General features: G+C 39.8%; 43 protein-coding genes, 13 tRNA genes and 1 rRNA gene (1 of these 57 running past the window's edge). 12 read left to right on the top strand and 45 right to left on the bottom strand.

The window, feature by feature from the left end:
• Window positions 1-1524 carry the 3' portion of a ClC family H(+)/Cl(-) exchange transporter gene (locus tag I585_RS00280; protein WP_010739021.1) on the top strand. 51 nt of this gene lie to the left of the window's left edge, so 1524 of the gene's 1575 nt are visible here — the last part of the coding sequence; the start codon falls outside the window, past its left edge; it ends in the stop codon at window positions 1522-1524.
• A 7-nt stretch (window positions 1525-1531) separates the two neighbouring features.
• On the opposite strand, the gene I585_RS00275 is transcribed toward I585_RS00280, so the two are convergent.
• A complete protein-coding gene (locus I585_RS00275; protein ID WP_010739020.1) occupies window positions 1532-2992 on the bottom strand; it encodes an alpha-amylase in 1461 nt (486 codons plus the stop codon).
• 157 nt (window positions 2993-3149) lie between these two features.
• Here I585_RS00275 and I585_RS00270 point away from each other — a divergent pair, with 157 nt between their 5' ends.
• Genes I585_RS00270 through I585_RS00260 form a run of 3 tightly spaced genes read left to right on the top strand, consistent with a single transcriptional unit; the run spans window position 3150 to window position 6785 of the window.
• Window positions 3150-3902, top strand: a complete 753-nt coding sequence (locus I585_RS00270) for a DeoR/GlpR family DNA-binding transcription regulator (protein WP_010739019.1) — start codon at window positions 3150-3152, stop codon at window positions 3900-3902.
• Window positions 3899-4813, top strand: a complete 915-nt coding sequence (gene pfkB, locus I585_RS00265; RefSeq protein WP_010739018.1) for a 1-phosphofructokinase — start codon at window positions 3899-3901, stop codon at window positions 4811-4813. The genes I585_RS00270 and pfkB overlap by 4 nt, the downstream gene beginning before the upstream one ends.
• Before the next feature lie 58 nt (window positions 4814-4871).
• Window positions 4872-6785, top strand: a complete 1914-nt coding sequence (locus I585_RS00260) for a PTS fructose transporter subunit IIABC (RefSeq protein WP_010739017.1) — start codon at window positions 4872-4874, stop codon at window positions 6783-6785.
• Between the two features lie 41 nt (window positions 6786-6826).
• Here the strand turns inward: I585_RS00260 and I585_RS00255 are convergent, their stop codons facing one another.
• Together I585_RS00255 and I585_RS00250 are read right to left on the bottom strand one after the other, a co-directional pair.
• Complete coding sequence (locus tag I585_RS00255; RefSeq protein ID WP_010739016.1) at window positions 6827-7012, bottom strand: hypothetical protein; 186 nt, start codon at window positions 7010-7012, stop codon at window positions 6827-6829.
• Between the two features lie 81 nt (window positions 7013-7093).
• Complete coding sequence (locus I585_RS00250) at window positions 7094-8422, bottom strand: hypothetical protein (RefSeq protein ID WP_010739015.1); 1329 nt, start codon at window positions 8420-8422, stop codon at window positions 7094-7096.
• Between the two features lie 135 nt (window positions 8423-8557).
• Between I585_RS00250 and I585_RS23310 the strand changes: the two genes are divergently transcribed.
• The gene (locus I585_RS23310) at window positions 8558-8710 is read left to right on the top strand and encodes an SPJ_0845 family protein (RefSeq protein WP_010739014.1); all 153 of its coding nucleotides are present in this window, start codon (window positions 8558-8560) and stop codon (window positions 8708-8710) included.
• Here the strand turns inward: I585_RS23310 and yihA are convergent.
• From yihA to I585_RS00210, 8 genes are all read right to left on the bottom strand, one after another.
• Window positions 8707-9303, bottom strand: coding sequence for a ribosome biogenesis GTP-binding protein YihA/YsxC (gene yihA / locus I585_RS00245; RefSeq protein WP_010739013.1), 597 nt, complete (start codon window positions 9301-9303; stop codon window positions 8707-8709). The two genes, I585_RS23310 and yihA, sit on opposite strands and share 4 nt — an antisense overlap.
• A gap of 53 nt (window positions 9304-9356) precedes the next feature.
• Window positions 9357-10604, bottom strand: coding sequence for an ATP-dependent Clp protease ATP-binding subunit ClpX (clpX, locus tag I585_RS00240; protein WP_010739012.1), 1248 nt, complete (start codon window positions 10602-10604; stop codon window positions 9357-9359).
• Window positions 10605-10758: 154 nt separating this feature from the next.
• A complete protein-coding gene (locus I585_RS00235; RefSeq protein WP_010739011.1) occupies window positions 10759-12111 on the bottom strand; it encodes a GH25 family lysozyme in 1353 nt (450 codons plus the stop codon).
• A gap of 279 nt (window positions 12112-12390) precedes the next feature.
• The gene (gene tig / locus I585_RS00230; RefSeq protein ID WP_010739010.1) at window positions 12391-13674 is read right to left on the bottom strand and encodes a trigger factor; all 1284 of its coding nucleotides are present in this window, start codon (window positions 13672-13674) and stop codon (window positions 12391-12393) included.
• Between the two features lie 103 nt (window positions 13675-13777).
• Window positions 13778-14701, bottom strand: a complete 924-nt coding sequence (locus tag I585_RS00225) for a tetratricopeptide repeat protein (protein WP_010739009.1) — start codon at window positions 14699-14701, stop codon at window positions 13778-13780.
• Entirely contained in the window at window positions 14676-15245 is a 570-nt protein-coding gene (locus I585_RS00220; RefSeq protein ID WP_010739008.1) for an RDD family protein, read from the bottom strand. Before I585_RS00220 ends, I585_RS00225 begins: the two co-directional genes overlap by 26 nt.
• A 2-nt stretch (window positions 15246-15247) precedes the next feature.
• A complete protein-coding gene (gene sppA / locus I585_RS00215; protein ID WP_010739007.1) occupies window positions 15248-16276 on the bottom strand; it encodes a signal peptide peptidase SppA in 1029 nt (342 codons plus the stop codon).
• Window positions 16277-16293: 17 nt separating this feature from the next.
• Window positions 16294-16581 (bottom strand): hypothetical protein, encoded by a 288-nt coding sequence (locus I585_RS00210; RefSeq protein WP_010739006.1) that lies wholly within the window; start codon window positions 16579-16581, stop codon window positions 16294-16296.
• Window positions 16582-17056: 475 nt separating this feature from the next.
• Between I585_RS00210 and glmS the strand changes: the two genes are divergently transcribed.
• A complete protein-coding gene (glmS, locus tag I585_RS00205) occupies window positions 17057-18865 on the top strand; it encodes a glutamine--fructose-6-phosphate transaminase (isomerizing) (protein ID WP_010739005.1) in 1809 nt (602 codons plus the stop codon).
• Between the two features lie 81 nt (window positions 18866-18946).
• On the opposite strand, the gene glmM is transcribed toward glmS, so the two are convergent.
• The 4 genes from glmM to nifJ all read right to left on the bottom strand — a co-directional run bounded on the left by glmM (window position 18947) and on the right by nifJ (window position 26093).
• Window positions 18947-20302: a phosphoglucosamine mutase gene (glmM, locus tag I585_RS00200; RefSeq protein ID WP_010739004.1), complete on the bottom strand. Its 1356-nt coding sequence runs from the start codon at window positions 20300-20302 to the stop codon at window positions 18947-18949.
• A 23-nt stretch (window positions 20303-20325) separates the two neighbouring features.
• Window positions 20326-21429 carry a CdaR family protein gene (locus I585_RS00195; protein ID WP_010739003.1) on the bottom strand — a complete coding sequence of 368 codons (1104 nt, stop codon included), beginning with the start codon at window positions 21427-21429 and terminating at the stop codon, window positions 20326-20328.
• On the bottom strand, window positions 21426-22310 hold the full coding sequence (gene cdaA, locus I585_RS00190; protein WP_010739002.1) for a diadenylate cyclase CdaA: 885 nt from the start codon (window positions 22308-22310) through the stop codon (window positions 21426-21428). Before cdaA ends, I585_RS00195 begins: the two co-directional genes overlap by 4 nt.
• Before the next feature lie 111 nt (window positions 22311-22421).
• The gene (nifJ, locus tag I585_RS00185) at window positions 22422-26093 is read right to left on the bottom strand and encodes a pyruvate:ferredoxin (flavodoxin) oxidoreductase (RefSeq protein WP_010739001.1); all 3672 of its coding nucleotides are present in this window, start codon (window positions 26091-26093) and stop codon (window positions 22422-22424) included.
• A 315-nt stretch (window positions 26094-26408) separates the two neighbouring features.
• On the opposite strand from nifJ, the gene I585_RS00180 reads away from it, so the two are divergent.
• Window positions 26409-26924, top strand: coding sequence for a thioredoxin domain-containing protein (locus I585_RS00180; RefSeq protein WP_010739000.1), 516 nt, complete (start codon window positions 26409-26411; stop codon window positions 26922-26924).
• 20 nt (window positions 26925-26944) lie between these two features.
• On the opposite strand, the gene whiA is transcribed toward I585_RS00180, so the two are convergent.
• From whiA to uvrB, 7 genes are all read right to left on the bottom strand, one after another.
• A complete protein-coding gene (whiA, locus tag I585_RS00175; RefSeq protein ID WP_010738999.1) occupies window positions 26945-27880 on the bottom strand; it encodes a DNA-binding protein WhiA in 936 nt (311 codons plus the stop codon).
• Window positions 27881-27920: 40 nt separating this feature from the next.
• Window positions 27921-28919 carry a gluconeogenesis factor YvcK family protein gene (locus I585_RS00170; protein WP_010738998.1) on the bottom strand — a complete coding sequence of 333 codons (999 nt, stop codon included), beginning with the start codon at window positions 28917-28919 and terminating at the stop codon, window positions 27921-27923.
• Window positions 28916-29803: an RNase adapter RapZ gene (gene rapZ, locus I585_RS00165; RefSeq protein WP_010738997.1), complete on the bottom strand. Its 888-nt coding sequence runs from the start codon at window positions 29801-29803 to the stop codon at window positions 28916-28918. Before rapZ ends, I585_RS00170 begins: the two co-directional genes overlap by 4 nt.
• A 379-nt stretch (window positions 29804-30182) precedes the next feature.
• Window positions 30183-30896, bottom strand: coding sequence for an amino acid racemase (locus I585_RS00160; protein WP_010738996.1), 714 nt, complete (start codon window positions 30894-30896; stop codon window positions 30183-30185).
• 2 nt (window positions 30897-30898) lie between these two features.
• Complete coding sequence (locus I585_RS00155) at window positions 30899-32155, bottom strand: carboxylate--amine ligase (RefSeq protein WP_010738995.1); 1257 nt, start codon at window positions 32153-32155, stop codon at window positions 30899-30901.
• 101 nt (window positions 32156-32256) lie between these two features.
• A complete protein-coding gene (uvrA, locus tag I585_RS00150; RefSeq protein WP_010738994.1) occupies window positions 32257-35079 on the bottom strand; it encodes an excinuclease ABC subunit UvrA in 2823 nt (940 codons plus the stop codon).
• Window positions 35080-35275: 196 nt separating this feature from the next.
• Window positions 35276-37267 carry an excinuclease ABC subunit UvrB gene (uvrB, locus tag I585_RS00145; protein ID WP_010738993.1) on the bottom strand — a complete coding sequence of 664 codons (1992 nt, stop codon included), beginning with the start codon at window positions 37265-37267 and terminating at the stop codon, window positions 35276-35278.
• Between the two features lie 245 nt (window positions 37268-37512).
• Here uvrB and I585_RS00140 point away from each other — a divergent pair, with 245 nt between their 5' ends.
• Both I585_RS00140 and I585_RS00135 read left to right on the top strand, forming a co-directional pair.
• Window positions 37513-39678, top strand: coding sequence for an amino acid ABC transporter substrate-binding protein/permease (locus I585_RS00140; RefSeq protein WP_010738992.1), 2166 nt, complete (start codon window positions 37513-37515; stop codon window positions 39676-39678).
• Between the two features lie 12 nt (window positions 39679-39690).
• A complete protein-coding gene (locus tag I585_RS00135) occupies window positions 39691-40428 on the top strand; it encodes an amino acid ABC transporter ATP-binding protein (RefSeq protein ID WP_034708564.1) in 738 nt (245 codons plus the stop codon).
• A 21-nt stretch (window positions 40429-40449) separates the two neighbouring features.
• On the opposite strand, the gene I585_RS00130 is transcribed toward I585_RS00135, so the two are convergent.
• Both I585_RS00130 and tuf read right to left on the bottom strand, forming a co-directional pair.
• Window positions 40450-41493 carry a glycerol dehydrogenase gene (locus I585_RS00130; protein ID WP_010738990.1) on the bottom strand — a complete coding sequence of 348 codons (1044 nt, stop codon included), beginning with the start codon at window positions 41491-41493 and terminating at the stop codon, window positions 40450-40452.
• Window positions 41494-41613: 120 nt separating this feature from the next.
• Window positions 41614-42801 (bottom strand): elongation factor Tu, encoded by a 1188-nt coding sequence (tuf, locus tag I585_RS00125; protein ID WP_010738989.1) that lies wholly within the window; start codon window positions 42799-42801, stop codon window positions 41614-41616.
• A 227-nt stretch (window positions 42802-43028) separates the two neighbouring features.
• On the opposite strand from tuf, the gene I585_RS00120 reads away from it, so the two are divergent.
• Entirely contained in the window at window positions 43029-43283 is a 255-nt protein-coding gene (locus I585_RS00120) for a hypothetical protein (protein WP_010738988.1), read from the top strand.
• Window positions 43284-43324: 41 nt separating this feature from the next.
• Here the strand turns inward: I585_RS00120 and ilvA are convergent, their stop codons facing one another.
• From ilvA to I585_RS00085, 7 genes are all read right to left on the bottom strand, one after another.
• Window positions 43325-44581, bottom strand: a complete 1257-nt coding sequence (gene ilvA, locus I585_RS00115; RefSeq protein ID WP_010738987.1) for a threonine ammonia-lyase IlvA — start codon at window positions 44579-44581, stop codon at window positions 43325-43327.
• Window positions 44582-44594: 13 nt separating this feature from the next.
• Window positions 44595-45590 (bottom strand): ketol-acid reductoisomerase, encoded by a 996-nt coding sequence (gene ilvC, locus I585_RS00110; protein WP_010738986.1) that lies wholly within the window; start codon window positions 45588-45590, stop codon window positions 44595-44597.
• A 60-nt stretch (window positions 45591-45650) separates the two neighbouring features.
• Complete coding sequence (ilvN, locus tag I585_RS00105; protein WP_010738985.1) at window positions 45651-46127, bottom strand: acetolactate synthase small subunit; 477 nt, start codon at window positions 46125-46127, stop codon at window positions 45651-45653.
• Entirely contained in the window at window positions 46128-47825 is a 1698-nt protein-coding gene (gene ilvB, locus I585_RS00100) for a biosynthetic-type acetolactate synthase large subunit (RefSeq protein WP_034708562.1), read from the bottom strand.
• Between the two features lie 21 nt (window positions 47826-47846).
• Entirely contained in the window at window positions 47847-49529 is a 1683-nt protein-coding gene (ilvD, locus tag I585_RS00095) for a dihydroxy-acid dehydratase (RefSeq protein WP_010738983.1), read from the bottom strand.
• A 336-nt stretch (window positions 49530-49865) separates the two neighbouring features.
• The gene (locus I585_RS00090; protein WP_010738982.1) at window positions 49866-51668 is read right to left on the bottom strand and encodes an ABC transporter ATP-binding protein; all 1803 of its coding nucleotides are present in this window, start codon (window positions 51666-51668) and stop codon (window positions 49866-49868) included.
• Window positions 51649-53391: an ABC transporter ATP-binding protein gene (locus tag I585_RS00085; RefSeq protein ID WP_010738981.1), complete on the bottom strand. Its 1743-nt coding sequence runs from the start codon at window positions 53389-53391 to the stop codon at window positions 51649-51651. Before I585_RS00085 ends, I585_RS00090 begins: the two co-directional genes overlap by 20 nt.
• A gap of 77 nt (window positions 53392-53468) precedes the next feature.
• Between I585_RS00085 and I585_RS00080 the strand changes: the two genes are divergently transcribed.
• Entirely contained in the window at window positions 53469-54308 is an 840-nt protein-coding gene (locus tag I585_RS00080; RefSeq protein WP_010738980.1) for a MerR family transcriptional regulator, read from the top strand.
• A gap of 393 nt (window positions 54309-54701) precedes the next feature.
• Entirely contained in the window at window positions 54702-55868 is a 1167-nt protein-coding gene (locus I585_RS00075; RefSeq protein ID WP_010738979.1) for an RtcB family protein, read from the top strand.
• A 379-nt stretch (window positions 55869-56247) separates the two neighbouring features.
• Here the strand turns inward: I585_RS00075 and I585_RS00070 are convergent.
• From I585_RS00070 to rrf, 14 genes are all read right to left on the bottom strand, one after another.
• Window positions 56248-56320: transfer RNA gene (locus I585_RS00070), tRNA-His, on the bottom strand.
• A gap of 56 nt (window positions 56321-56376) precedes the next feature.
• Window positions 56377-56460 (bottom strand) — tRNA-Leu (locus I585_RS00065).
• Window positions 56461-56484: 24 nt separating this feature from the next.
• A tRNA-Cys gene (locus I585_RS00060) sits at window positions 56485-56555 on the bottom strand.
• 69 nt (window positions 56556-56624) lie between these two features.
• A tRNA-Gln gene (locus I585_RS00055) sits at window positions 56625-56696 on the bottom strand.
• A gap of 8 nt (window positions 56697-56704) precedes the next feature.
• Window positions 56705-56777, bottom strand: a tRNA-His gene (locus tag I585_RS00050).
• A 15-nt stretch (window positions 56778-56792) separates the two neighbouring features.
• Window positions 56793-56863, bottom strand: a tRNA-Trp gene (locus I585_RS00045).
• Window positions 56864-56871: 8 nt separating this feature from the next.
• Window positions 56872-56952 (bottom strand) — tRNA-Tyr (locus I585_RS00040).
• Between the two features lies 1 nt (window position 56953).
• Window positions 56954-57029 (bottom strand) — tRNA-Phe (locus I585_RS00035).
• Between the two features lie 29 nt (window positions 57030-57058).
• Window positions 57059-57134: transfer RNA gene (locus tag I585_RS00030), tRNA-Asp, on the bottom strand.
• A 3-nt stretch (window positions 57135-57137) separates the two neighbouring features.
• Window positions 57138-57210 (bottom strand) — tRNA-Val (locus I585_RS00025).
• Between the two features lie 13 nt (window positions 57211-57223).
• Window positions 57224-57295, bottom strand: a tRNA-Glu gene (locus I585_RS00020).
• A 15-nt stretch (window positions 57296-57310) separates the two neighbouring features.
• Window positions 57311-57399 (bottom strand) — tRNA-Ser (locus I585_RS00015).
• Between the two features lie 49 nt (window positions 57400-57448).
• Window positions 57449-57522 (bottom strand) — tRNA-Asn (locus I585_RS00010).
• 8 nt (window positions 57523-57530) lie between these two features.
• Window positions 57531-57646, bottom strand: a 5S ribosomal RNA gene (gene rrf / locus I585_RS00005).
• Between the last annotated feature and the right edge of the window lie 25 nt (window positions 57647-57671).

Raw genomic sequence — 57671 nt, 5'->3', positions numbered from 1 at the left:
ATTTTGAAAGGGGTTTTGATCGGAGCCATTGCAGGCATTATTGTCAGTTTATTTCGTCTGCTAATTGAGGAGATGATGGAACGTGTTGTCACTCTTTATCTTTGGTTTCACGACAATCCTTTCTGGCTGATTCCTTGGATGCTAGTTATGCTTACTTTCGCATTGATTGTTGGCTTGCTGATAAAATCTGATCCGAATATCAAGGGCAGTGGAATTCCACAGGTCGAAGGAACCTTACAAGGTGAAATCAAATTAAATTGGTTTTCCATTCTTTGGAAAAAATTTGTCGGCGGTATATTATCCGTCGGTTCAGGATTATTTCTAGGACGTGAAGGCCCTTCAATTCAATTAGGAGCCATGGTTGGGCAAGGCTTTGGTGAATACACGCATGCATCAACTTCTGAAAAGAAGATTTTTATTTCTAGCGGAGCTGCTGCTGGATTAGGAGCCGCCTTCAATGCGCCGATTGCTGGATTGCTGTTTGTAATTGAAGAAGTGCATCATCACTTCTCTCCATTAATTTGGCTTACTTCACTAACAGCCGCTTTAACAGCAAACTTAGTTTCGTTAAATTTTTTCGGCCTAAAACCTGTTCTATTTATTGCTGATGTACCTTCACTACCTTTGAAATATTACGGCTTATTGATTTTTTTAGGAGCCATCTTAGGAGTACTTGGTTATGTTTATCAAATAGTACTTTTAGCTTTACCGCTACTGTATAAGCATACTCATTTGCCAGAACATCTTTATGGAATCGTTCCATTTTTACTGATCATTCCAGTAGCCTTCTTTTTCCCACATTATTTAGGAGGCGGTAATCAGATCGTTTTATCCATTGGAGAAAATAATCTTTCATTGTCATTGTTGATTTTTCTATTTTTCTTACGTTTCATTTTCTCCATGATTTCTTATGGCGCGAATTTACCAGGAGGGATTTTCTTACCTATTCTTACTCTAGGTGCTTTAATTGGCGGAATTTATGGCACCATTTTACATCAATCGTTTGGTATGGATGCTATGTTAATTCGTGATTTTGCGATTTTTGCTATGGCTGGATATTTCACTGCCATCGGAAAAGCTCCATTAACAGCAATCATTTTAGTAACCGAAATGGTGGGCAACATTACCCATTTGATGCCGCTGGCGGTTTGTTCCTTAACGGCTTATGTAATTAATGATCTGCTAGGAGGTAATCCAATTTACGAATCATTGCTTGAACGTTTACTCAAAGATCATCTTCCAAGTATCACCGGAAACAAAACCATCATTGAATTCCCTGTCACAGCTGAGAGCAGCTTAGATGGCACGATGGTTCGTGATTTTAACTGGCCTAAAGAAATGCTGTTGATCTCAATTCGTCGCGGTTCATCGGAAATACTCACTCATGGGGATACCGTTATGAAAGTTGGAGACTTGTTGATGATTCTTACAGATGAAGGATATACACAAAAGATTAGAACGCTGATTCGGGAACGATCCGATGCTGCGATTGCAAAAAAACAAGATAAAGCAATACGAGGATGAGCTAGGCTCACCCTCGTATTTTTTTGACTAATTTTTCATTTACATAAACAGAAACCTGACCATCATTTACCGGAAATGTTCCTTGGCCATTTTCATCTAAAACAATTTTCGCCTCATTATTTCCAAGCAAATCAACAAAAGTCTCTCCTTCATGAATGGCACTGATAGTCATTTCTTTTTCCCCGCCTTTGGCATTGGTCATAATAACTGCCGCACCGGATTCAGCTTGGTCAAACTCGCCAGTTAATGTCCAACCAATCACATCTGGATCGTCGAAATAATCTGCTTGGCTCCCAAAGTTTAACTCCTCCCGCAATTTAATCATGGAGTTTAAACCCTCTCCAACAGCTTCAGCATTTTCTGTTCCGTAAAGATCTCCCCAAAATACAACGGGAATCCCTTCATTTCTTAATAAAATCAAACTATAGCCATGCAGCTTAAACCAACCTTCTACCCATGACTCTAAACTCTGACCGTGTTGCGTATCATGATTATCCACAAATGTTACGGACCAGTCGGGACGGGTTTCAATCAGCGTTCCGGCAAAAATTTGCCGCATATCGAATTCACCCATAGTTGAGGCCGCCTGAAACAAATTAAAATGCAATGGCACATCAAAAAGTGAAATTAGATTGCCTGATGAGTCCAAATATTCTTGCAGTTTTTCTAACTCATCCGACCAATATTCACCAACAACAAAAAGTTCTTCGTCCTTTTCCTCGCGTCGATGCAAAATCCAATCCACAAATAGGTCAAATCGAATATGTTTGACTGCATCCAAGCGGTATCCGTCGACTCCTGTCACCTCTTGGTACCATTTTCCCCACTTATCCAGTTGTTCGATAGTTTCAGGATTTTCCATGTCTAGATTACAACCCATCAAATAATCAAAGTTGCCGTTTTCATCGTCAACTTTTGGTTCCCATCCTTTGTCGGCGAAGTTGAAGATTGCATGATCCTTTTCACGGGCATCATAATCAACACCAGAAAAATTCTTCCAATTCCATTGATAGTCGTTGTATTTCCCTTGCCGACCAGGAAAAGTAAATTTTGTCCAAGCCTCAATTTCTTCTGTCCCGGAACTTGGTTTGGTTCGATCATCAAATTGATAAGAAACTGCTGAGACAACTTCGGTCTCATCGGCCCCCATAAAATGATCAAAAACGATATCAGCATAAACCTTCAAACCAGCTTTTTTCAATGCAGCAATACTGCTCAAATATTCTTCTTTCGTTCCATACTTGGTTCGAACGCTCCCCTTTTGGTCGAATTCACCAAGATCATAAAGATCATAGGTTCCATAACCAACATCATTCGCGCCTTCAGCTCCTTTATAAGCCGGCGGCATCCAGATAGCATTAATTCCAAAGCGACGTAGTTCTTCTGCTTTTTCAGCCAACGTTTTCCAATGATTGCCGTCAGCAGGAAGATACCATTCAAATCCTTGTAAAATTGTTTGTTTTCCCATAATCTTCACCTCTATATCTATCATACAGAAAATGAGAGTTTCTTCATAATAAGATGAATCAAATTTAACACCTTAAATGTTTTTGGATGTTTGTGACCGTTTATGGTTGAAATGCAAAAATAATTGTGGTAATATTTCAAATGAAGGAGGATTGAAAATGCTTACAGAAGAACGACATAAAAAAATTATTGAGTGGCTAGAACGCGATGGATTGGTTAAATCACAAGATTTAGTGCTGTGGTTAGACTCTTCTGAGTCGACCGTTCGCCGCGACCTGCAGGAGTTGGAAGACTTAGGTTTATTGGAACGCGTCCACGGCGGTGCAAAACGGCCACAACATCTTGAACAAGAACTTGGTATGACTGAAAAATCATCCAAAAACGTTCAACAGAAAAAAATTGTTGCCAAATATGCTGCGGATTGTATAGCTGAAGGCGATGTCATCTATTTAGATGCCGGCACCACGACTTCAGAAATGATTCCTTTTCTAATCAATCGAGCAATCACAGTCGTGACGAATTCAGTTGGTCTTGCGGCACGTTTAGTAGAAGCTCAAATTGCGACAATCGTATTAGGCGGCCGAATAAAATTGACCACTGATGCCGTTGTAGGTTCTCAGGCTTTAGAACAATTGAAACAATATCGTTTCAATAAAGCCTTTATGGGTATGAATGGTATTCATATTGAGAGCGGCTACTCCACCCCTGATCCTGAGGAAGCGATTTTAAAACGTGCTGCGATCCAACAAGCCGAAGAAGCCTTCGTGCTTGTTGACCATAGCAAATTTAATCAAACGAGCTTTGTCAGTGTCGCTCCATTGTCAGCAGCTTCGATCCTCACAGATACCTGTCCTTTGGTTATCCATGATCAAATCACAGCACAAACTACCTTGAAGGAGGTTTCTGTATGATTTATACAGTTACACTAAACCCATCGATTGATTATATCGTTCATGTCGATCAACTAACAATTGGTGATGTCAATCGAATGAAAAGCGATTTAAAATTGCCTGGAGGAAAAGGCATCAATGTTTCACGTATTTTGAAACGGATTGATAATGATTCGACTGCTCTAGGTTTTCTCGGCGGCTTTACCGGTCGTTTCATCGAAGAATGGTTGGAACGCGAAACCATTCAAACAAATTTCACGACAGTCGCTGACGACACTCGAATCAATATCAAGTTGAAAGCCAGCGAAGAAACCGAAATTAACGGACAAGGGCCAATCGTTTCAGAGAACGAAATGGACGCGTTAAAAAAAGTTTTAGGGAATTTAACGGCGGAAGATATCGTTGTTTTATCTGGAAGTAAACCCGGCAGTGTTCCCACTGGCTTTTATCAAGAATTAATAAAAATCATTAGATCACAAGGTGCTTCATTCGTCATTGATACTACCGGGACCGATTTAATGGATGCATTGGAAAACGGCCCGCTATTGGTAAAACCTAATAATCATGAATTGGCCGATTTATATCAAACAACATTCAATTCGGTTGAAGATATTTATCCGTTCGGTCAACGCTTATTAGATGAAGGTGCACAGCATGCGTTAGTTTCTATGGCTGGCGACGGAGCGTTACTATTTACTAAGGATGGTATTTACCGGTCGAATGTCCTGAAGCGTCCGGTTAAAAACTCCGTCGGCGCTGGTGATTCAATGATTGCTGGGTTTGTTGGTAATTTTACCAAAACGCAAGATCCTGTTGAAGCATTCAAATGGGGCGTCGCTTGCGGAAGTGCTACGACTTTTTCAGATGATTTAGCCACAGCAGATTTTATTCAAGCTTTATTACCGGAAGTACAAATCACGAAAGTAAAGTAGACTTGGTTTGCCCTTCTGTTAAAAAATATGTACCCTACTAGAATTTGGAGGAATTATGATGGATATTAAAGATTTATTGATCAAAGATGCCATGATTATGGACCTGCAGGCGACGACTAAAAAAGCCGCAATCGATGAAATGGTGCAAAAAATGTATGATGCCGGTCGAATCTCGGATATTGATGTTTACAAAGAAGGTATTTTAAATCGTGAAGCACAAACTTCAACTGGTTTAGGCGATGGTATCGCGATGCCTCACGCAAAAAACAGTGCAGTTAAGGAAGCTACAGTCCTTTTCGCAAAAAGTAAAAGCGGTGTTGATTATGAATCATTAGACGGTCAACCTACCTACCTATTCTTTATGATTGCTGCTCCTGAAGGTGCCAACGATACTCACCTCCAAGCTTTAGCAGCGTTATCACGACTTTTGATCGATCCTGATTTTGTTGCAAAACTGAAAACAGCGGAAACGCCTGATCAAGTCCAAGCTACTTTTGAAGCGGCGGAAAAGGCAAAAGAGGCTGAAGAAAAAGCCGAAGCTGAAGAAAAAATCAAGGATACTAACCGTCAGTATATTGTTGCGGTAACTGCCTGCCCTACTGGAATCGCTCATACCTACATGGCTGAAGATGCTTTGAAGAAAAAAGCAAAAGAAATGGGCGTTGATATTAAGGTTGAAACAAATGGTTCAGAAGGAATCAAACATCGCCTAACTGACGAAGATATTTCTCGGGCAGCTGGTGTCATTGTTGCAGCCGACAAAAAGGTTGAAATGAATCGTTTTAATGGAAAAGAATTGGTTAACCGTCCAGTAAGCGATGGTATTCGCAAGCCAGAGGAATTAATCAACTTGGCTTTAAGCGGAACTGCTCCTGTCTACCATGGCAATGGCGAAGAAGCTTCATCTGAGGAAGAAAAAAGCGATAACGGAACACTAGGTCAACGGATTTATAAAGATTTGATGAACGGTGTTTCACACATGCTGCCATTCGTTATCGGTGGCGGAATCATGATTGCTTTATCATTCATGATCGACCAGTTTATGGGCGTACCACATTCTGAATTGGCAAACTTAGGGAACTACAACCAAGTTGCTAGCTGGTTCAACCAAATCGGTGGTGCTGCATTCGGCTTCATGCTTCCTGTACTTGCTGGATTTATCGCATCAAGTATTGCTGATCGTCCTGGTTTAATCGCTGGTTTTGCCGCTGGTGCTTTAGCAAATGCCGGTGGTGCTGGTTTCCTAGGTGCGTTGATTGGCGGTTTCCTTGCCGGCTATGTCATCATTTTCTTGAAGAAACTATTTAAAAACTTGCCTAAATCACTTGAAGGAATCAAAGCCATTCTCTTTTATCCCTTCTTTGGATTAATGATTACTGGTTTCTTGATGCTTCTAGTCAATGTTCCTATGAAAGCAATTAACGATGGATTAAATGGTTTCTTAACTGGTCTTAGCGGGTCAAACGCCATCTTATTGGGTGCTTTGCTAGGCGGCATGATGGCTATTGACTTAGGTGGTCCAATCAATAAAGCAGCATATGTCTTCGGTACTGCAACATTAGCTTCATCTGTTGCACAAGGTGGTTCAATCGTGATGGCAGCGGTAATGGCCGGCGGGATGGTTCCTCCATTGGCAATTTTTGTTGCTACTCGTTTGTTCAAAAACAAATTTGAAAAGAGCCAAGTTGATGCCGGTTTGACAAATATCGTCATGGGACTTTCCTTCGTTACAGAAGGCGCAATTCCATTTGCAGCAGCCGATCCAATTCGTGTCATTCCAAGTTTTGTTGTCGGTTCAGCTCTAGCTGGTGGTTTAGTCGGAGCAGTTGGAATCAAATTGCTTGCTCCTCACGGTGGGATCTTCGTTGTGCTGTTGTTGAGCCACCCATTACTATATCTGTTGTTTATCGCTATCGGCGCGATTGTTTCAGGTGTTATCTATGGTTTAGTAAAAAAACCAGTAGCTCAATAAACTAAAAAAAAATCCACTCTCGATATGAGAGTGGATTTTTTTTACATCCAACGATCTTTTCTATGAATACGAACTGGCTGAGGTTTTGGTTTGATCATAAATAAGATCATACCAATAAAGAAAACTGCAATTGATAAAGGAATCTCTAATGCTGCAAGCGGCAACGCAAAAATCAGTCCAACAATCAGTAAACAACTACCCATAATCTTGATATATCTTCGATCCATACTAACCTCTCCTTTTTTCATATTAAAGAATTACCTTTTCCAAAGAAAAATAATTCGATTTTCAAGCCAAATATCATCCTATCAAATTTCAAGAATATCCAATTGATTTTTAGCCGATACTTTTTTCTGATCAATAAACGAAACAATCAAATGCTTCGCCTCCTTTTCCAAAGAAAAGGTCAATGAATCATTTTTTCGACTAACCTGATGAATCGTCATATCTTTTAGTGCCAGCTTCAATTCTTCCAACGGAAAATCCAAAAAAGCTTTCTTTGGAATAAATAATTGTAAAACAGCTGTGTACTCTTTGTAGCGCATGTCTTGAATCTCAAATTCGATCGAATCTCGAATATAATACTCGAAAGCCGCTAATCCTTTGTCTAATGTTAACTCAGGATACAGGATGTGATAATTCATCATTCGTTCACTCTCATCATCAATCCACGGAAAATAGGCTAACGCGTTTAGCCCGCCCTTCATTCGATTTACTCGATACTGATTGGTCAAAAAATTATAAGTACGGGTCACAAAATATGAGGCATCACTTTTTTCGGTTGGCTGAAATTGATCGTTTTGATATTGTACCGTCTGAATGACTGTATCTTCAAATGCAAATTCAATATACGGTTGCTTCAATAACCCGACGCCGTTTGTATAAGACAATTGTGAGATACCCAATTGATCACGGAACAACTGTTGAAATTTCAAGTTCGCCTCTTCCTGCCATTGGAAAGGGTCCTTGTGTAATTCAAAAAAGACTCCCGAACCAAGCTCTGCCACTCGCTCAACTTGTTGAATATCCAACAAAAGCTGTCTAGCAAATAACTTTTTGTAAGGTTCGCCCAAAAACAACCACCAACACGCCGTTAAGCAAACACCCTTATAGAAAACATCATAACCAGGAAAAACATTGCAATCTACTACAATATCGCCATTAAGTCCCTTCATCATTGGCAGTGCATTGGTCTCATCAGCCGTCTCGAATGATCGACGCTTTGAGAGTTCGCTTGTATTATGATACAAGTATTCTTCATAGGAACGAATATAAGCAAAGAAACCATGCTCAATCAACCGGGATTTTAAATAATCTAGATAGACATTCTCCCAGTAATAAAAGTTTTTCTTGTTGATAATGCATTTCTCAAACAAGGTATCGCCTAAGACGTGAATAGTGGTTTCTTCCTCCGCATTTTTTAGTTGCAGCCAGAAATCTTCCTTCATACCAAAGTCTGCGATCACTTGTTGCAACAGTCTCAGATCAAATGCCTGCTCTTTCCCGTTAATCAACATCATGTCTGGTTCCAGCAATAGACGACTCATGATTAGCCAATCATTGATCTTCGATTGAATATCGACTTGCTTTAAATCGTAAAGCTGGCTGACGCTATATAACTTCTGATTTTTTTCCATTGCCTTCCCCTTTCTCATTACTCTATTATAATTATATCTTAAAGATTTAAAAAACCCTATGAAATTGATTACTAAGTTTCAAAAAATTGTATACTATAATAAATTGTGTTAAAACTAAAAATGGAGGTGTTTTAGATGGGCCTGAAATTTGAGAAAACCGATGATTTAGATAAGTTGTTTGAATCATTTGCAGTTGATCCAGACAAAAAAGTGCAGAAGGACGAGGACATCCAAAAGTTCTTAAAACCAAAAATTGAACAAACAGATAAAAAAAAGGATCAGGCTTAAGCCTGATCCTTTTCGATTGCAGCTTCAATTGCCTGCCAAGCTTCTTCTTTTCCTTTTTTTGTTTCCGAAGAGAAAAGAATGAAAGTATCATTTGGATCAAAATCTAATTTTTTCTTGATAGCACTAGTATGCTTATTCCACTTCCCACGAGGGATCTTATCAGCCTTTGTTGCAACGACGATCACTGGAAGGTTATAGTATTTCAGAAATTCATACATTTGAATGTCTTCTTTACTAGGATCATGCCGTACATCAACTAATGAGACTACTGCACGCAGTTGTTTTCGCGTAGTAATGTACGTCTCGATCATTTCGCCCCATTTTGCCCGCTCAGTCTTAGAGACTTTTGCATAGCCGTAACCAGGTACGTCTACAAAATGCAAAGCATTTTCGATTAAATAAAAATTTAAAGTCTGCGTTTTTCCTGGTTTACCTGAGGTACGAGCCAAATTTTTTCGATCTATCAACGTATTGATGAAGGAAGATTTGCCTACATTCGAACGTCCAGCCAACGCTATTTCAGGTAAATCAGTTTCAGGATATTGTTTTGGTGAGACCGCGCTGATAACGATCTCTGCATTATGCACTTTCATTCTTCCACGCCTTTCAAAAAGGGTTCACAAAGGAATTTGTGAACCCTTACGTACTAACCTGCTTTTTTCTTGTCGTTATGGTACTGAATAATTGGTTTTCCTGAACCCTCAACAGAATCCTTTGTAACAATTACTTTTTCAATGGATTCATCAGAAGGAATGTCAAACATAACATCCATCATGACATCTTCAATGATTGAACGTAAGCCGCGAGCTCCAGTATTACGAGCAATCGCTTTATCAGCAATTGCATTTAACGAGTCAGCGTCGAAAGCCAAATCAGTATCATCATACGAAAGTAATTTTTGATATTGTTTGACAAGCGCGTTCTTTGGTTCTGTTAAAATACGAACCAAATCTTCTGTCGTTAATTTCTCTAATGCCGTTGTCACAGGTAAACGTCCGATGAATTCTGGAATCAAACCAAATTTCAACAAATCTTCTGGTATGATCTGCTGCATAACACTTTCATCGTCGTCAATTTTCTTATTGTTTTGACCAAATCCGATCGTCTTTTCACCTAAACGGTTCTTAACAATCGTTTCGATCCCATCAAAAGCTCCGCCAACGATAAATAAGATATTCGTTGTGTCGATTTGAATAAATTCTTGATGCGGATGTTTACGTCCACCCTGAGGCGGAACACTAGCAACAGTTCCCTCAAGAATTTTAAGCAAAGCTTGCTGAACCCCTTCGCCTGACACATCACGGGTAATCGAAACATTTTCACTTTTACGGGTGATTTTATCGATTTCATCAATATAAATGATTCCCTTTTCCGCACGTTCAACGTTGTAATCCGCAGCCTGCAACAGCTTTAATAAGATATTTTCAACATCTTCACCAACATAACCTGCCTCGGTCAAACTTGTTGCATCCGCAATTGCAAATGGGACGTTCAATGTTCTTGCCAAAGTCTGCGCTAAGAATGTTTTCCCTGAACCAGTTGGTCCGATCAAACAAATATTACTCTTTTGTAATTCGACTTCATCTATTCCATCATTCTCAGTATTCACTCGTTTATAGTGATTGTACACAGCAACTGATAAAGCTTTTTTTGCTCGATCTTGTCCGATAACGTATTGATTCAATACATCTAATAGTTCTTTCGGTTTTGGCACATCAATAAATTCACGAATAGCTTCCTCATGGAATTCTTCATCTATAATCTCTTTACAAAGGTCGATACATTCATTACAAATGTAAACTCCAGGACCCGCAACGACTTTCTTTACTTCCTCTTGGGTCTTTCCGCAAAACGAACAGCGAACTGTTTCACCTGCGCCTGTGCTTTCATACATGGCTTTCACCTCTTGTTTCATTCTCTACAAGTGTTTCCACGATTGCAGTCTTTATCTATAATAACATAAAGCCTTAAAAAGACAAAGAAACCAAGAGCAATTAAAAAGGAATTCTAAAGAAAAAAAGTTCTCGAAAATTCGAGAACTTTTTTTCTTATTTTGCATACCAGGCCAAGCCTTCATAACGCCAGCCTTTAGAGACTAAATTATTTTTCTCATTCGTGTTCAACGTATAATGATGTGAACCAGCTTTGGCATTAGGATTATATAAACGATGCAACGCATTTGATCCCCCAGAATACCAAGAAACACCTTCATAACGCCAGCCTTTAGAGACTAGATTATTTTTCTCATTCGCATTCAGCGTATAATGATGATCTCCTGCATTCGGATTGTACAAACGATAGACCGGATTTCCTGAAGTCGGTCCATTCCAACCAATCCCTTCATATCTCCAACCCTTTGAAACCAAATTATTTTTTTCTGCAACGTTTTGTGTGTAGAAATGCTCTCCGCTATTCGGATTGTACACACGATACATTTGCACACTGTTTGCCGGTGGTGTTGGTGTAGGATTACTGAAAGTCGATGTATAATCCGCATTAATATCAAAATTACCGCTAACACCTGGGAATGATAGTTGTGAAGACCACTGCCAAGCGCCATATTGAGTATAGAAGTTCGTAGTCGAAAGATTATAAGGGTATGCTGCTACCCATATATTTTTATTACCGATAGTTGCAGCATTAATACGCCCAGTAGTTAACCAATTTAAACCAATATAATGGCGTACATTTCCGTACCCTAGCGATTTTAATCGATTTTCGAAAGCTCTAGAATTATTGGTATGGTTTCCTTTACCAAGGATCTGTGGTTCCTCGATATCATTTACCATCACGGTACCACTACTAAGACCAAATCTTTTGACCGCAGCTGCAAAATAATTGGCCTCTGCAACTGCTTGTGCATCACTTGTGAACCAACTATAGTGATAAGCAGAAACTTTCATTCCAGCTGACATCGCGTTATTGATTTGAGATTGCGCATTAGGATTTGTGTAGCTCGTTGCTTCTGTTAATTTGACAACAACTCCCGTAACGCCATAGTCTTTCATTTTTTGAAAGTTCGCAACGGAAATGTTTCCGTTATGGGAAGATATATCAACGAAACTTTTACTTGGTGTATTCGTATTTGTCGCCGAAACAGATGGTAATGATGCAAATAACTGGATCGTTGGATAAAGATCCGAACGCCCTTTCGGCAGGCTCATTGTTCCTTCAGCCGTATCAATTTGTGTCTCAGGTACTACCATTTCTTCTTCCGTTGAGCTGTTACTCTCGGTTGTTTTTGTTGCAGCTGACGAAGTATCCGTCGTCGAATCGCTGTTCGTGGTTGTCTCAACCGTTTGGTCATCGTTCGCCTGCTGAGTTTCTTCGGCTAAAGCAATCGGTGCAGAGCTTAACAATAATATCGTTAAAAGGCTCACTCCTAGAATTTTTTTCTTCATTTTCTCCTCCTTAAGGTCTGAAAGCACTAATTAAATATAAAAACGAAAATTAGCTCGATTTATTAACAATTCAATATTACCAAATTTAAGGATTATTTTGAAGTTATTCGTTATAAATATCTATAAAAAACTGAAAAACTAAGTTATTTACTGGGCTCAAAATTGTGTTACTTATTTCAAATGCTCCTATAAAAAAAGTATGTAGCACAAAACATGTGCTACATACTCAAATTTCTGCTTAGCTTCACTAATTATTAGTTAGGTTCACAGCATTAGAAATTATTTTTCTACGGCTGTTCCCGTTACCAATTCAACAGCTTTTTTCATTTTAATGTCATGCTCTAACATATCTTCTGTTAGGACGCGACGAATTTGATCTTCTGGCATTTGATACATTCCAGCCAATTCTTTGATTTCTTTAGCGATGTCTTCTTCAGAAGCCTCGATTTTTTCTGCTTCAACGATTGTTTCCATCACTAAGTTTGTTTTAACACGGCCTTCTGCTTCACCTTCAAATTGAGTGTGAAGATCCTCTTCAGTAGAACCAGTCAATTGATAATACATTTCAGGTGAAATACCTTGACGTTGCATGTTGTTCAAGAATTCATCCATTGAACGGTGTACTTCATCATGCACCATTACGTGTGGTAGTTCAACGATTTCAGCATTTTCAACAGCTTGCTTGATTGCAGCTTCATCCTTTGCTTCTTTCGCAGCTTCTTCTTTTTGTTTTGTCAATTCATCACGGTATTTAGCTTTTAATTCGTCTAAAGAAGCTACTTCTTCGTCGACGTCTTTTGCAAAGTCATCATCTAATTCAGGCAACTCTTTTGCTTTAACTTCGTGAATCGTTACTTTGAAGATTGCTTCTTTACCAGCTAAGTCTTCAGCTTGATAGTCTTCTGGGAAAGTTACTGTTACGTCTAAGCTTTCGCCAGCTTTATGACCAACTAGTTGTTCTTCAAAACCTGGAATAAATGAGCCAGAGCCTAATTCAAGAGAATAGTTTTCTCCTTTTCCGCCTTCAAATGCTTCTTCACCAACAAAGCCTTCAAAGTCGATAACAGTTGTGTCGCCATTTTCGGCAGCTTCGTCTTCTTTAATTACTAATTCAGCTTGAGATTCTTGTTCAGTTTTCAAACGAGCATCTACATCAGCATCTGAAACCTCAACATCTTGTTTAGGAACTTCTAGTTCTTTGTAGTCTCCTAATTTTACTTCTGGTTTTACAGTTACTTCTGCTTTGATGACCCAAGCTTCGCCTTTTTCCATGCTGTCTACATCAATTTTTGGTTGAGAGACTGGATCAATGCCTGCTTCTTTAACAGCAGCTTCATAAGCTGTTGGTAATACATCGTTCAACGCATCTTCATACAACGCTTCTTCACCGTACATCCGGTTAAATACTTGGCGAGATACCTTCCCTTTGCGGAAGCCAGGTACATTTAGATTTTTTTTCACTTTGTTGAATGCATTTGTTAATCCTTTTTGAATCTCAGTTTGTTCAATTGAGAAAGTTAACACACCATCATTGGTGCCTGTTTTTTCAAAATTTGCAGTCACGTTTGTTCCCTCCGAATACTAATATACTTGCATTTTGCATACCATTAAATATTACACTACTGATTGTGAATTGTAAATATAAAGCTTTTACTCTCGGCATTTTTTAATGATAATCGAACATCAGTTGTTTTATTTTCTTTCTAATGGTTTCTATTCCCTCATCAAGAGGCTCCGATTGCTCAGAGTATTCCGTTAAATAACTGGCTACCCATGCTTTAGGTTTCATGAAGGAGCTTTGCAAAGGATACAAGAAGGCCATTTCTAACTTGACCTGTTCTAGTAAATTACTCAAAAGAATCGGATCATCATCTCCTAGTTGCTCATTCAAACGATTTTCAATTTCAATTTCTAACGTTCCGTCAGAGCCGGACTCTGCTGGCGACAGCTCCATGATTTCATCTTGAATCGTCAAATAGCGGACTTTATCAGAACTACCAACTCGAGCCAAACTTTCAAATAAATAGCTGCGAACTAAGGGAAACACTTTAGGATCGATCATGAACTTTTCGGACATTGATTTCAGAAGTTCTTCTGGAAGTTGCTTGATCTTTCTAACCAACATTAATTGCTCCATTGATGCAAGTGAAGGCAATTGATTTAATTCCGTTTCGAGTTGTCTCACCGCTGCCTGTTGCTGCTTTTGGTAAAATGCCTCTTGATCGTCAATACGCATCAGCCAAAGTTCTTTTTGCTCTTCAGTTAGATGCCTAACCTTTTGTGCCCTCCACAAGAACTCACGAGCGGCAAAAAAGTTCTGAGAATACACCTGAATCTGTAAATATAAATCGATTGCTTCTGGTGTCTCCAGATAGTCATCTGCCATTTCTTGTGCATATTCCAAAGATCCAACAAAGTCGCCTTGTTCTAAAGCGAGACTCGCAATCAGACGGTTAAGCTTAGGCGAAGGACTTATTTGGTATGCAAGTTTGTAATTTTCTAATGCCTGAAGATAGTTTCCTTCTGAAAAGGCCTCTTCAGCAAGAGTTAAATAATACTGATCATTATTGGGAAATTCTATCGGACTCATTCTTGTATAAACCCTCTCTAGCCGCTAACAAATTTAATGTTACAACACTGGTGTCAGAAAAATAGTCGCCAATGTGTTGTTTGTTTGGTGTAAAAATAGTTACAAGGTAACCTAACATAAAAATCGATCCACGTAGAACAAAACGACAGGCCCCTTCACGAACAAAAACAGTTTGCCAACTTAAGTCTTCCTCACTAAAGCAGACTACTCTGATTCCAAAAGCCATCTTACCAATCGTTTGACCATGATTTAGCTTTGTCATTAAAATAAAATACGCCAAATAGATCAATAATGCCAAAAAACCATAAATACTTAATAGTTCAGAACTCTTAGTTACATTTAATAAATTGGCAGGTAGGCCTAATAGGATTCCTGTGATCGCTGAAACACACAATAAATCTAACAAATACGCAAAAAATCGAATCCAAAAACCCGCATAAAAATAATCAGGATAATGATGGAACTGAGCTTTCCGCTTTTTCTTTTCAAGCAGCTGACTAACAGGACCCACTGCGGGTGGTCTTTGACTAGTTTCTTCAGTCATCTCTATTCACCTCCGTAAAGGTACATTGCCTTAGGAGCTTGTGGTGTGCCAACGCTTTCGACAATGTTTCTAATTAGATCTTCTTGTGATGGTTTAATTCCTTGCAGCTCTGCTAAGCTATTACCCAACCACGTATTCATAAAATTAGTAGATCCGCTAGTATATGAAACAACTTTCGCATCATTCAACCCTTTATCTTTCTTTAAGGCTTTCAGCGCTTGATCTGGATACCCAATGTTATCTACCAGACCATTCTCGACAGCTTGTGCTCCATCGTAAATTCTTCCATCAGCTAATTTACGCACTTGAGCTTCATCCATCTTTCGTCCTTCAGCGACAGTCTTGACAAATCGACCATACATGCTGTCCACGAAAGTCTGCAAAACTTCTTTATCCTCCTTCGTTTGCGGACGAGAAGAAGAGCCAATATCTTTTAATGCACCGCTTTTAATTGTTGCATCTGTAATTCCAAGTTTTTCCATTAATCCAGAATAGTTCATGCTAGACATAATAACGCCTATGGAACCTGTCATAGTGTCTTCTGTAGCATAAATCCGATCAGAATTGGCCGCGATATAATAGCCCCCGCTAGCCGCCTGGCTTTCCATCGAAGCATAAATAGGAATTTTTTTCTCCTTTTGAAGCTCTTTCAATGCACGGGTAATTTCCGCAGTTTCATAAACAGAGCCTCCAGGAGAGTTAATCTCTAGCAAAACTCCTTTTACAGTCGAATCTTTTTTGATCTTAGCCAATTGTTTCATAAAAGATTCATGATTATACCCTCCGCTAGAAAACAATCCACTTGTACCGTCATCCACAATCGTACCTTCTACTACTAACTTAACAATTTTTTTATTGCTCGAGCCAGACTCTTCGACTTTTTCTTGCGGCTCATCCGATCCATATAATAGTTCATTTACTTGACTTAGTTCTTTTTTATTATCATTTCTGCGGCTAATCGTTGATGACAGCACTGAAAAAAATAACAGTGCTATTGCGATAACGACAGCAACCCAACGTCTTTTATTCATCAGTTTCCTCCTAAATTCTAATATAGATTACGAATAACCAAAACTTTCTCTATCGGTCCATCGCCATTCATTTTTTCCGCTTTTTCTAGTAACGAATATCCGCCAAAAAATTCATGGGTTAAAGGATCTTCAATTTTGAATGATTGTGCTTCTTCAATACTTAAAGCGTCCGGATTAATTTCCTGAATACTATCCCATCCGGTATCTAAGAAAATTTTCGTTTCATCAGTGATTTTTGGATCTTCAGCAAGTTGTGTCAAAAATTTGCGTAATTCACCGACTGTTAGATTTTCTGGTTGATTCATTTAGTTTTCCCCTCTCATTTTTTTGTGAAATAAAAACTCACAAAAATTTAAATCAATAGAGAACAATATCTGCAAACAATAAGAAGTCATTGTATTAGTATCGCTCAGCAAATGATACTTCTTATTTTACCCTATTCTATAAATAGATGAAATGCAGAAGTCCCTTTGCTTTCCAATTCTTTTTCACAAATTCCATATATACCAATTAAGTAAAAATAAAAAAATATTTGACTAGTCGGATTGTTTATATTATATTAGTCATTGTTTCCGATAATAATACAAAAAAATCTTAATCATACCAATAAGATAGCGCCAGACCTCTTTTAGAGGTGACGAGGAAGAAGCTAATCGAACTATTCGGCGGGTAGCTTCAGGGTAGCTGTGCTCTACAGATCATTACAAAAACTTTATAAAAGAACAAAAAAATGGTCAGACAGCTCGGAAACATATAATGATAGGAAAGTAGGAAGACATTATGTGTGGAATCGTGGGAATTGTAGGAAATGAGCAGGCAACTAGCATTTTAGTTAATGGATTGGAAAAATTAGAGTATCGTGGTTATGACTCTGCTGGTATTTTTGTTGCTGATCATAATGAAGATTACTTAGTCAAATCGCAAGGACGTATCAAGGAATTAGCCGAGAAAATTGGAGAGGAAGTTCACGGCACAATTGGGATTGGCCATACACGTTGGGCAACTCATGGTGAACCAAGCGAAGAGAATGCTCATCCCCATACCTCACAAAGTAAACGTTTTGTGTTGGTTCATAACGGAGTAATCGAAAATTATGACGAGTTAAAACGGAAGTATTTAGCAAATGACGATTTTTACGGCGAAACTGATACGGAAATTGCTGTTCACTTGATTGAGTACTTTGCAGAACAAGGTATTTCGACTAAAGAAGCTTTTCGTAAGGCATTAATGGAAATTAATGGTTCTTACGCTTTTGGTTTAATCGACAAGAATGATCGTGAAACCATTTACGTTGCCAAAAACAAAAGCCCGTTGTTAATTGGATTAGGTGATGGTTTTAATGTTGTCTGCAGCGACGCGATGGCAATGTTAGAGCAGACCAATCAATTCGTAGAAATTAACGATGGCGAAATGGTCATCGTGACAAAAGATCGCGTAGAAATTGAAGATGAGGCTGGCAGCGAAATTCAACGTGCTCCTTATGAAGCAAAAATTGATCTTGCCGATATGGAAAAAGGCACCTACCCTTACTATATGTTGAAAGAAATTGACGAGCAACCAGCTACAATGCGTCGGATCATCAGTGAATACACAGATGAAACAGGAACCGTCGTTATTGAAGAGCCGTTGTTGCAAAGTTTATTGACCAGTGATCGCATTTACATCGTTGCCTGTGGCACAAGCAACAATGCTGGTTGGGCCAGCAAACAGATTATTGAGGGCTTAGCCAACATTCCAGTTGAGATTCACTTATCTAGTGAATTCGGCTACAATATGCCATTACTTTCAGAAAAACCATTCTTTATTTATCTTACTCAAAGTGGTGAAACCGCAGATAGTCGTCAAGTATTAGTGAAGACTAATAAATTGGGGTATCCTTCCCTAACTGTGACAAATGTTGCTAGTTCAACATTATCACGCGAAGCTAGTTATACAATGTTGTTACATGCGGGTCCAGAAATTGCAGTAGCATCTACCAAAGCATATACAGCTCAAATTGCAGCATTAACTGTTTTGGCAAAAGCCGTCGGTGAAGCAAAAAATATTCCGGCTGCAGAAGAGTTTGATTTGACAAAAGAATTAGGAATTGCCGCCAATGCGATGGATATAATGATCGCGGAAAAAACGATGATCGAAGGAATCGCAGAAGAATATTTGGCAACGACTCGTAATGCTTTCTATATCGGACGTTCAGAAGATTACTACGTTTCCATGGAAGTAGCTTTAAAACTAAAAGAAATTTCTTATATTCAAGCAGAAGGTTTCGCCGCTGGTGAATTGAAACACGGAACAATTGCGTTAGTTGAAGAAGGTACACCAGTTATCGGTATCATTACTGAGGCGGTGACAGCCCCTCACACTCGCGGAAATCTTCGTGAAGTAGAAAGTCGTGGTGCCCACACCTTAGTAATAGCATCAGAAGAATTAAGCAAAAAAGGCGATCAAATTATCTTACCGATCGTTCATCAATTCTTGCGTCCACTTGTCTCTGTAATTCCAGGACAACTGATTGCCTATTATGCAACGTTATTACGCGGATATGATGTTGATAAACCACGTAATCTAGCAAAATCAGTTACAGTTGAATAAGCAAAAAAAGGTTGAGATTTTTCTCAACCTTTTTTTCATATAAAAATACCCGACTCTTTTAAAGTCGGGTATTTAATATTGCTAGTCTAATCCAATTTCTTCACGAACAACTGCCGCAATTTTTTCGACGTAATAATCAACTTTTTCATCAGTCGGCGCTTCTGCCATAACCCGCAGCAGCGGTTCTGTTCCAGAAGGACGAACTAAGATACGACCATCGCCATTCATTTCAGCTTCTGCTTCATCAATGGCCTTTTTAATTGCAGGTACATCCATCGCACCATATTTATCACTTACACGAATGTTTACTAACTTTTGCGGATAGATCGTAACTTCACCAGCAAGTTCAGAAAGTTTCTTTCCGGTTTGTTTCATGATGTTCAATAATTGAACTCCTGTAAGCATCCCATCACCAGTTGTATTATAGTCTAAGAACAACACATGCCCAGATTGCTCGCCGCCAAGATTGTAATCATTTTTACGCATCTCTTCGACAACATAACGGTCTCCCACTTGGGTGATCACATCTTCTAGGCCAATTTCTTCAATTGCTTTATGAAAGCCTAGATTGCTCATTACAGTAGTCACAACTGTATTCTTTTTCAAACGTTTACGTTCAGCTAAGTACTTCGCACAAATAAACATAATACGATCGCCGTCAACAATGTTCCCTAATTCGTCCACTGCAATTACTCGATCACCATCGCCGTCAAAGGCCAACCCGGCATCTGCACCTTTCTCAACGACCATTTTCGCCAATGTTTCCGGATGTGTCGATCCCACTCCAGCGTTAATGTTTAATCCATTTGGTGAGGTTCCCATCGTGTAGAAGTCCGTTTCTAAATCAGCGAATAAGCGATTAACACTGGTAGAAGTCGCTCCATTAGCCGCGTCAACACAAACAGTTAAACCAGAAAGATCACCTGAAATTGTTTGCACTAAAAATTGAGAGTACTTCAATAAACCTTCGTGAAATTCATCCAGCGTTCCCAAACCTTCAGCAGATGGCCGAGGCAATGTATCCTCTTCAGCATCAATCAACGCTTCAATCTCAGCTTCTTGTTCATCAACTAGTTTGAATCCATCACCACCAAAAAATTTAATACCGTTGTCTTCTGCTGGATTGTGAGAAGCGGAGATCATAACGCCTGCTGAAGCCTTTTGCAGTCTTGTCAAATAGGCAACACCCGGTGTTGAAATAACTCCCAACTGAAAAACTTCAATACCGACGGATAACAAGCCAGAGATTAGGGCTGTTTCCAATAATTCACCTGAGATTCGAGTATCACGCCCAACTAAAACACGTGGACGCCCTTCACTCTCTTGATGTTGACTTAGTACATAACCGCCACAACGGCCCAACTTAAACGCTAGTTCAGGTGTTAGCTCCTTATTCGCGATTCCACGTACTCCGTCTGTTCCAAAATATTTACCCATTAAATTATATTTCCCTTCTTCATCTAGTCAGTTGATTGATTTGTCGGTTCTTCTTGACTACTCGTCATTTGAGTAGCACTTGTTTCAGAAGATCTTGAACTACCACTCGAATTTCTCGTAGCTTCAGTTACCGACGAACTAGAATGATTTGTGCTGCTAGTTTCTGAATCTTGTGTTTTTTTAAGTACTGGTGTCACTTGCGCGCTCACGGTTTTAGGATTGACTTGATAGTCACCAGATACAGGTACGTCAATAAATTTTTTGACGGTTCCTTGGATTTGGCTCACATCAACCGGAATACCGATACTGTCTATTTTATCAAGCACTGACTGTACGCCAGTAATTGTTGCTTTTGTGCGATTCAAATCGATTTTGACACTTTCAACAGCTGAAGGCAGATCGCCTTCTTGAATCGGATAAAGCGACACCTCTTTACTTGGTGTTTGAATTTCAAATGAAACAGTCACATTTTGCGGATCTGATTGAATCGGTAATGCCTCCCCGCTAGCATTCAATGCCTGAACGGGCGCCTGGATACTTTCTTGATCCGTATTAAGTTTACTGCTATCGACCGAGGCTACCACACGATCGATTTCCTTCATCGTGTTTTCGCCAGTTGTAATTTCAACTTTTTCCGGCTTAGTCGACATTTCTCCAATTTTTAAACCATTATTGCTTGTTGTACTGCTCAAAATCGGTGATACATCGAATTGTTTTTTCACTTTCTTCTCAACCGTCACAGATATTTTTTCTGGATCAATCGATGCAAAAAGGGAGCTAGACAAATTTTTAGTTTTCAAGCGAACTTCATGAGTACCGCTAGTCAATTTTGTTAAATCGGCTACAACACTAAAATCGCGTGTATCTGGATCAATTTCTTTATTTAATTGAATTCGATTTGCACCGCTTAACTTAACTGACACATTCGATGAGAAGCCATGAACAAAGTACTCATCTGAATTATAAAGAACCGTAATTGGTACATTTTGAATAGATTCTTCATAGTTAGCCTCAGAAGAAATCAATTGACTGAAATTTTGGCCGTTCACGTTAAAAAATAGAATCAAACTAAACACTAACGAAATCAGCACGTAAGGCATATTGCTTTTCTTAAACTTAATTCTCATTTTTCGCCTCCTTTAGTCGACCCTTCCAAAAAGGTTTGTAAGAGACTTTTTTTCCCAGCGTTTTTTTCATCTGGCAGTAACTCTCTACGCATCACAGCAAGATATTCCTCCTGAGATAAATCATGAAGAAAATCATTATTCAGCGTGATACTAACCCCACCAGTTTCTTCAGAAACAATAAATGTTAACGCATCGCTTACCTCGCTAATACCCACTGCGGCTCGATGCCGAGTCCCGAATTCTTTTGGAATCAGCATGCTATCGGAAAGCGGCAAATATGCTGAAGCAACAGCGATTTTTCCATTTTTGACGATCACAGCGCCGTCATGTAAGGGAGTATTAGGTATAAAGATGTTGATCAATAACTCTCCGGTAATATCCGCATCCAAGTCAATCCCGGTTTCAATATATTCCTCTAACCCAGTAAATCGCTGAATCGTTACTAATGCACCGATTTTTCTTTTGGACATGTACTGAATCGCTTTATCAAACGCTAAAATCATCCGTTCATCATCGCGTTCTTCTCTTCTTGTTGTTTTAAAGAAAGAACTGCGTCCCAAATGCTCTAGCCCCCGCCGAACTTCCGGTTGAAAAATAACAATCGCTGCAATAACACCATACGTGATGATTTGGTTCATCAGCCACGACAATGTATGCAGCCCGATTAATTCAGCCACGATTCGAATTCCAATAAAAATCGCCACACCTTTGATCAATTGGACAGCCTTTGTTCCACGAACAAGTTCAAACAAACGATAAATCAAAAACCAGACGACAAATATATCTAAAAGGTTGACGATGATATCCCAAGTTGACAAATTCTCAGAAAAAAAGCTAAGCCAATATTCCGGTTTGAATAATTCAATTAGACGATTAGGCATAGATAACCTCTCTTTCTATCCAAAATTCTATCCAATTATACCACAGTGGTACAGGTCTAGCATAAAATTTAAACAGGAAAAAGGGCCTTAGTAAACTAAGACCCTTTAAAACTATTTGTCACGTTTCGCAGCACGTGCTGCTCTGCGGGCTGCGCGTCGCGCCTCCGCTTCTGGATCAGCTTTACGTTCTCGTTTCGGCTTAACATCAGCAGGCGTTTCATTCGTTTCTACCGACGTACCTTCAAGTTTACTACGAATTTTTTCTTCTTGTCCCGCTATTCGAGCATAGTTATAAAAACGTGTCTTAGCATCATTCACCGTTTTTTGGTATAACCGTTGCGCATCATCCGGTTGAATTCTTTCCAATGCTGAAAAACGTGTTTGTTGTTTCATAAAACCAATCATTTCATCAAAGTTTGGTTTTTTATAATCCAATGACATTGGATTCTTTCCTTTATCACGTTGAACCGGGTTGTAGCGATACAATGACCAATAGCCTGAATTAACAGCATCTTTAGCCTCTTGCAATGTTTTACTCATCCCACCGCGTAAACCATGATTGATACAAGGTGTATAAGCAATTACTAAAGATGGTCCAGGGAATTTTTCTGCCTCTTCCAAAGCTCTGATCGTTTGTATTTGATTAGCTCCAGAGGCGATTTGCGCCACGTAGACATTCCCGTAAGTCATCGCCATCAATCCTAAATCCTTCTTCGACTGATATTTACCGCCTGCAGAAAATTTCGCAATTGCTGATGCTGGTGTCGCCTTAGACGTTTGACCACCCGTATTTGAATAGACCTCATTATCCATGACTAAAATATTCACATCTGCACCGCTGGCTAAGATATGATCAATCCCACCGAAACCAATGTCATATGCCCAGCCATCTCCGCCGAACATCCATTGACTGGTTTTAACAAACAGATCATGGTTATCATATATATCCGCTAATTTTGGATCTGACAAACCTTCAGCTTCAAGTGCGGCTTTTAATTTGGTTGCTCGTTGCTGGGTACCTTCAGATTCAAACATATGATCCATCCAGTCCTCCATCAGTTCGCGCAAGTCATCAGAAACAAAGTTTAGTATTTCACCGATTTTCACTGCCAACTCTTGACGACGAGTTTGGTTAGCAAGAAACATTCCGTATCCGTACTCAGCATTGTCTTCAAATAACGAGTTCGACCAAGCTGGTCCTTGACCCTTTTCATTGGTCGTATAAGGACTTACCGGTGCAGCTGCTCCCCAAATAGACGAACAACCAGTCGCATTAGCGATCATCATACGATCTCCGAACATTTGTGTCATTAGTTTCACATAAGGCGTTTCACCACAACCTGCACATGCTCCAGAGAACTCAAGTAATGGTTGATTGAACTGCGAACCTAATACAGAATTTGTTTTTGCTGGATTCGTTTTTTGTTTTAATGTCATTGAAAACGCCCAGTTGACAGCTTCTTCTTTCTCTTCTTCATAAGGTTTCATAACTAAAGCTTTGCCTTTGGCCGGACAAGCTTCAACACACAAACCACAACCAGTACAATCTTCAACTGACACTTGGATACGGTATTTCAAACCATCCGCTCCACGCATTTCCCGTACAATATATCCTTCTGGTGCTTCTTCCATTTCTTCCTCATCAGCTAAGAACGGCCGAATCGCTGCATGTGGACAGACGAAGGAGCACTCATTACACATAGTGCAACGATCACTGATCCAGTGAGGAACTTCCAACGCTACCCCACGCTTTTCGAATTGGGTGGTGCCTGTCGGAATGGTGCCATCAGTCATACCGTTCGCCACTAGATCGTTGACAGTTAAATCATTGCCTCGTTGCGAATTAATTGGCTCCACAATTTGTTCGACATATTGGGACACAGGAGACTTGTGAATCTTTGTGGGAATTTCAACAGTCAACCAGTTTTCAGGAACTTGCACTTGATGTAATAATTCCACAGTTTGTTCAATTGCCGCAATATTCTTTTCAACGATCTCCAAAGATTTCCGACGATAACTTTTATCAGCCTCTGATTTTAAGATATCTAATACTTCATCGAAGGGAATAATCCCAGTCAAACTGAAGAAAGCTGTCTGCATCACTGTATTAATCCGTGAACCAAGACCAACTTCCATCGCCAACTTTGCTGCATTGATCGTATAAAACTTAATATCGTTTTCGGCAATATAGCGTTTCATTTTCGCCGGTAGCAACTTATCCATCTGAGTATCATTCCACATAGTGTTCATTAAAAATATTCCACCTGGCTTCAAGCCTTTTAATAAATCGTAGGTGTGAATATACGCAGGCGTATGACAGGCGATAAAATCAGCGCTCTCAACCAGATAGGTTGAACGGATAGGAGTATCCCCAAAACGCAGATGTGACACAGTTAATCCACCAGATTTCTTTGAGTCATAACTAAAGTAACCTTGAGCATATTTATCCGTATGATCACCAATAATTTTAATCGCCGATTTATTTGCCCCAACGGTTCCATCAGAACCAAAACCCCAGAATTTCGCTTGGAAAGTATTAGGATTTGTTAAGTCGACGATTTCTTTTGTATCCAAAGACATATTAGTTACATCGTCAATAATACCGATCGTGAATCGCTTTTTAGCTTCCTTCTTGCCCTTCAATAACTCATCATAAACAGCAATAATTTGATCAGGAGTCACATCTTTTGATCCTAAACCAAAACGACCACCAATGATTTTGGGACGAACATCCGCTTCATACATCACACCTTGAACGTCTAATAAAAGCGGCTCTCCGTCTGCACCAGGTTCTTTTGAACGATCTAATACAGCGATTGATTTGACTGTATCAGGAAGTTTTTCTAAAAAGTTCTCCGTTGGAAACGGACGATACAAATGGATATTTAAAAATCCGACCTTTCGGCCATTGGCATTCAGATAATCAACGGTTTGTTCAATCGTTTGCGCAACAGATCCCATCGCCACTATGACTTCCTCTGCATCCGCTGCACCATAATAAGTTACTAGGTCATAATTCGTTCCGCGAAGTTTGTTGATCTCAAACATATATTTTTGCACGATCGCTGGCAATTCATCATAATAACGATTAACTGTTTCTCGTTGTTGAAAATGGACATCAGGATTCTGATTAGTTCCGCTAATTGTCGGATGATTTGGATTCATACTGCGTTTTCGGAAAGCTTTAAGTTTTTCTTGATCAATCAGTGGTGCTAATTCCTCATAATCGATTACCTCTACTTTTTGAATCTCATGACTTGTACGGAAACCGTCAAAAAAGTTCATGAATGGAAGACTGTCCTCAATAGCGGCCAAATGTGCTACCGCCGACAAATCCATTACTTCTTGCACACTGCTTTCTTGCAGCATAGCAAAACCCGTTTGGCGCGCCGCCATTACATCCCCATGGTCACCAAAAATATTTAGTGCATTCGTCGTCACTGCACGACTGGCAACATGGAAAACCCCAGGCAGCAATTCTCCAGCAATTTTATACATATTGGGAATCATCAGTAATAATCCCTGTGAAGCCGTATAGGTGGTTGTTAACGCCCCCGTTTTCAGTGCCCCGTGAACAACGCCCGCAGCTCCCGCTTCTGATTGCATCTCAGTAATATTGACGGGTTGACCAAATATATTTTTCTTCCCTTGTGAAGCCCATTGGTCCACAAGTTCAGCCATTGTTGAGCTAGGAGTGATTGGATAAATAGCGGCTAACTCTGTGAATGCGTATGAAATATAAGCAGCAGCTGTATTTCCATCCATCGTTTTTTTCTTACGCATATTTCTCCTCCTTAATGATGTTAGTATTTTCTTGTCATATACCAACTATAATCGTAAAAATCAGCTAATTCTTTTTTTACTAGAATTTTCTAAACTAAAAGCTTTATACCGTTCATACTCGTTCATCTATAATTAAAAAGCCCATTTAGAAAAATCAGCTGACATCTTTATAATCTTTGTAACAACGGACTTATTATAAACTAACCTTTCACAAATTCAAACACGTGTTTCAGTCTTTTTAACTTATTTATACGAAAAGAGTTTGTTTTCTTAAAAATATTTTGTACACTAATAAGAGAAAGGATGTGTTTCTTCATGGATATTTCGGTTATTAAAGGAAATCTAGTCAACGATTTCAATGGAATCAAAATCGGTTCGGACGCAGCACCTAAACGTTTGATTGAATTTATCAATCTTCGATGCCCTTACTGTAAACAATGGTTTGAAGAATCTTATGAAACACTGAACCAAGCAGTTGTCGAAGGGAAAATTCAGCGCATCGTAAAATTATTAGATAAAGATAAAATAAGTTTACAACGAGGAAATGTGATGCACGAGTATATCAGTGCTGATCCAGAAAAGGCGCTTATTCAAATCCAACAAGCCTTCGAAACACAAGAAATTTGGCAAGATTTTGAATTAGAGGCCGTCGCTGAATACGCCGAAAAAACGTTACACTTCTCACAACAGGCAAACCAAAGCTTACAAAGTGAGATTCGTAACGAAGCTGAACAAGCCAATATTAAGTTTGTCCCAACAGTTATTTTAGATGATCATATTTTTGATGAATCCATTAGTGAATCTACTCTAAAAAATTATATAGCGGAATAAATAAAAAAACCGTTTGATACTCAAACGGTTTTTTTTCGTAGATTTTCAGCAAAATCATTAATTTTACGGATTCGGTGGTTAATACCAGATTTGGAAATCGCACCTGAGGGGATCATTTCACCGAGTTCCTTTAGACTAATTTCTGGATTTTGAATCCTTAGTTCGGCAATCTCTTGGAGTTTCTCCGGTAGGGACTGCAATCCAACTGTGGTTTCAATAAAATGGATATTATCGATTTGTTTAGAAGCCGCATCAATTGTTTTATTCATATTTGCTGTCTCACAATTGACTAATCGATTGACCGAATTGCGCATATCCCGAACGATACGTACGTCCTCAAATTTTAACATCGAATTTGTTGCTCCGATCAATGTCAAAAAGTCTGCAATTTTCTCCGCACCTTTAAGATACGTAATATAGCCATTTCGTCGCTCTAAAGTTCTCGCATTCAGATCAAACTGATTGAGCAAATCACAAATGTCCTGATTATGCTCCTCATAAATCGAAGATATCTCCAAATGATAGCGGCTTGTTTCTGGGTTATTAACTGACCCTGAAGCTAAGAACGCTCCTCTTAGATACGCGCGCGTTTTTTCATCTGACTTTTTAATTTCATTAGTGATATGAGATTGAAACATCATCCCGTCCATGATATCCAAGTCCAACAATACTTTTTGCGTTTCCTGCTTTAGCCGAACAATGTAGACATTGTTTTTTTTCAACTTCATTTTCCGACGTACCAGCAGTTCACTGCGTACACCATAATGTTCTTTTAACAAAGTAAAAATTCGACGAGCAATCGCTGCATTTTCAGTCTGAACGTTTAAAACAAATTGATGATTGCTCAAACTGAGAGAACCGTTCATGCGGATCAAAGCGGCCAGCTCTGCTTGCGCGAGATTCTTTTGGACTGCCAGACCTGTTAATTCTTTTTTTACTTCTGCTGCAAAAGACATGGCGAGCCCTCCTTTTCAATAGTAAAAATTTACTTGTATTTTAGATCTTTGCTCCAAAAACGATCCGGAACAATTCATCTACAACTTTATCACCATCGTGGAATACGCCGCCATCACGCAGCTTCAAGAAATCTGTTGAGACAACACGACACCCTTCTTCTCTTAGGCCATTGAAATCGTGTGTAACTTGTACCAGATATTCATCGTAAATTTCAGGATCCATGTAACCTTCTGGTACTTTTTCCGTATTAACTAAAACCGTATCAATAAATTTACTGTCAAGATGTTTATGCAGAACGCGGATGTGATCAGCGTCACTAAAATGTTCTGTTTCACCTTTTTGAGTCATGATATTACAAATATATACAACTTCTGCATCAGTCGTACGGACAGCTTCACCCAATTCTTCAATTACCAAATTAGGTAGAATACTCGTAAATAACGAACCTGGTCCCAGTACAACCATGTCCGCTTCGTGGATAGCACTGACTACTTTTCGTGCCGCGTGCACAGCTTTCTCTCCATTTTTCTCTGTAACATAGACCTTTTCAATCGTCTTACGATCAAGAGCAATCTTTGATTCTCCTATCGCACTTGTTCCGTCATCAAAATCTGCATGTAAAACCAAAGGTGTTTCCGAAGACGGATAAATGTGCCCGTCAACATGTAACATCATGGAGAGCAGTTGGATCGCTTCATAAGTACTATTACGCATTTCTGATAACGCTGCTATTAAAAGATTACCAATTGTATGATTTGCCAAGAATTTATCATCCTCATGAAATCGATACTGAAATAAATCTTCATAAAGTTTTGGCATATCCGACAATGATGCCAGCACATTTCTTAAATCGCCTGGCGGTGCCATGTCAACAGAGTCTCGTAACTCACCACTGCTGCCACCATCATCAGCCACAGTAACCACGGCTGTAATGTCTGCACTTTGATTACGCAAACTTTTAAGAATGACTGGTAATCCTGTGCCGCCGCCAATAACAACAATTTTGGGTTTGCGAATACGGTACGTTTTCATTTTCATGAGCGATTCACCGTCTCTTTCCGCTTATCTTTATCACGATGTGTGATATTCACTTTATAATCTGCTTCCTTAAGAGCTTTGCCCACCCGCTCAGTTAGCGCAACCGAACGATGTTGTCCGCCTGTACAACCGATAGCGATTGTTAATGAACTTTTTCCCTCTTTGATATACCCTGGTAAAATATCCATCATTAGTCGAACAAAGTTTGTATAAAAGCTTTCTGTTTCTGGAAACGACATTACATAGTCATATACGGGCTTATCTAACCCAGTTTGCGGACGCAATTCTGGAATGTAATGCGGATTAGGTAAGAATCGAACATCCATCACGATATCCGCATCAATTGGCAGACCATATTTAAATCCAAAAGAAACAACCTCTACATGGAAACCTACATCATCTTTTTGTTTAAATGATTGATTAATTTTTTCCCGTAATTGTCGCGGTGTTAAATCTGTCGTATCGATCATTAATGTTGCTCGATTCTTCAAATCTTCTAGGATCGCACGCTCTTTACGAATTCCCTCCGTAATCATACCATCCATCGCCAACGGGTGCGCACGACGCGTTTCTTTGTAGCGTGAAACAAGTTCCCCATCAGAACAATCTAAAAATAAAATACTTGTATCAATAAAACCAGTATTTTCAATTTCTATTAGCATTTTTTGAATGTCCTCAAAAAATGAGCGCGAACGTAAATCAACCACTAAGGCTATTCTTGTTACCTTTCCGGATTCGCGAATCAACTCCCAAAATTTCGGAATTAAACCCGGAGGCATATTGTCTACACAAAAATAGCCCATATCCTCAAAACTTTGAATCGCAACGGTTTTTCCTGCACCGCTCATACCAGTAATGACAACCAAATGTAAACTCTCGGTCATTTGTGTCACTCCTTTCTCATAATTAGGAAAATACTTATTAAAAGTGTTCTCTATTTTCAAGCCCTATGCCATTATACAAAAAATAACTTTATCTTTTTACACACAGTTAAAATTAGAGTTGATTGCTACTTAAGCTTAAAAAGGTAATTTTTATAAAAAATTTTTGATTCTCAAATCTCGTGTTGTTCTATGGAATTCGTCAAAATAAGAACCGACTTACTTCAAACAGCGTAATGAATTTTTGAACCAAATAAAAAGACACCAAAGAAACTGTACGTTAGCCTCCTTCGCTATCTCATAGAAATTATAACACTCCTGGCGTGTCTTTGCTACATATTTGGAAATCTTTATCTTTTCATAATACAAAAAAACAGATCTCCTATTTGGAAGATCTGTTTTTTAATGCCAATTCAATTGTACGGTCGGCCAGAATTGATTGTGCATCGATTACTGGATAAGGAACTTCCTTTGTCAGTTCTTGAACTAAAGATAGCTCTGTACACCCTAATATAGCATTCTGACAGGCATATTTTTCAAAAACATCCGAAAGAATTTCCAAGTACAACTCGCTATTAATAAAGTCGTTCTCTTTCACATCATGATAAATCAGATGATTAATTTTATCTTGCAGTTTTTGATCAGGAACTAGAACTTCAAATCCTTTTGACTCCAACTCACTTTGGTAAACCTTTGCACTCATGGTTCCAGCAGTTGCTAACACAGCAATTTTTTCACCTGTTTGATGGCGCTTAGCCAACTCATTTACGGCCTCTCTTGGCATATGCAGTAGTGGAATTTTGGTTGCACCTTGTAATTGTTCAAAAAAATAATGAGCTGTATTACACGTCAGTACAATAAAATCCGGTTGTAATAAATTTTGCTTTTCGATGTCGTCTAATAAAAACGGTAGTGGATTTGCTGCTTCATGATCCAAAATATAGGCTGTTCGATCTGGAACAGTTGCATGATTGAACATCACATAGTTCAAATATTCTTGATCGTTGTGAGCCTGTGTACGCTGGTTTAAAATCCGAATAAAACTTTCCGTAGCCATCGTCCCCATGCCACCAAGGATACTAAAGAAATTTTCCATGCCTATCCTTCTTTCTCTTTAAAGTATAAATCGAATCTTCCTTTATATTTACTAAACATGTATTTCATTAAGATCCAACGCATCAACGACATGTCTTTTTTATAGAAGACAGTTGTACCCCATTGATCTTTTTTAATCATTTCTAAGGCTTTTTCTTTATCTGCATTATTTCGAGCAAATTTTTCAAAAACACCTTTTGGAACGCCCATCCATAACATAGATTTTTCTGGCTCTGCTTTACCGTAGATTGTTTCGATGAATGGCGTCTCAAAAACACGATCCTCAGTTGCATACTGTGCCAAATTAAAGCCATTCAATGTTACGAAGAAGCTGCTGCGTCCTTGACGTAAATTGATTTCAAATAATTTATACTCGCCATCTCGCGGATCATATTTCATATCGAAATTGGCAAAACCAGTATAGTTGATTTTTTCTAGAAACCCTTTGATTGTTTGATAAATTTTTTCATTGTATTCAGGCATAATTGCTACATAATTACCAATTGCCTCTGGAGAAGGATCTTCTAATAACGGATGACCCAAGCACATCATACGGACCTGATGATTTTGATCAACATAAGCATTCAAAACGCGCATGTTGCTGTCGTCACCAGGGATAAAGTCCTGAGCAATCATTTCACTAGTGTAGCCTGCTTGATAAATACGTTCGATAATTATATCAAACTCATCACGCGTGTCTAGAATAAAAGCTTTCTTTCTCCCCTTGAAATCAATTGATAGCCACTCAACACTATTGGCTGGTTTCAACGCCACTGGGAAGTCAAATGGTAGATCTTGTTTCAATTTACCTGCTTCCAATATATCTTCTGTAATAATGAAGGTATTTGGATATGGCAAATCATACTTCTCACAAATTTCATAGAAACTAACTTTACTTATTAATTGTTGTAACAAATCATACTCAATATAAGGACAAATAAACCATTCAGATAGTTCTTCCTTGTGCTGCGAAACTAATTCTGCATAGCCATCACCACAAGCAATTAACAAATATCTAGTATCAGGATCATTGTAAGTATTTTTTCCTAATTTACGCATCTGTTCAATGAATACAGGATCTTTATCGAAACCTGGGACCACGTGAACATTTACAATCTTACTATATTTAGTCGGTGCCAGTTGCAAACCGGCGTAAGCCTCAGAAACAATTCCGTAGGCTTCATGAAAAGAACGAGCCATGCCGTAGACATTGATATCGCTCCCTAAAAGAATCGGTACAAATTTTTGTTTTTTAGTCATATTTTCTTACACCTTCTCATTCTAAATCCTTGATAATCATACCATAAAGAAAAATGCAAGCAAAGGAGAATCCTTCACTTGCATCAAGCTTTATCAGTTATTTATTTTTTTAAAACACGTTTCAAATAATGTCCAGTATAACTCTCAGAGACTTCAGCAATTTCTTCTGGCGTCCCTGTAGCTAAAATTGTACCACCGCCGTCGCCGCCTTCTGGTCCAAGGTCAATGACGTAGTCGGCTGATTTGATAACATCCAAATTGTGTTCAATTACCAAAACAGTATTACCCGCATCAACGAATCGTTCAAGAACTTTTAAAAGACGGGCAATATCATCCGTATGCAATCCTGTCGTTGGTTCATCCAAAATATAGAAGTTTTTACCATTGGAGTTCTTGTGTAACTCACTAGCAAGCTTCATTCGTTGCGCTTCACCACCAGATAATGTTGTTGCCGGCTGTCCCATTGTGACATAACCAAGTCCCACATCAACGATTGTTTGGAGCTTGCGATGGATTTTAGGAATATGTTTGAAGAATTCGACCGCATCTTCTACTGTCATTTCTAAAATATCCGCGATATTTTTGCCTTTGTAATGGACTTCCAACGTTTCCGAATTATAACGTTTTCCATGACATACTTCACATGGCACATAGACATCTGGTAGGAAGTGCATTTCGATTTTGATAATTCCATCTCCACGACACGCTTCGCATCGACCACCTTTGACGTTAAAACTGAAGCGGCCCTTTTTATACCCGCGGATTTTCGCTTCATTTGTTTGTGCGAATAAATCTCGAATATCATCAAAAACACTTGTATAAGTCGCTGGATTACTTCGTGGCGTCCGACCAATCGGACTTTGATCAATATCAACTAACTTTTCAATGTTATTGTATCCAGTAATTTTTTTGAATTTGCCGGGTTTATTCGAATTTCGATTAAGTTTTTGTGCCAAGGCTTTTTTCAAAATCTGATTAACTAAAGTTGATTTTCCAGATCCAGAAACGCCTGTAACCGCAACAAATTTTCCTAGAGGAAACTCAGCATCGATATTTTTCAGATTGTTTTCGGCAGCTCCAGTAACCTTGATTTTTTTACCATTACCTTTACGTCGTTCTTTCGGCACGGCAATTTCACGCTTACCGGATAGATACTGACCTGTTAACGAATTTGGATTCTTCTCAACTTCTTTCGGTGTTCCGGCAGCAACAATTTCGCCGCCCTGATCACCAGCACCAGGACCAACATCAATCAAGTAGTCCGCTGCTCGCATAGTATCTTCGTCATGTTCCACTACGATTAAAGTATTGCCCAAATCACGCATCTTTTTTAAAGATTCAATCAAGCGATCGTTATCCCGTTGGTGCAGTCCAATAGAGGGTTCATCTAAGATATAAAGAACTCCAGATAAATTTGATCCAATTTGAGTCGCCAAACGAATTCGCTGAGCTTCTCCGCCTGATAAAGTACCCGAAGCGCGGCTCAAAGTTAAGTAATCAAGCCCTACATTGCGCAAAAAGCTTAAACGGTCTTCTATTTCCTTCAAAATAGGTCTAGCAATAATTTTTTCTTGTTCACTTAAAACAACATTCTCGAAAAAGCCTAAGGCCCCATTGATAGAATCTTCGCTGACTTTTCCGATATTCTCACCGTTAATCTGAACACACAAAGCCTGTGGATTCAAACGGTATCCCTGACAGGTTTGGCAGGTCAATTCAGTCATGTAAAGACGCATTTGATCACGAGTAAAATCACTGTTTGTTTCAGCATAACGACGATTGATATTATTAATTATTCCTTCGAAAGGTACCTCAACATCACGAACACCGCCAAAGTCATTTTCGTAATGGAAGTGGAAGTTTTCGCCATTTGAACCATTCAAAATAATGTCTTGGTGTTCTTTAGGCAGTTCTTCAAATGGTGTATCCATGTCGATACCGAAGCTCAAGCATGCCTGTTCCAACATCTGCGGATAGTATTGTGAACTAATAGGATTCCAAGGAATCAATGCCCCTTCTCTTAGCGTTTTACTCTGGTCAGGAATCACTAAATCCATATCGACTTCCAGTTTCACACCTAGTCCGTCACAATCTGGACACGCACCAAATGGCGCATTAAATGAAAATAGTCGAGGTTCAAGTTCACCAACTGTAAAACCACAATAAGGACACGCATAATGTTCGCTGAACAGCATTTCTTTTTCACCGATCACATCTACAATTGCATATCCTTCCGCCAAACGCAACGCTGCTTCAAAAGAATCAAACAGACGCGAACGGATTCCTTCTTTAACGACAATTCTATCAATGATAATCTCAATATCATGTTTCTTGTTTTTCGATAATTCAGGGGCTTCTGTCACATCATACAACTCGCCATCAACACGCATACGGACATACCCTTCACGTTGAATCATTTCGAAAACTTTCTTGTGTTGTCCCTTTTTCTTAGCAACTACCGGAGCTAAAATTTGAATTTTCGTCCGTTCAGGTAATTCTAAAACTTTGTCTACCATTTGTTCGACTGACTGCGAACTAATCTCAATGTGGTCATTAGGACAAATTGGATGCCCTACTCGAGCATATAACAACCGCAAATAATCATTGATTTCAGTTACTGTACCTACTGTTGACCGCGGATTTTTGCTCGTTGTTTTTTGGTCAATAGAAATTGCAGGACTAAGCCCATCGATACTATCTACATCAGGCTTGTCCATTTGGCCTAAAAACTGACGGGCGTATGCGGATAGGCTCTCCACATAGCGTCGTTGTCCCTCGGCATAAAGTGTATCAAAAGCCAATGAACTTTTTCCAGAACCAGACAAACCAGTAACAACCACCATTTTGTCACGAGGAATCGTGACATCAACATTCTTTAAATTGTGAGCTCTCGCTCCATGAATTACTATCTTATCATTTGCCATTTATATCTCCTAATTCATTTCTTTGTATTCATCATCTAATGAGGATGACCTTTTGTCACTGATCTTCTATCATTCGACTATAATTTCTGTACAAAAATCGCCCATAAAATTCTATAGTATCAACTACCTATCTATTTAATATGCAGATAGGTAACCGATACAAATAGAATTCATGACAATTTCTTCGTTTTATAAATTATTCTGCTGCTTTTAATTCCAAAATCGTATCACGTAAAGTTGCCGCAGTCTCAAAATCAAGCGTTTTAGCAGCTTCACGCATTTTTTCTTCCATTTTAGCGATAAGCTCTTTACGTTCTTCTTTAGATAATTCATCATAAGAAGTTGTATCGTACGTCTCGGCATCCTCAGCAACCTTGCTGATCGAGATCAAATCACGAATCTCTTTAATGATTGTTTTTGGTTCGATATTATGATCAATATTGTATTGTTGCTGAATTTTCCGACGCCGAGTCGTCTCATCCATCGCTCGCTGCATTGAATCTGTAATCTTATCAGCGTACATGATAACTTTACCCTCAGAATTTCGCGCAGCCCGACCAATTGTTTGTACAAGCGAACGCTCACTTCGTAAGAAACCTTCCTTATCCGCATCCAAGATCGCAACTAGTGAAACTTCTGGTACATCAATTCCTTCTCGCAACAAATTGATTCCTACAAGTACATCAAATTTTCCTAAACGTAGATCGCGTATGATTTCTGTACGTTCAAGCGTCTTGATATCACTGTGTAAATACTTAACTTTAATTCCTAATTCTTTGAAGTAATCTGTTAAGTCTTCCGACATTTTTTTCGTTAAGGTTGTGACAAAAACCCTTTCGTTGCGTTCAGCTCGTTCATTGATTTCTCCAACGAGATCATCAATTTGTCCCATGATCGGACGAACGTCAATGACCGGATCTAATAGACCTGTCGGACGAATGATCTGCTCTACTACAGTATCCGTTTTTTCATGTTCATATGGACCAGGAGTTGCAGATACGTATACGATTTGATTGACACGCTCTTCAAACTCTTCTAACTTTAATGGCCGGTTGTCTAACGCTGATGGCAACCGGAATCCATAATCAACTAGCATTTGCTTCCGAGCTCTGTCTCCATTATACATACCGCGTACTTGGGGCATTGTTACGTGTGATTCATCAATAACCATTAAAAAGTCATCTGGAAAGAAATCGATCAGCGTGTATGGCGGCTCGCCTTCTTTACGGCCATCCATATGACGTGAATAGTTTTCGATACCAGACGTATAACCCATCTCCCGCAGCATTTCAATATCATAATTGGTTCGTTGCTCCAAACGCTGTGCCTCCAGTAACTTGTTCTCATTTCGTAGTATTTCTAAACGATCTGCTAGCTCCTTCTGGATATTGCTGATGGCCACTTCCATGTGATCCTCATTAGTCAAGAAGTGGGTTGCCGGGAAGATTGCTACGTGCTCCGTCTCTCCGGTAATCTCTCCTGTCAAAGCATCCACTTCTCGAATTCGTTCAATTTCATCTCCAAAGAACTCCACACGTAACGCTCGTTCGTCTCGTGAAGCCGGGAAGATTTCTACTACATCACCACGAACACGAAAACGACCACGTTGAAAATCGATGTCATTTCGTTCAAACTGGATGTCAATCAGATTCCGTAATAATTGATTCCGATCCATTTCCATTCCGACGCGTAATGACACGACTTGCTCCATATATTCTTTTGGTGAGCCTAACCCAAAAATACAAGAAACTGAGGCCACCACAATGACATCATTTCTTTCTAATAACGAACTAGTTGCCGAATGTCGTAATTTATCTATCTCATCATTGATACTTGAATCCTTTTCAATATATGTATCACTCGAAGGAACATAAGCTTCCGGTTGATAATAATCATAATAACTGACAAAATACTCCACCGCGTTGTTAGGAAAAAACTCTTTAAATTCTCCATACAATTGTCCCGCTAACGTCTTGTTATGGGCAATAATCAAGGTTGGTTTATTAACATCCTTAATGACATTGGAGATTGTATAGGTTTTCCCTGTACCGGTAGCTCCTAAAAGTATTTGTGCCTTTTTTCCATTGACGACACCCTCGGCTAATTCTGAAATGGCCTCAGGCTGATCGCCAGCAGGCTGATATTTTGAATGAAGGTCAAACGTATTATCCGTTGCTCTTTCAATCATACAAAAATCCCCCTTTTTAAATTAAATGAACAAAGATTTTCCATTTCAAAATTATAGCATACCGAACATATTTTCGCCATTTTTTATTCCTACTATATAATAAAGCGTTAAAATGTTGATGTGATATTTTCTTACATATCATGTTACGAGTTTTCAAATTTTTTTCTATCTCACAATGAGCTACTTGTATTTTATCCTTAAACTAACATATAATAAACAAATGATAAGTAATTAGGAGGATTATTATGAGAAAAACCAAATTTATCCCATTCGTTATATTCTTAATGGCAAGTATTTTCACACTTGGCTTCGCCACTAAGACCAACGCCGCGGAAAAGACATATAAAATCGGAACGGATTTGACCTTCGCTCCCTTTGAGTTTCAAAATTCTGATGGTGAATACATAGGAATTGATGTAGATCTAATCAAACAAATCGCGAAAGATCAAGATTTCAAAGTTGATCTTCGTCCACTAGGTTTCGACAGTTCTATTCAAGGGGTACAATCAGATCAACTTGATGGTATGATCGCCGGGATGAGTATCACCGATGAACGGAAAAAAACATTTGATTTTTCCGATCCCTATTTTGATAGTGGGATTCAAATGGCTGTCAAAAATGATAATAAAGATATCAAGGATTACAAAGATTTGAAGGGTAAAACGGTCGCAGCAAAGATCGGGACCGAAAGTGCCACTTTTTTAGAAAAAAATAAAGATAAATACGGCTATGATATCAAACAGTATGAAGCTGCTGATGCGATGTACAATGCATTGACCAACGGCAATGTTGAAGCAATTTTTGATGATTATCCCGTACTTGGTTATGCTGTAACGAACGGTCAACCATTTAAGTTGGTGGGCGATCCAGAAAAAGGCAGTTCTTATGGCTTCGCTGTTAAAAAGGGCGAAAATAAGGAGCTGTTACAGAAGTTTAATCAAGGTCTGAAGGATTTAAAGAAGAACGGCAGCTATGATAAAATCGTCAGTGAATACATTTCTACTGGTTCTGGCAACTCATCGACTGCAAGCGAAATGAAAAAAATTGAACCCAAAAAAGATGTCTATGTAGTTTCCAGTGATTCTGCTTTTGCTCCATTTGAATACAAAGACAGCGATGGTGAATACAAAGGAATCGACGTTGACTTGCTGAAACGAATTGCTGAATTGCAAGGATTCAAAATTGATTTCAAATTCATCGGCTTCTCTTCTGCCATGCAAGCACTAGAATCTGGACAAGCAGATGGAATGATCGCAGGAATGACGATCACGGATGAACGAAAAGCAAATTATGATTTTTCCGATCCCTACTTCCAAAGCGGCATTCAATTAGCGGTTGCCAAAGATAACAAAGACATCAAATCCTACAAAGATTTGAAAGACAAAACAGTCGGCGCAAAAGTCGGAACGGAAAGTGCTGATTTCTTAGAAGCTCATAAAAAGGAATACGGTTATACGGTCAAAAGCTTCGATGCTGCTGATCAATTATATGACGCATTGAAAGTTGGATCAATTGATGCAATGATGGATGATTACCCTGTTATCGGCTATGCCGTGAAACAAGGACAAGATTTGAAAACACCAATTAAACGTGAAGTTGGTGGTGAGTATGGTTTCGCTGTTAAAAAGGGGCAAAATGCTGAACTGCGAGAAATGTTCACAGAAGGTTTGAAAGAATTGAAACGTACAGGAGAGTACGATAAGATTGTCAACCAATACATTGGTTCTGGAAGCACCGAAAAGAAAAAAGATGCTGTGGATGAATCAACGATTACCGGATTGCTAAAAAACAATTATAAATCATTGTTAGATGGTTTATGGAAAACGATCGTATTAGCTTTAGTTTCATTTGCTTTAGCCTTGGTTCTAGGTGTCATCTTTGGATTGTTCCGTGTTTCTCCAGTTCGTGGATTGCGTACCCTTGCTGGGATCTATATCGATATTATTCGCGGTATTCCAATGATGGTATTGGCCTTCTTTATTTTCTTTGGCCTGCCAGGTATTACCGGTATCAAGATTCCTGATTTTGCAGCCGGGATTATTACATTGACTTTAAATGCCAGTGCTTATATCGCTGAAATTGTTCGTGGTGGTATCAACGCCGTTCCAGTTGGACAAATGGAAGCGTCTCGAAGCTTAGGTATGTCCTATAATCGGACGATGCAAAAAATTATTTTGCCGCAGGCCGTGAAGATCATGATCCCTTCTTTCATCAACCAATTTGTTATTAGTTTGAAAGATACGACGATTATTTCTGCGATCGGTGTCGTAGAATTGCTGCAAACAGGAAAAATTATTGTGGCGCGGACGACCCAAAGTTCTTACGTTTACTTGATCATCGCGATCATGTACTTGATCTTGATCACGATCTTGACTAAGTTAGCAAACCGTTTAGATAAGAAGGTGAAATAGATGGAAAATAAGATGGATAAAAAAATTGTCGTAAATCATTTAGTGAAAAAATTTGGTGATAACACTGTCTTGAATGATTTGAATATTAGTATTAGCGAAGGTGAAGTGGTTTGTATCATCGGACCATCTGGTTCAGGTAAAAGTACCTTTCTTCGTTGTATGAATCATTTGGAAGAACCGACTTCCGGTGAAATTATCATTGATGGACAAGATTTGACTGATAAACATACAGATATCAACCTAGTGCGTCAACATATCGGGATGGTGTTTCAACATTTCAATTTGTTCCCTCACCTAACCGTTTTAGAAAATATCACACTAGCACCACTTGATTTGAAAGGTGAATCAAAAGAATCTGCTGGTAAGCGCGGTGTTGAGTTGCTGACCCAAGTCGGCTTAGCCGAAAAGAAGGATGACTATCCTGATAGCCTATCAGGTGGTCAAAAACAACGTGTAGCAATCGCTCGAGCTCTTGCAATGAACCCCGATATCATGCTGTTCGATGAACCAACCTCCGCACTCGATCCAGAAATGGTTGGCGATGTGCTGAAAGTTATGAAGGATTTGGCTTTACAAGGGATGACCATGGTAATCGTTACTCATGAAATGGGCTTCGCGAAGGAAGTTGCTGACCGTGTCATTTTTACCGATGGCGGTAAAATTTTAGAAGATGGTACACCAGAGCAAGTCTTCAATAACCCTCACAATCCTAGAACACAAGACTTCTTGAATAAAGTATTGAATATCTAACACAAAACCCGTGAAATCATTTTAGATTTCACGGGTTTTTCTAAATGTTAACAAGGTTTGGTACACTTGTTCTTTAGTCGCTGGTGATTGACTGCGAATGATCCCATCCTCTGGGGAAAAAGCAAGTTCAGTAACCTTTCTCAATTCTTCAGCTGACGGAAAAATCGATAGCTCCTCATAGGAAACAGGTAAGTTCAATTTTTCAAATAATTTTTGATACTCGTCCAACTCTTCCTTGCGGTCTTCAATTTGTAAGTGTTGCAAGGTTGTCAGAGCAATAATTTGGCCGTGGCTTCCTTTTATTTCGCTTCCCCACAAACTAACCATCGCATTATGCAATGCATGCGCGATACTTAACCCGCCAGACTCAAACCCAATCCCGCTTAATAAAGTATTCGCTTCAACGACTGCTTCGAACGCTGGTGTGATCTCTTGTTTCTTATTTGCTTCTACTGCTGCTTCTGAATATTCAAATAAAACCTCACGACATTTTTCTGCAATCGCTGCTGAAGCCAATGTTGGCATTGCCCCCAGTGTGTTCACACCTAAATTTTCACGTACCGTTCTTGCTTCAATCGAAGTCGCCAATCCATCAGCGATTCCTGAAGCCAAAAAATGAGCCGGACTATTGACCAAAATCGCGGTATCAACTAAAACGAGATCTGGACTTTTAGCGTAATAAGCATATTTTTTAAAATAACCGTCACGATATTCCACTGAAATCCGTGAAGTTGGAGCATCTGTTGAAGCGGATGTAGGAACAACTACACAACAGCGATTCGACTCAAAGGCCAATGATTTGCCTAAGTCAATCGCCCGGCCGCCGCCTAGGGCAATCACATAGTCAAACTCATCTTGGACTCTTTCCTCTTCGACCAACCAAGAAGAAATTTTCCCGCCCTGATTAATCAATTTTTTCAGCAGCTTTTCTCCGACCATTTGATAAACAAAGCCATCAGTCACTAATAACCCTTTTTTACCAAAAGCCAGAATGTCATCTAGATGGTTCCACAAAATATCTTCTCCTTGACGATAAGTCATTGGGCTAACAAACACTTTTTCCATACCTGCTCCTTCTAATCATTTTAAATTATCATAGCAAGCAAATAAAAGAGTTGCAAGACAGCTTTTTTCTATACAATAAAAAAAGCATGTAGCTCAAACGCTACATGCTTCATGATGTGATTAAACTTCGATTTCTGTAACGATACCTGAACCAACGGTACGTCCGCCTTCACGAATAGAGAAAGTTGTTCCTTTTTCTACTGCGATTGGATGGATCAATTCAACGTCGATTGTTACGTTATCACCAGGCATTACCATTTCAGTACCTTCTGGCAACAAGATATTTCCGGTTACGTCAGTTGTGCGGAAGTAGAATTGTGGACGATAGTTGTTGAAGAATGGAGTATGACGTCCACCTTCTTCTTTCGTCAACACATATACTTCGGCTTTGAACTTAGTATGTGGTGTGATTGAACCTGGTTTAGCTAATACTTGGCCACGTTCGATTTCATCACGTGTAATCCCACGTAATAGAACCCCAACGTTATCGCCAGCTTCACCATAATCCAATGTTTTACGGAACATTTCAAGTCCAGTAACGATTGCTTTTTGAACTTCAGGTTTGATCCCGATGATTTCAATTTCATCGCCGACTTTAACTTCGCCACGGTCGATACGACCAGAAGCTACAGTACCACGTCCTGTGATCGAGAAAACATCCTCAACTGGTAACAAGAACGGTTTGTCATTGTCACGTTCAGGTGTTGGGATATATTCATCAACGGTATCCATCAAATCAAGAATAACTTGTTCTTGTTCTGGATCGCCTTCTAATGCTTTCAAAGCAGAACCTTTAAGCACTGGAATATCATCACCTGGGAAACCATATTCAGAAAGTAATTCACGTACTTCCATTTCAACTAAGTCGATCAATTCTTCGTCATCAACTAAATCTACTTTGTTCAAGAAAACGATCAAGTGCTTAACACCAACTTGACGTGATAACAAAATGTGTTCACGAGTTTGAGGCATTGGACCATCAGTAGCTGATACTACTAAGATCGCACCGTCCATTTGAGCAGCACCGGTGATCATGTTTTTTACATAATCCGCGTGTCCTGGAGCATCGATATGGGCATAGTGACGTTTTTCAGTTTCATATTCAACATGGGCGGTATTGATAGTGATTCCGCGCTCACGTTCTTCGGGTGCAGCATCGATACTAGCGTAGTCTTGAGGGTTTGCTAGACCTTTCTTACCTAATACCGTTGTGATTGCTGCCGTTAATGTTGTTTTACCGTGATCGACGTGACCGATGGTACCAATATTAACGTGTGGTTTACTTCTATCATAATGTTCTTTTGCCATAATAAACAAACCTCCTAAAAAGTGTAAAAATTTCCTACGGATACAGTGTAAAACATTTTGAACTAAATGAAAAAGATTTACACTTTTACTTTTTGTAAGTAACTATCCGAGATCATAATACATCAGAATTGGTCAAACTCCAAATAATTTGTCTCTTACTTACTGGACGATTAAATGAATTTGCTTCATAATAGAAAAAATGGAATTTTACTTAAGGAGTTGATACGATGATTGCATTCGAAGAAAAGCTGCAAGAATTTCCTCGGGAACTGCGCCAAGCTTGGAGTATTGGATTCGTATTTATGTATAATGGAAAAACTTTTCATCATTTTCCTGCACGTCAATGGACCGATGCTCAAATTAAAGAGTACTTCCAAAATAATTACGACAGTCCTTCAATTATCATCGCGCACCCTGATTTGAAGCTGAAAGAACTGAAAGTTGAAAAATATCCCGATTGGATTGTTGTGATTCCCTATTAATCAAAAAAGTGCCCGACAAAATCTGCTGTCGGGCACTTTTTTTAAACCAATAAATTGTATAGGGTTTTGTTTTGGCTCAATTCAATGTACGTGGAATCGAACTCTTTCAACCGTTTCAATAAATCTGCTAGTGTTTCAGGCTTCTTCAATAATACCCCGATCACCACAGGACCCGTTCCACGATTTCCTTTTTTTGTGTACTCAAAGCGTGTAATATCATCGCCTTCACCTAGAACTTCGGATACAAATTCTTTCAGAGCACCAGGACGTTGTGGGAAATTCACGACAAAGTAATGTTTCAATCCTTCATAAATCAGTGAACGTTCTTCGATCTCGGCCATCCGATTAATATCGTTGTTTCCTCCGCTGATAACACAAATCACCGTTTTCCCTTTGATCTTTTCTTTCATCAGATCCAAAGCGGCAACACTCATTGCACCTGCTGGCTCAACGACGATTGCTTGTTTACCATAAAGATCGAGAATCGTCGAACAAATCAACCCTTCATCCACAGACATTAACTCATCTACATATTCCTTACTATGAGAATAAGTAATCTCACCGACACGCTGGACCGCAGCGCCATCAACAAATTTGTCGATCTCAGTTAGTTTGACTGGCTGCTCTTCTTCAAAAGCCGCCTGCATTGAAGCAGCACCCTTTGGCTCTACTCCAATCACTTTTGTTGTTGGTGAAGTATTTTTTACATAGGATGATACCCCACTGATTAATCCGCCGCCGCCGATCGCTGTAATAACGTAATCTGGCTTATAGCCTTCACTTTCAGCATCTGTCATCATTTCTAAGGCCAACGTCCCTTGTCCAGCAATGATGTCTCTATCATTAAATGGGTCGATAAAAGTCATGTCGTTTTCTTCGCAATATTTCCTTGCAGCAGCGGCAGAAGCATCAAAGGTATCGCCAGTTAAATGAATATCTGCAAACTCACCGCCAAAGAAATTTACTTGAGAAACTTTTTGTTGTGGTGTTGTAGTAGGCATGAAGATCGCTGCCTTGGTCCGTAATTCGTGACAAGTATAGGCGACCCCCTGCGCATGATTTCCTGCACTCGCGCAAACTACTCCTTTTTTTAATTCTGCTTCTGGAAGTTTCTTAATCGCATAGTAAGCTCCACGTAATTTAAATGAACGAACCTTTTGCAGGTCTTCTCTCTTTAATAAGATGGTCGCCTGATATTTTTCAGATAAATAACGATCATATTGCAACGGCGTATGGTTAACAGAGTTTTTCAGTAATTGATAAGCACTGCGAACCTCGGTATCTTTGATTAATTCCATCGCTGCACCTCCACTAGTCTTTGCGACTTACAAATGGCATCATTTTACGTAACTCGCCACCCACTTCTTCAATTTGATGACCGGCGCTTTCCGCACGCATCTTATTGAATTCTGGGAAGCCATTCTTATTATCGTCAATGAATCCTTTGGCGAACTTGCCGTTTTGGATATCTGTTAAGACTTCCTTCATGCCCGCTTTCGCTTGGTCAGTGATTACACGTGGTCCAGAAACGTAATCGCCATACTCGGCTGTATTAGAGATAGAATTACGCATTTTCCCAAAGCCACCTTCATAAATCAAATCTACGATCAATTTCATTTCGTGACAAACTTCGAAGTAAGCCAATTCAGGCTGGTATCCTGCTTCAACTAATGTTTCAAAGCCAGCTTCGATCATACTAGTCAGGCCGCCGCAAAGTACTGCTTGTTCGCCGAATAAATCTGTTTCAGTTTCTTCTTTAAAGGTTGTTTCCAAGACACCTACTCGAGTAGCGCCAATTCCTTTTGCGTAAGACAGCGCCAATTCTTGAGCAGTTCCTGTTGCATCTTGATATACAGCAAATAAAGCTGGTACTGCAAAGCCTTCAGTAAACGTACGACGAACTAAATGTCCCGGACCTTTAGGAGCGACTAAAAACACATCCACATTTTTTGGTGGATTGATAACATCAAAATGAATATTGAAGCCGTGAGCAAAGACTAATGCATCGCCTTCTTTTAAGTTTGGCGCAATTTCGTTTTCATATAAAGATCCTTGAATTTCGTCTGGAGCTAAAATCATGACTACTTCGGCTTTCTTAGTTGCTTCAGCTACTGGCAACACATCAAACCCATCTTCGCGAGCAGCCTCAGCGGATTTTCCTTCTCGAACACCGATCACGACTTGATGACCTGTATCTCTAAGATTTTGTGCATGAGCATGACCTTGTGAGCCATAACCTACCACTGCGATTGTTTTTCCTTCTAAAGCATCCTTCGCTACTGCATCATCATAATAAACTTTAACCATAATTTTTCCTCCAATTTTTTAAACTATATTAATAGCAAAATTAAAAAATAAATTTTGCGTTTAACCTCTGCTAAATCCGGTCACACCGGTTCTTGCTAATTGTTTAATGCCATAAGGTCGTAGCACATCAATACATGCGTTGACCTTTTCGGTCGATCCAGCAACTTGTACCACAATCGTTTTTAATCCAACATCCACAACATCTGCGCGAAAAGGATCAATCATCGCTTTGATCTCTGAGCGGCTGGCTGCTGGCGCGCTAACTTTTATCAATGCCAGCTCTCTTTCCAGATGGGGTTCATCTGTCACATCAGAAACCTTAACGACGTCGATTTGCTTATTCAATTGCTTGGTAACTTGTTCCACCTCAGCCAAAGTATCTGCCTGAATAATAATCGTCATACGTGACTCGCCGTCTTTTTCTGTACGACCAACAGAAACACTGTCCATGTTTACTTGGCGGCGATTCAAGACACTAGTGATTCGACTCAGCACACCTGCTTGGTCGTGAACCATTGCAGTAATCATTCGTCTCATTTAATCAACCCCCAACATTTGATCATTTGGCATTCCGGCCGGGATCATTGGCAATACGTGCTCTCGATTACAAATCATAACCTCAATCAACATTGGACCTGGCGTAGCAAATGCCTCTGTTAATTCTTTTTCTAAGTTATTCGGCTCTGTAATCTTCTTATTAGCGATCCCGTAAGCTTCAGCCATCTTCATGAAATCAGGCTGCTCGTGAAAAACAGATTGTGAACGGCGCTCGTTGAAGAATTTTTCCTGCCATTGACGAACCATTCCTAATGATTGATTGTTCATCAAAACGAACTTGATATCCAGATTGTTTTGATTCAAAATCGCTAGTTCTTGATTGGTCATTTGGAAACCGCCATCACCAACAAATACAACAACAGATTCATTGGGTTTGCCGAACTTTACACCAATTCCAGCGGGAATTCCGTAGCCCATTGTTCCCAAGCCGCCGCTTGTGATCAATTGTTTTGGAAATTGAAACGGATAATATTGCGCCGCCCACATTTGGTGCTGACCTACGTCTGTCACGACATAAGCTTTGCCCTCTGTAATACGACCAACGATCTCCACTACTTCTTGCGGCTTGATAATTTCCTCATCCCGTTCATATTTCAAAGGATATTTTGCTTTACGTTCTTCGCAAAGCTCTCGCCATTCTTGACACTCAGGAGCTTCGACTTCAATCGAAAGCATTTGCTCCAAAGCAATTTTTGCATCACCAACGATCGGAACATCCGTCTTTATAATTTTACCGATCTCTACCGGGTCGACATCAATATGAGCAACCTTGGCATGCGGTGCGAAGGCATCAGGCGAACAGGCTAACCGATCATCAAAACGGCTGCCGATATTGATCAATAGATCTGTTTCCATCATTGCCATGTTAGCCGCATAGGTGCCATGCATCCCGCCCATTCCAAGAAAATTCGGATGGTCATAGGGAAGCAATCCCAAACCTAACAAAGTACTAACTGTCGGCAATTGGTATTTTTCGACAAACTGGCGCAATTCTTTCCCGCCATTCGCAGCGACAACACCGCCTCCAACTAATACGATTGGTTTTTTTGCCTTCTTCAATAAGTTCATCAAACGTTCGATTTGTAGAATCGATGGTGTGGTTGTCGGTTGATAACTTTCCAGCTGAACAACATTATCAATTTTAGGATTGGCCTTTAACGTCGTGATATCTTTTGGCAGGTCAATGAGCACAGGTCCTTTTCTACCGGTCGTCGCGATGTGGAATGCTTCATTAACAATCCGCGGCAATTCTTCAATATCTCGGACCTGATAATTATTTTTGGTGATAGGAACAGTGATTCCTAACATATCCGCCTCTTGAAATGCATCTTTGCCGATTCCCGGTGTCGTTACTTGACCAGTGATTACGACTAACGGAACGGAATCAATCATTGCATCGGCAATACCGGTTACCACATTTGTTGCCCCAGGTCCGCTGGTAACGATCACGACCCCTGGTTTGCCTGTCGCTTTCGCATAACCTTCTGCAGCATGGACCGCTCCTTGTTCATGACGTGTGAGAATATTCGGAATAGATTCATCATAGAGTGAATCGTATAATGGCAAGACCGAACCGCCAGGGTAGCCAAAAATCAATTCAACTCCTTGATTTTCCAAACACTTGATTAATAGATCTGCGCCATTTTGCTGATGTTCAGCGTCCAATTTTTGCTTCATTTCTTCCACCCCCCATTCCTCCTATTCTTCTGGTAGTTTCATGACACCGCCGGTATGTGCCGAGGTTACCATTGCTGAGTAGCGAGCCAACCAGCCTTTTTTCACTTTTGGCTGGAACTTTTCCAAATTCTCTTTTCGTTTCGCCATTTCTTCTTCCGAAACAGCGACATTCAACGTCCTGTTTGTCAAATCAATGGTAATTTCATCGCCATCTTGAACCAACGCGATTGGTCCGCCAGCTGCCGCCTCCGGAGAAACATGACCAACAGCGATCCCGCGGGTCGCCCCTGAAAAACGTCCGTCCGTAATCAAAGCAACGTCTTTTCCTAAACCACGTCCAACGATGCTGGAAGTTGGTGCCAACATCTCAGGCATCCCCGGTCCGCCTTTAGGTCCTTCGTAACGAATCACTACGACATGACCTTTGGTAACTGTATGGTTATCAATTGCTTCAACAGCTTCATCATGAGAGCCAAAACAAATTGCTTGGCCTTTGAAGACTTTGATACTTGGATCAACACCGCCAACTTTGATAACACTACCTTCAGGTGCGATATTTCCGTATAAAATCGAAAGGCCGCCTACTGGACTGTATGGTGCACTTTTCGGATGAATCACTTCTTCATTCATGATTTTGGCAGAGGCCACATTTTCTCGCAGTGTCTTGCCGGTAACAGTGACACGATCTGAATGAATGGCGCCATCGATCGAAACTAATTCATTAATGATTGCTGGAACACCACCTGCTTCATGAACATCATGCATCGAATAACTAGATGAAGGTGCGATTTTAGAGAGATACGGTACTCTTTTCGCGATCTCATTGATGTCCGCTTGATCATAATCAATCTCCGCTTCGTTAGCGATCGCCAATGTATGCAAGACGGTGTTTGTTGAACCACCCATTGCCATATCCAAAGCAAAAGCGTCATCGATCGCCTCTTTTGTAACAATATCTCGTGGTTTGATTTGTTTCTTCACTAGATCCATCAAATGTTTTGCCGATTCACGAACCAATTCTCGCCGTTCATCAGAGACCGCTAAGACCGTACCGTTTCCGGGTAAAGCCAGACCAAGAATTTCTAGTAAGCAATTCATTGAATTAGCAGTAAACATACCTGCGCAGGAACCACAAGTCGGGCAAGCATTTTGTTCCATGAATAGAAAATCTTCTTTACTCATTTGACCTTCTTTGAAAGAACCAACTGCTTCGAACATGGAAGAAAGAGTTGTTTGATGACCCTTTGGATCGATACCAGCTTTCATGGGTCCTCCCGAACAAAAGATCGAAGGTACATTGGTCCTTACAGCCGCCATGATCATTCCCGGTGTGATTTTGTCACAGTTCGGAATATAAAATACCCCGTCGAACCAATGGGCATTGATCACTGTCTCCGCTGAATCAGCAATTAACTCTCGACTTGGCAAAGAATAACGCATACCAATATGTCCCATCGCAATTCCATCATCTACACCGATTGTGTTGAATTCAAAAGGAATGCCGCCTGCCTCTCGAATCGCTTCTTTGGCCACATCAGCAAGTTCACGTAAATGAACATGTCCCGGAACAATGTCAATATAGGAATTACAAATAGCAATAAATGGTTTATTCATATCCTGAATATTTTTAACTTGACCGGTCGCATACAGCAAGCTTCTAGCGGGTGCTGCATCAATTCCTTTTTTAATCTGATCACTTCTCATTATTTACATCTCCCTACCTTCAAAAAAAGAGCATCCCATTAATAAATGGGATGCTCTTGCAAGAACCCCATTTGTAACGCAAACAGGACTCAAACAAACGGTTAAAAGCTTTCTCCGTGTTCTAAGTCCTGTACTCAATAATTAATAAGACGATTTGATTGAAATTATTGTATTTGCGCATATAAATCGGCTCCTCATTTTTCTAATAATATCTTAATCATTTTTTTATACTATACAGTTCATAAGATTAAAAGTCAATGAATTTTCAGAATATTTTCTCATTGAACTAATTTTTGGTTTTTTCTTATAAAAAAAGCCCGACAATGATTGTCGAGCTTATCCAGCAAACTGGCTATTATAAAGGTTTGCGTAAAAATCGCCCTTTTCCATCAAACTTCGATGGCTTCCTTGTTCAATAATCGAACCATCTTTCATGACAAGAATCAGATCTGCATTTTTAATAGTAGACAGACGATGTGCGATTACGAAACTTGTTCGTTCAGTCGTTAATTGATCCATCGCTTGTTGAATCATCCCTTCCGTTCGTGTATCCACGCTGGAGGTTGCCTCATCCAAAATCAACAATTCAGGATTTGCTAAGATCGCTCTGGCAATCGTCAGCAGCTGTTGTTGCCCCTGAGATATTTGACTGCCATCTGAAGAAATAATCGTATCGTACCCTTTTGGTAAGGTTCGGATAAAATGATGACATTGGGCATCTTTAGCAGCTTGTACAATTTCCTGCCTCGATGCATCCGGATTGCCATATGCAATATTATCCGCTACCGTTCCTTCGAATAACCAAGTATCCTGTAGAACCATCCCAAATTTTTGACGAATCGCCGCTCGAGAGAAGTGATTGACATTTTTACCATCAACTTCGATTTGTCCGCCTGTTAATTCGTAAAAGCGCATCAATAAGTTGATCATTGTAGTTTTACCCGCACCAGTCGGGCCTACGATCGCTACCATTTGTTTCGGTTTCACTTTAAAATTGACATCTTCCATCAAAAGACGATCCTGAGTATAGCCGAAAGCCACATGTTTGAAGGTCACTTCGCCTCTCAGTTTTTCTGGTACAGAAAGGTTTAAAACGTCTTCCCTCTCTTCTTCTTGATCTAGGATCTCAAATATCCGCTCTAAAGCCGCAAATGCACTTTGCAAACTATTAATTACATAAGAAACCTGTGTGATTGGTTCAGAAACTTGGTTCACGTATTGCAGATAGGCTTGAACAAGACCGATGGATAATTGACCGTTGATCACCATAATCCCGCCAACAACGGCACTCGATACGAATCCCAGCTGATTGATCAAACGAATTAACGGGTTGATAGCGAAACTGACAAACTGCGCTTTTTTGAATGCTTGAAACTGTGCCTCGTTCAGTTTATCCAATTCATCCGTTGTTTCCTTTTGGCGATTGTAGGCTTTGATCAAGAGATTTCCTGAATAGTTTTCCTCCGCTTTCGTCCCTACAGCTCCTAAAGCAGCTTGGTTTTCCGAAAAATACTCCTGATTTTTTTGTGCTAAATGATTCGTCAAAAAGAGACTTATTAAAAGAATGACGACAATTCCCAATGTCAACAGCGGACTCAAATAGATCATCAGCCCTAGTCCGATAACAATCGAAAAAATCGCTGAGATCATTTGCATCAAACCGACCTGCAAGACTTCTGAGACTTTGTCTAAATCCAATGTCGCTCTAGTAAGGATATCTCCAGTTTTATATTGATCAAAAAATTTCATTGGCAACCGGTTCAACTTATCCGTCAATGCTTTTCTTAAACGTAAAGTCAGTGTTTCAGCAACACTGGCCATGGTATATTCTTGCAGCAATGAAAATAATGAAACACCACCCCATGCTAAGAACAGGAAAAGTACTGGCTTAAGTAGTACAGCAAATAGATTTTTGATTGTAACTTGCTGCGCTTGAATCAATCCGATAATCTCATCCAAGCCCCAGCCTAAAATCAAAGGAGTGATCGCCATCAGTGTAGCGAAGCATACAGCGGAAACAATGATAATCAGAAACCGCACTTTCTGCTCCGTCAATAATTTGAAAAGACGAATTCCAGTAGTCTTAAATTCTTTAGGCATTTCTGCCATTTGTTTTTCATCAGCTTGCTTGATGCTCATGCTTCTTCCCCTCCAATCCTTGAGATTTAGCAAATTCTTGGTAAACCTTACATGATTTAAGTAAGGTCATGTGCGTTCCGATGCCTACAATTTTTTCTTCTTCTAATACAATGATTTGATCAGCATCTTTAATAGTAGAAAGTCGTTGCGCAACGATAACAATTGCGGCATCCTTCAGATAACTCTTTAAAGCCTTCCGCAATTTCGCATCCGTCTGATAATCCAATGCTGAAAAGCTGTCATCAAAGAAATACAAATCAGCTGGTTTGATCAATGCACGGGCAATACTTAGCCGCTGCTTTTGTCCACCGGAAAAATTGTTTCCCTTTTGAGCAACAAATGCGTCGTACTGATTTTCTAACCCATTGATAAATTCATCCGCCTGAGCTACTTCTGCAGCCTTTTTCATATCCCCCTCGGTTGCTTGAGGATTTCCGAAAATGAAATTATCTCTGACAGTCCCGCTGAATAAGAATGCTTTTTGAGGTACATAACTAATCCGATCTCGTAAAGCTTCTTGTGTAACGTTTTGAATTGATTCCCCTAAGAAACGAATCTCACCTTTAGTCGTATCTCTTAAGCGCAGTAGTGCTTTAGCAATCGTACTTTTACCAGAACCTGTACCGCCAACGATTGCTGTAACTCCTTTTGGTATATTAAACGTAATATCTGACAGCACAGCTTCTTCTGCTCCGTTGTATGCAAAATCAACATGATCAAAAATGGCGATAGGTGCATTCTCTTTCAATTCAAATGTTTCTTTTGGGCCATCAACAATTTCTTCCTGTGCAGCCAGCACTTCGCCGACCCGTTCTAGTGAAGCAAGTGCCTTTGGAATCATCACGATGACCATAGCCGCCATCGTTAAGAACCATAGACTTAGAATGGTGTACTCACTAATTGCTGTCAAGCTCCCGATCGGTACACTTCCTTGAAGGACCATTACACCTCCAAAAGCCAATACAGCCGTCATACCTAATCCCATTACCAAATTGACAGTCGGATTCAAAACAGCGAATAGTTTATTTACACGAATCATGACATCCGCATAATTACTAAAGGTTTTATCAGTCCGTTTCTTTTCAAAATCGGTCTTGTTAAAAGCCCGAATTACTCGAACACCTGTATAAAATTCTCTCAGAATCTGCATCATTTTGTCCATTCTCTGCTGCATCACATCTGCTAACGGAATGGCTTTCTTGATCACTATTATGGAAACAACTGAGAACAACACGATCGAAGTGATTGGAATCCAAACAAAGCGCCAAGAAATTGCGCCCGTTAAAACGATCGAAGCCAGACAAATCAATGGTGCCGGAATGATCATTTGAAAGACCATCATCATGATCTGTTGAATATTCGTAATATCACTTGTCGTCCGAGCCAACAATGTCGATGTACCAAATTCATCCATATCCGCCATTGATAACTGCTGTGTCTTATCGACTAAGCGTTTCCGTAAGAAATAACCGAAACGTCCCGCTAAGATCGCAGAATAATAGCTGGCGATAATTGAAACAATACCAGTCAACACAGCAATGCCCAGCATGAGGGCACCATTCCGCCAAATCGCTCCTTGATCTTGAGTTAAAATACCTTCATCAATAATTTCAGCAACATAGTAAGGAATCATCAGTGTTCCAACAGCTTGCACGATCATTAAGATGAAGGTGCCGAAGAACATCTTTTGATATTCCTTGAAAAAGATTTTGAATAATTTCATCTTTTTTTCCCTCCTTCTCCTATGGTAGAATAAACTGTAACGTAACGTCACAGTCAAGCAGAAAATGGAGATTTTTTATGAAAAGATATTTAACAATTAGTGAAATGGCAAAATCCGCTGGTATTAGTCGGCGAACCTTGATTTACTATGATCAAATTGATCTGTTTAAACCTGCAAAGGTTGGCGAAAATGGCTATCGTTATTACGGGATCGATCAATATTTTGAGCTAGATGTCATTTTGCTGCTAAAAAATCTTGATGTCTCATTGGAAGATATTCATATATTTTTGAAAAATCGAAATGTGGATTATGTCTTAGACGGTTTTATGCGGCAAAAGGAAAAGGTTGATGATCAGATAAAGAAATTGAATATTATTCGCGGCTCTTTAGATAGTTACATCGAAAGATACACGACACTAAAGAACTTTAATTTAGAATCGATCACCCACTCTTATCGCGAAGCAGAGTCTTTTGTGATCTCCGATACGATTGAAAGCTATGATGATTTTGACTCCGTAGAAATCTATGGGCGTTTCTATAATTCCGTCGACAGCAGCGATTTATTCAGCGGCTATCCAATTGGTTTTCTAGTTGACGGCTCCGCCTTTTATCAAGAGAACTTCCATGCCGCTCCCTATCGCGCCCTAATCAAGATACCCGAGGACCGATTACATTTCTATCAGCAGCAACGTGTAGTCAGACGTCCCGCTGGCGACTATGTGTCTGGTTTTATGAAAGATGAGATTCATCATATTAATACCTTTAATAACCGTTTTAGAAATTATCTGAAAGAGCATCAGTTAGAATTGAATGGGGATATCTGGGAATTGCTTTGGCAAGATGAGACGACCTCTGAACAGCCAGAAGATCAAGTCTTTGAAGTACTAATCCCGGTGAAACGTAAAGAAAGAAACTAAACGAAAGGTTAGCTCCCTTTCAAGCAAATCACCTTGACAGACCGACAATAGTGATGATAAAATTAAAAAGAATTTAAAGAAAGGAGAGAGCATTATGATTAAGACCAAAAAAGCCAACCAAATACAATTGATTGATTTATTGCATTCGTTTTATTCGAACAGAGCGTCTTATTCGCCAGTCTCTCTAATTTCGTAAATAAAGCCTATTTGTCAAACTGTCAATCATACGATTGGCAGTTTTTTTTTTGCATATTTCATTACTATAAATTTATTACACTTATCAGAATTAGAAAATCTACGGAGGTGTTTCCTATGAGTGGAAAAAGAAAGAAATCAGAGAACAATACTAATTAACCAGAGGAATTCGTTTATTCCTCTACGAGAGGATTAACTATGTTAACAATAAAAGGAAAATACACTACAGCAACAGTCTATACAGACAACATAACTGACAGCACGCTTGGTCAAATCACGACACTTTGCAATCAGAAGTTTGCAACCGATGCTAAAATCCGAATCATGCCTGATACCCACAGCGGTTCCAGTTGTGTCATCGGTACGACAATGACCATAAAGGATCAAGTCGTCCCTAACCTTGTCGGCGTAGACATTGGCTGCGGACTCTATGTAACAAAAATGAGAAAAGGCATCAAACTAAACTTTGATAAATTAGATCGAACAATTCGTAATCGTATTCCCAGCGGGCATCATTCCCACAACAAACCCTTATATACATTTCCTTTAGAAAATGTTCAGGCTCCTGTTCACTGTGGACGAGCGTTGCGGAGTTTGGGGACACTAGGCGGTGGAAATCACTTTATTGAGGTCAATGAGGGATCAGATGGTTTTTATTTAGTTATTCATAGCGGCAGCCGTATATTAGGCAATGAAATTGCGGAATATCATCAGGAGATCGCTTATCAAAAATTGACGCAACAACGGCAAGAATTGAAACTTCGATCAAGATCAGCAATTGATCCTGCTGAAAAAGAAGATCTTATTCAACAAAGAGAAGAATTAAATATCCCGTATGAATTGTCTTATGTATCAGAAAACGATTTAACCAATTACTTATCTGATATGAGAATCGCGCAACAATATGCGACCTTCAATCGTCAAAGTATGGCCCTGACAATCTTAAAAGCGATGAAATGGGAAAAACATGTCGTCGAAAGCTTTGATAGTCCCCATAATTATATTGATTTGAAACACCTGATTCTACGTAAAGGAGCATCTTCTGCGAGAAGAAACGAGAAAATGATCGTTCCTTTAAATATGAAAGACGGCTCCATCATTGGTGTCGGAAAAGGTAATAATGAGTGGAATCAATCTGGCCCTCACGGTGCGGGTCGGATGATGAGCCGTTCTCAAGCCAGAGCGTCAATCAGTCTCGAAAACTATCAGCATATGATGCGTCACGTTTGGTCGACTTCTGTCTCAAAAAAAACATTAGATGAAGCACCTAAAGCATATAAGTCTAAGAAACAATTACTGACAAATTTGCATGAAACAATGGAAGTTAAGGAAGTCATTCGACCATTGTATAATTTTAAAGGGTAGTCGGAAGCACTAAGAGATGATATATACTTTAAGGGATGGCAAGAACAAGCAAGTCTAACAGTTTGTCTAGAAAGAGCTGATATAACAAGATTTAGAATGGAGGAAGGATACGTTGTGATATCTTTCCTCCTTTTTCATGTTTAATATACATCTTATTAGTTAGTCTGAATCATTATAATAACTACAATTGACATGGTCACGTATTCCCTAATAGACAGAAAGAAATGGCTGATGAACTAGATATTAATAAAAATGGCAACTAGTCCATGATTGATCCGTAAAGTATGATTTAATGTAAAAAATTCACCTAAGTTTCTCAACCAAATCAGTCTATTAGATAACAAAAAAGACCCAACAATTTATGCTGGGTCTCAGTTAGGGCGAACGATGGGAATCGAACCCACGAGTGCCGGAGCCACAATCCGGTGCGTTAACCACTTCGCCACGATCGCCATGGTGCTATTCAATTCAAAAGAAAGAACTAAGATGTAATAACATCTTAGTTCAATACCGGCGGCCGGGGTCGAACCGGCACGCCCGTGAGGGCACTGGATTTTGAGTCCAGCGCGTCTGCCAATTCCGCCACGCCGGCATGTCAATAAATATTCTAGTACTAAGGCGGTAACCGGATTTGAACCGGTGATGAAGGTTTTGCAGACCTCTGCCTTACCACTTGGCTATACCGCCATTATACTATTGTTTTCTCCTTAGAACAAGTATTTTTCAAGAAAGTTTCTTGATACTTTTCCAAGAAAACTGGGGTAGCTGGATTCGAACCAACGCATGAGGGAGTCAAAGTCCCTTGCCTTACCGCTTGGCTATACCCCAATAAAAAGGGCGAACGATGGGAATCGAACCCACGAGTGCCGGAGCCACAATCCGGTGCGTTAACCACTTCGCCACGATCGCCATATCAATAAAGAACAGGGGCAGCAGGAATTGAACCCACACTAACGGTTTTGGAGACCGCTGTTCTACCTTTAAACTATGCCCCTGAAACAAATGGAGGAGAGTGGATTCGAACCACTGAACCCTAAGGAACGGATTTACAGTCCGTCGCGTTTAGCCACTTCGCTACTCCTCCATGGTGGCGCGGGACAGAATCGAACTGCCGACACACGGAGCTTCAATCCGTTGCTCTACCAACTGAGCTACCGCGCCATAAATATAGTTTAAAGTTTTTAATTAAATGGCGGTCCCGACGGGATTTGAACCCGCGATCTCCTGCGTGACAGGCAGGCATGTTAACCCCTACACCACGGAACCGAATGGAGGTTAACGGGATCGAACCGCTGACCCTCTGCTTGTAAGGCAGATGCTCTCCCAGCTGAGCTAAACCTCCATATTTAATTAAATGACCCGTACGGGACTCGAACCCGTGTTACCGCCGTGAAAGGGCGGTGTCTTAACCGCTTGACCAACGGGCCAGTAAAAAGTTGATACGGAGAGTAAGGGATTCGAACCCTTGAGACAGGAATACCCGCCTACATGATTTCCAATCATGCTCCTTCGGCCACTCGGACAACTCTCCAAGATAGGAGCACAAAGGCCCAATACTCTATTAATTCTCTTTCGAGAAACTCCGGCAGTAGGACTCGAACCTACGACATCATGATTAACAGTCATGCGCTACTACCAACTGAGCTATGCCGGAATAATACAGCGTGGCGACGTCCTAATCTCACAAGGGGCAACCCCTCACTACAATCGGCGCTAAGAAGCTTAACTTCTGTGTTCGACATGGGAACAGGTGTATCCTTCCCGCTATCGCCACCACACTAGTAATCTTTTGAGTAAACTTCG

Origin of the sequence: Enterococcus malodoratus ATCC 43197, from assembly GCF_000407185.1 — a bacterium.
In the GTDB taxonomy this organism is placed as follows: domain Bacteria; phylum Bacillota; class Bacilli; order Lactobacillales; family Enterococcaceae; genus Enterococcus_A; species Enterococcus_A malodoratus.
The sequence above is the reverse complement of the archived record's forward strand: the minus strand, read 5'-3'. Positions and strand labels throughout refer to the sequence as shown.

Excerpts from the sequence above, each read along its gene's own strand:
- I585_RS00130 (WP_010738990.1), bottom strand. The coding sequence starts at position 41,493 with ATGGAAAAAGTGTTTGTTAGCCCAATGACTTATCGTCAAGGAGAAGAT.
- I585_RS00085 (WP_010738981.1), bottom strand. The coding sequence starts at position 53,391 with ATGAAATTATTCAAAATCTTTTTCAAGGAATATCAAAAGATGTTCTTC.
- uvrB (WP_010738993.1), bottom strand. The coding sequence starts at position 37,267 with ATGATTGAAAGAGCAACGGATAATACGTTTGACCTTCATTCAAAATAT.
- I585_RS00140 (WP_010738992.1), top strand. The coding sequence starts at position 37,513 with ATGAGAAAAACCAAATTTATCCCATTCGTTATATTCTTAATGGCAAGT.
- uvrA (WP_010738994.1), bottom strand. The coding sequence starts at position 35,079 with ATGGCAAATGATAAGATAGTAATTCATGGAGCGAGAGCTCACAATTTA.
- glmS (WP_010739005.1), top strand. The coding sequence starts at position 17,057 with ATGTGTGGAATCGTGGGAATTGTAGGAAATGAGCAGGCAACTAGCATT.
- I585_RS00250 (WP_010739015.1), bottom strand. The coding sequence starts at position 8,422 with ATGGAAAAAAATCAGAAGTTATATAGCGTCAGCCAGCTTTACGATTTA.
- yihA (WP_010739013.1), bottom strand. The coding sequence starts at position 9,303 with ATGAAAGTGCATAATGCAGAGATCGTTATCAGCGCGGTCTCACCAAAA.
- ilvN (WP_010738985.1), bottom strand. The coding sequence starts at position 46,127 with ATGAGACGAATGATTACTGCAATGGTTCACGACCAAGCAGGTGTGCTG.
- I585_RS00195 (WP_010739003.1), bottom strand. The coding sequence starts at position 21,429 with ATGAGAATTAAGTTTAAGAAAAGCAATATGCCTTACGTGCTGATTTCG.
- I585_RS00270 (WP_010739019.1), top strand. The coding sequence starts at position 3,150 with ATGCTTACAGAAGAACGACATAAAAAAATTATTGAGTGGCTAGAACGC.
- I585_RS00135 (WP_034708564.1), top strand. The coding sequence starts at position 39,691 with ATGGATAAAAAAATTGTCGTAAATCATTTAGTGAAAAAATTTGGTGAT.
- tuf (WP_010738989.1), bottom strand. The coding sequence starts at position 42,801 with ATGGCAAAAGAACATTATGATAGAAGTAAACCACACGTTAATATTGGT.
- nifJ (WP_010739001.1), bottom strand. The coding sequence starts at position 26,093 with ATGCGTAAGAAAAAAACGATGGATGGAAATACAGCTGCTGCTTATATT.
- I585_RS00275 (WP_010739020.1), bottom strand. The coding sequence starts at position 2,992 with ATGGGAAAACAAACAATTTTACAAGGATTTGAATGGTATCTTCCTGCT.
- I585_RS00260 (WP_010739017.1), top strand. The coding sequence starts at position 4,872 with ATGGATATTAAAGATTTATTGATCAAAGATGCCATGATTATGGACCTG.
- ilvD (WP_010738983.1), bottom strand. The coding sequence starts at position 49,529 with ATGAGAAGTGATCAGATTAAAAAAGGAATTGATGCAGCACCCGCTAGA.
- I585_RS00170 (WP_010738998.1), bottom strand. The coding sequence starts at position 28,919 with ATGAAAATGAAAACGTACCGTATTCGCAAACCCAAAATTGTTGTTATT.
- I585_RS00210 (WP_010739006.1), bottom strand. The coding sequence starts at position 16,581 with ATGAATCAACCAGAAAATCTAACAGTCGGTGAATTACGCAAATTTTTG.
- pfkB (WP_010739018.1), top strand. The coding sequence starts at position 3,899 with ATGATTTATACAGTTACACTAAACCCATCGATTGATTATATCGTTCAT.
- I585_RS00255 (WP_010739016.1), bottom strand. The coding sequence starts at position 7,012 with ATGGATCGAAGATATATCAAGATTATGGGTAGTTGTTTACTGATTGTT.
- I585_RS23310 (WP_010739014.1), top strand. The coding sequence starts at position 8,558 with ATGGGCCTGAAATTTGAGAAAACCGATGATTTAGATAAGTTGTTTGAA.
- glmM (WP_010739004.1), bottom strand. The coding sequence starts at position 20,302 with ATGGGTAAATATTTTGGAACAGACGGAGTACGTGGAATCGCGAATAAG.
- I585_RS00220 (WP_010739008.1), bottom strand. The coding sequence starts at position 15,245 with ATGACTGAAGAAACTAGTCAAAGACCACCCGCAGTGGGTCCTGTTAGT.
- ilvB (WP_034708562.1), bottom strand. The coding sequence starts at position 47,825 with ATGAAGCAAAAATTGGACGCTGAACATCAGCAAAATGGCGCAGATCTA.
- cdaA (WP_010739002.1), bottom strand. The coding sequence starts at position 22,310 with ATGCCTAATCGTCTAATTGAATTATTCAAACCGGAATATTGGCTTAGC.
- I585_RS00160 (WP_010738996.1), bottom strand. The coding sequence starts at position 30,896 with ATGGAAAATTTCTTTAGTATCCTTGGTGGCATGGGGACGATGGCTACG.
- rapZ (WP_010738997.1), bottom strand. The coding sequence starts at position 29,803 with ATGACCGAGAGTTTACATTTGGTTGTCATTACTGGTATGAGCGGTGCA.
- ilvC (WP_010738986.1), bottom strand. The coding sequence starts at position 45,590 with ATGGTTAAAGTTTATTATGATGATGCAGTAGCGAAGGATGCTTTAGAA.
- whiA (WP_010738999.1), bottom strand. The coding sequence starts at position 27,880 with ATGTCTTTTGCAGCAGAAGTAAAAAAAGAATTAACAGGTCTGGCAGTC.
- I585_RS00180 (WP_010739000.1), top strand. The coding sequence starts at position 26,409 with ATGGATATTTCGGTTATTAAAGGAAATCTAGTCAACGATTTCAATGGA.
- I585_RS00090 (WP_010738982.1), bottom strand. The coding sequence starts at position 51,668 with ATGAGCATCAAGCAAGCTGATGAAAAACAAATGGCAGAAATGCCTAAA.
- I585_RS00080 (WP_010738980.1), top strand. The coding sequence starts at position 53,469 with ATGAAAAGATATTTAACAATTAGTGAAATGGCAAAATCCGCTGGTATT.
- sppA (WP_010739007.1), bottom strand. The coding sequence starts at position 16,276 with ATGAATAAAAGACGTTGGGTTGCTGTCGTTATCGCAATAGCACTGTTA.
- I585_RS00235 (WP_010739011.1), bottom strand. The coding sequence starts at position 12,111 with ATGAAGAAAAAAATTCTAGGAGTGAGCCTTTTAACGATATTATTGTTA.
- I585_RS00155 (WP_010738995.1), bottom strand. The coding sequence starts at position 32,155 with ATGACTAAAAAACAAAAATTTGTACCGATTCTTTTAGGGAGCGATATC.
- clpX (WP_010739012.1), bottom strand. The coding sequence starts at position 10,604 with ATGTATGAAAGCACAGGCGCAGGTGAAACAGTTCGCTGTTCGTTTTGC.
- ilvA (WP_010738987.1), bottom strand. The coding sequence starts at position 44,581 with ATGGAATTAATCAAAGATACCGAGGTTCGCAGTGCTTATCAATTACTG.
- I585_RS00225 (WP_010739009.1), bottom strand. The coding sequence starts at position 14,701 with ATGAGTCCGATAGAATTTCCCAATAATGATCAGTATTATTTAACTCTT.
- I585_RS00075 (WP_010738979.1), top strand. The coding sequence starts at position 54,702 with ATGTTAACAATAAAAGGAAAATACACTACAGCAACAGTCTATACAGAC.
- I585_RS00120 (WP_010738988.1), top strand. The coding sequence starts at position 43,029 with ATGATTGCATTCGAAGAAAAGCTGCAAGAATTTCCTCGGGAACTGCGC.